The sequence below is a fragment of the Pseudomonas sp. GT1P32 genome, from assembly GCF_054897805.1.
Genome location: NZ_CM142704.1, coordinates 5,514,780 through 5,571,659, shown reverse-complemented (window position 1 = coordinate 5,571,659; position 56,880 = coordinate 5,514,780). Strand labels below are relative to the sequence as shown.

At 60.2% G+C, this 56,880-nt stretch carries 53 protein-coding genes, 1 other RNA gene and 1 pseudogene (2 of these 55 running past the window's edge); 22 read left to right on the top strand and 33 right to left on the bottom strand.

Features of this window, described 5'->3' with window-relative positions; all coding sequences use genetic code 11:
* The 4 genes from rhlB to ACYZUC_RS25595 all read left to right on the top strand — a co-directional run.
* Positions 1-643 carry the final stretch of an ATP-dependent RNA helicase RhlB gene (rhlB, locus tag ACYZUC_RS25610; protein ID WP_461991182.1) on the top strand. 845 nt of this gene lie to the left of the window's left edge, so the window shows 643 of its 1,488 coding nt (coding positions 846-1,488); its start codon lies beyond the left edge, outside the window; it ends in the stop codon at positions 641-643.
* Positions 644-787: 144 nt separating this feature from the next.
* A complete protein-coding gene (locus ACYZUC_RS25605) occupies positions 788-1,735 on the top strand; it encodes an ornithine cyclodeaminase family protein (protein ID WP_461991180.1) in 948 nt (315 codons plus the stop codon).
* Between the two features lie 149 nt (positions 1,736-1,884).
* Positions 1,885-3,012, top strand: a complete 1,128-nt coding sequence (locus ACYZUC_RS25600; RefSeq protein ID WP_461991178.1) for an NAD(P)/FAD-dependent oxidoreductase — start codon at positions 1,885-1,887, stop codon at positions 3,010-3,012.
* Positions 3,013-3,102: 90 nt separating this feature from the next.
* Entirely contained in the window at positions 3,103-3,729 is a 627-nt protein-coding gene (locus ACYZUC_RS25595) for a helix-turn-helix transcriptional regulator (RefSeq protein WP_008026625.1), read from the top strand.
* 217 nt (positions 3,730-3,946) lie between these two features.
* Here the strand turns inward: ACYZUC_RS25595 and hmpA are convergent, their stop codons facing one another.
* Positions 3,947-5,128 carry an NO-inducible flavohemoprotein gene (gene hmpA, locus ACYZUC_RS25590; protein ID WP_461991176.1) on the bottom strand — a complete coding sequence of 394 codons (1,182 nt, stop codon included), beginning with the start codon at positions 5,126-5,128 and terminating at the stop codon, positions 3,947-3,949.
* Between the two features lie 156 nt (positions 5,129-5,284).
* On the opposite strand from hmpA, the gene norR reads away from it, so the two are divergent.
* The 5 genes from norR to ACYZUC_RS25565 all read left to right on the top strand — a co-directional run bounded on the left by norR (position 5,285) and on the right by ACYZUC_RS25565 (position 9,741).
* Positions 5,285-6,835 carry a nitric oxide reductase transcriptional regulator NorR gene (gene norR, locus ACYZUC_RS25585; protein WP_461991174.1) on the top strand — a complete coding sequence of 517 codons (1,551 nt, stop codon included), beginning with the start codon at positions 5,285-5,287 and terminating at the stop codon, positions 6,833-6,835.
* A 215-nt stretch (positions 6,836-7,050) separates the two neighbouring features.
* Positions 7,051-7,953, top strand: a complete 903-nt coding sequence (locus ACYZUC_RS25580; protein ID WP_461991172.1) for a chemotaxis protein CheW — start codon at positions 7,051-7,053, stop codon at positions 7,951-7,953.
* Between the two features lie 25 nt (positions 7,954-7,978).
* Entirely contained in the window at positions 7,979-8,437 is a 459-nt protein-coding gene (locus ACYZUC_RS25575; RefSeq protein ID WP_461991170.1) for a GNAT family N-acetyltransferase, read from the top strand.
* A gap of 144 nt (positions 8,438-8,581) precedes the next feature.
* Positions 8,582-8,908 carry a hypothetical protein gene (locus ACYZUC_RS25570; RefSeq protein WP_461991168.1) on the top strand — a complete coding sequence of 109 codons (327 nt, stop codon included), beginning with the start codon at positions 8,582-8,584 and terminating at the stop codon, positions 8,906-8,908.
* 83 nt (positions 8,909-8,991) lie between these two features.
* On the top strand, positions 8,992-9,741 hold the full coding sequence (locus ACYZUC_RS25565) for a YkgJ family cysteine cluster protein (protein ID WP_461991166.1): 750 nt from the start codon (positions 8,992-8,994) through the stop codon (positions 9,739-9,741).
* Here ACYZUC_RS25565 and ACYZUC_RS25560 read toward each other — a convergent pair.
* The 3 genes and pseudogenes from ACYZUC_RS25560 to ACYZUC_RS25550 all read right to left on the bottom strand — a co-directional run bounded on the left by ACYZUC_RS25560 (position 9,738) and on the right by ACYZUC_RS25550 (position 11,734).
* On the bottom strand, positions 9,738-10,781 hold the full coding sequence (locus ACYZUC_RS25560; protein ID WP_461996764.1) for a methyl-accepting chemotaxis protein: 1,044 nt from the start codon (positions 10,779-10,781) through the stop codon (positions 9,738-9,740). The two genes, ACYZUC_RS25565 and ACYZUC_RS25560, sit on opposite strands and share 4 nt — an antisense overlap.
* Before the next feature lie 258 nt (positions 10,782-11,039).
* Positions 11,040-11,321, bottom strand: a pseudogene (locus ACYZUC_RS25555) (PAS domain-containing protein); the annotation flags it as partial.
* Positions 11,322-11,476: 155 nt separating this feature from the next.
* Positions 11,477-11,734 carry a hypothetical protein gene (locus tag ACYZUC_RS25550; RefSeq protein WP_461991164.1) on the bottom strand — a complete coding sequence of 86 codons (258 nt, stop codon included), beginning with the start codon at positions 11,732-11,734 and terminating at the stop codon, positions 11,477-11,479.
* Positions 11,735-12,073: 339 nt separating this feature from the next.
* Here ACYZUC_RS25550 and ACYZUC_RS25545 point away from each other — a divergent pair, with 339 nt between their 5' ends.
* From ACYZUC_RS25545 to ACYZUC_RS25515, 7 genes are all read left to right on the top strand, one after another.
* Positions 12,074-13,234: an efflux RND transporter periplasmic adaptor subunit gene (locus ACYZUC_RS25545; RefSeq protein ID WP_461991162.1), complete on the top strand. Its 1,161-nt coding sequence runs from the start codon at positions 12,074-12,076 to the stop codon at positions 13,232-13,234.
* A complete protein-coding gene (locus ACYZUC_RS25540) occupies positions 13,231-16,335 on the top strand; it encodes a multidrug efflux RND transporter permease subunit (protein ID WP_461991160.1) in 3,105 nt (1,034 codons plus the stop codon). The genes ACYZUC_RS25545 and ACYZUC_RS25540 overlap by 4 nt, the downstream gene beginning before the upstream one ends.
* Positions 16,336-16,344: 9 nt before the next feature.
* Complete coding sequence (locus ACYZUC_RS25535; protein WP_007916978.1) at positions 16,345-17,022, top strand: heavy metal response regulator transcription factor; 678 nt, start codon at positions 16,345-16,347, stop codon at positions 17,020-17,022.
* A complete protein-coding gene (locus ACYZUC_RS25530; protein ID WP_207286070.1) occupies positions 17,012-18,376 on the top strand; it encodes a heavy metal sensor histidine kinase in 1,365 nt (454 codons plus the stop codon). The genes ACYZUC_RS25535 and ACYZUC_RS25530 overlap by 11 nt, the downstream gene beginning before the upstream one ends.
* A gap of 209 nt (positions 18,377-18,585) precedes the next feature.
* A complete protein-coding gene (locus ACYZUC_RS25525; RefSeq protein ID WP_461996763.1) occupies positions 18,586-18,810 on the top strand; it encodes a hypothetical protein in 225 nt (74 codons plus the stop codon).
* A gap of 193 nt (positions 18,811-19,003) precedes the next feature.
* Positions 19,004-20,314, top strand: a complete 1,311-nt coding sequence (locus ACYZUC_RS25520) for an OprD family porin (protein ID WP_461991158.1) — start codon at positions 19,004-19,006, stop codon at positions 20,312-20,314.
* Between the two features lie 69 nt (positions 20,315-20,383).
* Positions 20,384-21,886 (top strand): diguanylate cyclase, encoded by a 1,503-nt coding sequence (locus ACYZUC_RS25515; protein ID WP_461991156.1) that lies wholly within the window; start codon positions 20,384-20,386, stop codon positions 21,884-21,886.
* Between the two features lie 179 nt (positions 21,887-22,065).
* On the opposite strand, the gene lpxC is transcribed toward ACYZUC_RS25515, so the two are convergent.
* From lpxC to rsmI, 18 genes are all read right to left on the bottom strand, one after another.
* Entirely contained in the window at positions 22,066-22,977 is a 912-nt protein-coding gene (gene lpxC, locus ACYZUC_RS25510; RefSeq protein ID WP_461991154.1) for a UDP-3-O-acyl-N-acetylglucosamine deacetylase, read from the bottom strand.
* 112 nt (positions 22,978-23,089) lie between these two features.
* The gene (ftsZ, locus tag ACYZUC_RS25505; RefSeq protein WP_008025988.1) at positions 23,090-24,283 is read right to left on the bottom strand and encodes a cell division protein FtsZ; all 1,194 of its coding nucleotides are present in this window, start codon (positions 24,281-24,283) and stop codon (positions 23,090-23,092) included.
* A 70-nt stretch (positions 24,284-24,353) separates the two neighbouring features.
* Positions 24,354-25,613, bottom strand: coding sequence for a cell division protein FtsA (ftsA, locus tag ACYZUC_RS25500; protein WP_008025987.1), 1,260 nt, complete (start codon positions 25,611-25,613; stop codon positions 24,354-24,356).
* A gap of 14 nt (positions 25,614-25,627) precedes the next feature.
* A complete protein-coding gene (locus ACYZUC_RS25495; RefSeq protein ID WP_008025986.1) occupies positions 25,628-26,497 on the bottom strand; it encodes a cell division protein FtsQ/DivIB in 870 nt (289 codons plus the stop codon).
* A gap of 4 nt (positions 26,498-26,501) precedes the next feature.
* Positions 26,502-27,458: a D-alanine--D-alanine ligase gene (locus ACYZUC_RS25490; RefSeq protein ID WP_461991151.1), complete on the bottom strand. Its 957-nt coding sequence runs from the start codon at positions 27,456-27,458 to the stop codon at positions 26,502-26,504.
* Entirely contained in the window at positions 27,455-28,915 is a 1,461-nt protein-coding gene (gene murC / locus ACYZUC_RS25485) for a UDP-N-acetylmuramate--L-alanine ligase (RefSeq protein WP_461991150.1), read from the bottom strand. Before murC ends, ACYZUC_RS25490 begins: the two co-directional genes overlap by 4 nt.
* Positions 28,908-29,978 carry an undecaprenyldiphospho-muramoylpentapeptide beta-N-acetylglucosaminyltransferase gene (murG, locus tag ACYZUC_RS25480; protein ID WP_461991148.1) on the bottom strand — a complete coding sequence of 357 codons (1,071 nt, stop codon included), beginning with the start codon at positions 29,976-29,978 and terminating at the stop codon, positions 28,908-28,910. Before murG ends, murC begins: the two co-directional genes overlap by 8 nt.
* Positions 29,968-31,185, bottom strand: a complete 1,218-nt coding sequence (gene ftsW / locus ACYZUC_RS25475) for a putative lipid II flippase FtsW (protein WP_461991146.1) — start codon at positions 31,183-31,185, stop codon at positions 29,968-29,970. The genes murG and ftsW overlap by 11 nt, the downstream gene beginning before the upstream one ends.
* Positions 31,182-32,528, bottom strand: coding sequence for a UDP-N-acetylmuramoyl-L-alanine--D-glutamate ligase (gene murD, locus ACYZUC_RS25470; protein ID WP_461991144.1), 1,347 nt, complete (start codon positions 32,526-32,528; stop codon positions 31,182-31,184). Before murD ends, ftsW begins: the two co-directional genes overlap by 4 nt.
* Positions 32,529-32,534: 6 nt before the next feature.
* A complete protein-coding gene (gene mraY, locus ACYZUC_RS25465) occupies positions 32,535-33,617 on the bottom strand; it encodes a phospho-N-acetylmuramoyl-pentapeptide-transferase (RefSeq protein WP_407011670.1) in 1,083 nt (360 codons plus the stop codon).
* Positions 33,617-34,984 (bottom strand): UDP-N-acetylmuramoyl-tripeptide--D-alanyl-D-alanine ligase, encoded by a 1,368-nt coding sequence (locus ACYZUC_RS25460; RefSeq protein ID WP_461991142.1) that lies wholly within the window; start codon positions 34,982-34,984, stop codon positions 33,617-33,619. Before ACYZUC_RS25460 ends, mraY begins: the two co-directional genes overlap by 1 nt.
* Positions 34,977-36,440, bottom strand: coding sequence for a UDP-N-acetylmuramoyl-L-alanyl-D-glutamate--2,6-diaminopimelate ligase (locus ACYZUC_RS25455; protein WP_461991140.1), 1,464 nt, complete (start codon positions 36,438-36,440; stop codon positions 34,977-34,979). Before ACYZUC_RS25455 ends, ACYZUC_RS25460 begins: the two co-directional genes overlap by 8 nt.
* A complete protein-coding gene (locus ACYZUC_RS25450) occupies positions 36,440-38,179 on the bottom strand; it encodes a peptidoglycan D,D-transpeptidase FtsI family protein (RefSeq protein WP_461996762.1) in 1,740 nt (579 codons plus the stop codon). The genes ACYZUC_RS25455 and ACYZUC_RS25450 overlap by 1 nt, the downstream gene beginning before the upstream one ends.
* On the bottom strand, positions 38,179-38,472 hold the full coding sequence (gene ftsL, locus ACYZUC_RS25445) for a cell division protein FtsL (protein WP_032828607.1): 294 nt from the start codon (positions 38,470-38,472) through the stop codon (positions 38,179-38,181). Before ftsL ends, ACYZUC_RS25450 begins: the two co-directional genes overlap by 1 nt.
* Positions 38,469-39,416, bottom strand: a complete 948-nt coding sequence (gene rsmH, locus ACYZUC_RS25440) for a 16S rRNA (cytosine(1402)-N(4))-methyltransferase RsmH (protein WP_008037287.1) — start codon at positions 39,414-39,416, stop codon at positions 38,469-38,471. The genes ftsL and rsmH overlap by 4 nt, the downstream gene beginning before the upstream one ends.
* Positions 39,413-39,868: a division/cell wall cluster transcriptional repressor MraZ gene (mraZ, locus tag ACYZUC_RS25435; protein WP_008025967.1), complete on the bottom strand. Its 456-nt coding sequence runs from the start codon at positions 39,866-39,868 to the stop codon at positions 39,413-39,415. Before mraZ ends, rsmH begins: the two co-directional genes overlap by 4 nt.
* 353 nt (positions 39,869-40,221) lie before the next feature.
* Positions 40,222-40,575, bottom strand: an RNA gene (gene rnpB / locus ACYZUC_RS25430) — RNase P RNA component class A.
* Between the two features lie 75 nt (positions 40,576-40,650).
* The gene (rsmI, locus tag ACYZUC_RS25425) at positions 40,651-41,556 is read right to left on the bottom strand and encodes a 16S rRNA (cytidine(1402)-2'-O)-methyltransferase (protein WP_161990822.1); all 906 of its coding nucleotides are present in this window, start codon (positions 41,554-41,556) and stop codon (positions 40,651-40,653) included.
* Between the two features lie 176 nt (positions 41,557-41,732).
* Here rsmI and ACYZUC_RS25420 point away from each other — a divergent pair, with 176 nt between their 5' ends.
* From ACYZUC_RS25420 to ACYZUC_RS25405, 4 genes are all read left to right on the top strand, one after another.
* Positions 41,733-43,544: a penicillin-binding protein activator gene (locus ACYZUC_RS25420; RefSeq protein WP_461991138.1), complete on the top strand. Its 1,812-nt coding sequence runs from the start codon at positions 41,733-41,735 to the stop codon at positions 43,542-43,544.
* Positions 43,544-43,906, top strand: a complete 363-nt coding sequence (locus tag ACYZUC_RS25415; protein WP_008025963.1) for a YraN family protein — start codon at positions 43,544-43,546, stop codon at positions 43,904-43,906. Before ACYZUC_RS25420 ends, ACYZUC_RS25415 begins: the two co-directional genes overlap by 1 nt.
* 104 nt (positions 43,907-44,010) lie before the next feature.
* The gene (locus ACYZUC_RS25410; RefSeq protein ID WP_008025961.1) at positions 44,011-44,604 is read left to right on the top strand and encodes a phosphoheptose isomerase; all 594 of its coding nucleotides are present in this window, start codon (positions 44,011-44,013) and stop codon (positions 44,602-44,604) included.
* Entirely contained in the window at positions 44,601-45,179 is a 579-nt protein-coding gene (locus ACYZUC_RS25405; protein ID WP_461991135.1) for a BON domain-containing protein, read from the top strand. Before ACYZUC_RS25410 ends, ACYZUC_RS25405 begins: the two co-directional genes overlap by 4 nt.
* Positions 45,180-45,335: 156 nt before the next feature.
* Here the strand turns inward: ACYZUC_RS25405 and ACYZUC_RS25400 are convergent, their stop codons facing one another.
* From ACYZUC_RS25400 to rplM, 7 genes are all read right to left on the bottom strand, one after another.
* Positions 45,336-45,749, bottom strand: a complete 414-nt coding sequence (locus ACYZUC_RS25400) for a ClpXP protease specificity-enhancing factor (RefSeq protein WP_008037283.1) — start codon at positions 45,747-45,749, stop codon at positions 45,336-45,338.
* Between the two features lie 16 nt (positions 45,750-45,765).
* Positions 45,766-46,383 (bottom strand): glutathione S-transferase N-terminal domain-containing protein, encoded by a 618-nt coding sequence (locus tag ACYZUC_RS25395; RefSeq protein WP_007905304.1) that lies wholly within the window; start codon positions 46,381-46,383, stop codon positions 45,766-45,768.
* 150 nt (positions 46,384-46,533) lie between these two features.
* Positions 46,534-47,316 (bottom strand): cytochrome c1, encoded by a 783-nt coding sequence (locus ACYZUC_RS25390; protein ID WP_008025956.1) that lies wholly within the window; start codon positions 47,314-47,316, stop codon positions 46,534-46,536.
* The gene (locus ACYZUC_RS25385; protein ID WP_007943720.1) at positions 47,316-48,527 is read right to left on the bottom strand and encodes a cytochrome b; all 1,212 of its coding nucleotides are present in this window, start codon (positions 48,525-48,527) and stop codon (positions 47,316-47,318) included. The genes ACYZUC_RS25390 and ACYZUC_RS25385 overlap by 1 nt, the downstream gene beginning before the upstream one ends.
* On the bottom strand, positions 48,527-49,120 hold the full coding sequence (petA, locus tag ACYZUC_RS25380) for a ubiquinol-cytochrome c reductase iron-sulfur subunit (protein WP_461991131.1): 594 nt from the start codon (positions 49,118-49,120) through the stop codon (positions 48,527-48,529). The genes ACYZUC_RS25385 and petA overlap by 1 nt, the downstream gene beginning before the upstream one ends.
* Positions 49,121-49,387: 267 nt before the next feature.
* The gene (rpsI, locus tag ACYZUC_RS25375) at positions 49,388-49,780 is read right to left on the bottom strand and encodes a 30S ribosomal protein S9 (RefSeq protein WP_003205364.1); all 393 of its coding nucleotides are present in this window, start codon (positions 49,778-49,780) and stop codon (positions 49,388-49,390) included.
* 14 nt (positions 49,781-49,794) lie between these two features.
* Positions 49,795-50,223 carry a 50S ribosomal protein L13 gene (rplM, locus tag ACYZUC_RS25370; RefSeq protein ID WP_007905295.1) on the bottom strand — a complete coding sequence of 143 codons (429 nt, stop codon included), beginning with the start codon at positions 50,221-50,223 and terminating at the stop codon, positions 49,795-49,797.
* Between the two features lie 245 nt (positions 50,224-50,468).
* Between rplM and ACYZUC_RS25365 the strand changes: the two genes are divergently transcribed.
* Positions 50,469-51,509, top strand: coding sequence for an NADP(H)-dependent aldo-keto reductase (locus ACYZUC_RS25365; protein WP_008025952.1), 1,041 nt, complete (start codon positions 50,469-50,471; stop codon positions 51,507-51,509).
* 80 nt (positions 51,510-51,589) lie between these two features.
* Here the strand turns inward: ACYZUC_RS25365 and ACYZUC_RS25360 are convergent, their stop codons facing one another.
* Positions 51,590-52,726 (bottom strand): acyl-CoA dehydrogenase family protein, encoded by a 1,137-nt coding sequence (locus ACYZUC_RS25360; RefSeq protein ID WP_008025951.1) that lies wholly within the window; start codon positions 52,724-52,726, stop codon positions 51,590-51,592.
* Positions 52,727-52,970: 244 nt separating this feature from the next.
* On the opposite strand from ACYZUC_RS25360, the gene ACYZUC_RS25355 reads away from it, so the two are divergent.
* A complete protein-coding gene (locus ACYZUC_RS25355) occupies positions 52,971-53,867 on the top strand; it encodes a GlxA family transcriptional regulator (protein ID WP_177318159.1) in 897 nt (298 codons plus the stop codon).
* A 144-nt stretch (positions 53,868-54,011) separates the two neighbouring features.
* Here ACYZUC_RS25355 and zapE read toward each other — a convergent pair whose 3' ends face one another.
* The 3 genes from zapE to ACYZUC_RS25340 form a co-directional block, all read right to left on the bottom strand.
* Positions 54,012-55,106 (bottom strand): cell division protein ZapE, encoded by a 1,095-nt coding sequence (zapE, locus tag ACYZUC_RS25350; protein ID WP_461991128.1) that lies wholly within the window; start codon positions 55,104-55,106, stop codon positions 54,012-54,014.
* Positions 55,107-55,196: 90 nt separating this feature from the next.
* A complete protein-coding gene (locus ACYZUC_RS25345; RefSeq protein WP_461991126.1) occupies positions 55,197-56,552 on the bottom strand; it encodes a tryptophan--tRNA ligase in 1,356 nt (451 codons plus the stop codon).
* Positions 56,553-56,576: 24 nt separating this feature from the next.
* On the bottom strand, positions 56,577-56,880 hold the end of the coding sequence (locus tag ACYZUC_RS25340; RefSeq protein ID WP_461996761.1) for an alpha/beta hydrolase. Its footprint extends 326 nt past the window's final position; 304 of the gene's 630 nt are visible here — the last part of the coding sequence; its start codon lies beyond the right edge, outside the window; its stop codon occupies positions 56,577-56,579.

Sequence of the window (56,880 nt, the reverse complement as noted above, 5' to 3'; positions counted from 1 at the left end):
CCAGACACCGCCGAAGAACGAGCGTCAGACGCTGCTGTTCTCCGCGACCTTCACCGAAGACGTGATGAACCTCGCCAAGCAATGGACCACCGACCCGTCGATCGTCGAGATCGAGTCGCAGAACGTGGCCAGCGAAAACGTCGAGCAGCACATCTACGCGGTGGCCGGTGCCGACAAATACAAACTGCTCTACAACCTGGTCAACGACAACGGTTGGGAGCGGGTGATGGTCTTCGCCAACCGCAAGGATGAAGTGCGGCGCATCGAAGAACGCCTGGTGCGCGATGGCGTCAACGCCGCGCAATTGTCTGGCGACGTGCCGCAGCACAAGCGCATCAAGACCCTGGAAGGCTTCCGCGAAGGCAAGATCCGCGTACTGGTAGCCACCGACGTGGCCGGTCGCGGCATTCACATCGACGGCATCAGCCACGTGATCAACTTCACCCTGCCGGAAGTCCCGGACGACTACGTACACCGTATCGGTCGTACCGGCCGTGCCGGCGCCGATGGCGTGTCCATCAGTTTTGCCGGTGAAGACGACTCCTACCAGCTACCGTCCATCGAGGCGCTGCTGGGTCGCAAAATCAGCTGCGAAACGCCACCGACGCATCTATTGCGCGCGGTTGAGCGCAAGCGTCCGTAACAGCGGGTCGCAATAAAAGAAGCGCAGCCGGCAACGGACTGCGCTTTTTTTTCGTTCGTCGTTTTTTTTCAACAGGAGCTTGCCCGACAGAACTAAAAGTCCATAATGGACAAATTAGTTTAATTTCCGCTCCCGGAGCCGACCATGTCCAGCACGCCCTATGTGATCACCCAACCCCAGGCCCGCGAACTGCTGGCACAGGTCGACGTTCCGCAGATCCTGCGCAAGCTGTTCCGCGACCTGGCGGCCGGGCAAGCGGTGCAGCCGGCGCAACAACTGGTGGAGTTTCCCAAGGGCGCCGGCGATTTCATCAACTACCTAGGCGTGCTCGCCGAAGACGGGGTTTACGGGGTCAAGACCTCGCCTTACATCGTCCGCGAACAAGGCCCGCTGGTGACCGCATGGACCTTGCTGATGTCGATGCAGACCGGCGAGCCGCTGCTGTTGTGCGATGCCGGCGAACTGACCACCGCGCGCACCGCCGCGACAACCGCCGTCGCTGTCGACGCCCTGGCTCCGTTGAATGCGCAGCGCCTGGCGATCATCGGCAGTGGCAAGGTTGCGCTGGCGCATCTGCATTACGTCAAAGGCCTGCGCGACTGGGAAAGCATCAATCTCTACTCGCCCGGCTTGAACGAATTGAGTGCTGAAGCACTGGCGCAGATTAAAGCTCTCGATCCACGACTGACTCTTGTCGACACGCGCGAAGCGGCCGTTCAGGACGCCGACGTGATCATGCTGTGCACATCGTCCGCCGGCCCGGTGATCGACCCTTCCAGCCTGACCAAACCGGCATTGATCACTTCCATCAGCACCAATGCCCCACGCGCCCATGAAGTGCCGCCACAGAGCCTCAATGACATGCAGGTGTTCTGCGACTATCGTCTGACCACGCCGGGCTCGGCGGGTGAAATGCTGATTGCCGGCGAACAGCATGGCTGGGACGCAAGCGCCATCGTCGGCGACCTGCCGGACTTGATCAGCGAAAAAGTCCAGCGTCCCGGCTATGACCGTCACGTGTTCTTCCGCTCGATCGGCCTGGGCCTGGAAGACATCGCACTGGCCAATGCCATCTACCACCTGAAACCCTGACACCACAAAACCCTTGTAGGAGCGAGGCCTGCCCGCGAAAAACGATAACGCGGTGCAAATGACAGACCGCGGCGCTCCATTCGCGGGCAAGCCTCGCTCCTACAAAGATCATCGAACCATTGGCATTTGCGCCCCATCAGGAGACGTTCATGAGCCAGGCAGACTTCATCATCATCGGCGGCGGGATCGCCGGCGCTTCCACCGGTTTCTGGCTGTCGCAGCACGCCCGAGTGATCGTGCTCGAACGCGAATCCCATCCGGCCTACCACTCCACCGGACGCTCGGCGGCGCTGTTCACCGCCGCTTACGGCACACCGCAGGTCCGGGCGCTGACCCAGGCCAGCCGCGACTTCTTCGACGCCCCGCCTGCCGGTTTCTGCGAACACCCGTTGCTGACCCCGCGCGGCGAAATGACCGTGGACTTCACCGGCGACCCGGCCGAACTGAACAACCAATACCTGAGCGCCAAAGCCACGGTGCCGGAGATGCAACTGCTCAGCGCCGACGAGGCCTGCGCGCGCCTGCCGATCCTGCGCCGGGAAAAAGTCCACGGCGCGATCTACGATCCGACCGCCAGCGACATCGACACCGACGCCTTGCACCAGGGTTACCTGCGTGGCATCCGACGCAATAAAAGTGAAGTGCATACCGACACTGAAGTCCTGAACCTGACCCGCGACGGCGAAGGTGTGTGGCAGGTTCAAACCAACGGCCAGACCTTCAGCGCCCCGGTCATCATCAACGCTGCCGGCGCCTGGGCCGACAAGATCGGCGAACTGGCCGGCGCGAAGCCTCTGGGCCTGCAACCGAAGCGCCGTGCAGCCTTCATCTTCGCCGGGCCGGAAGGCGTGGACATCCACCATTGGCCGATGCTGGTCAGCCTCGACGAGTCGTTCTACATGAAGCCGGACGCCGGCATGTTCCTCGGCTCGCCGGCCAACGCCGACCCGGTTGAACCACACGACGTGCAGCCCGAAGAACTGGACATCGCCATGGGCATTTACCAGATCGAAGAAGCCACCACCCTGACCATCCGCCGCCCGACCCGCACCTGGGCCGGTCTGCGCAGCTTCGTGGCCGATGGCGATTTGCTGTCCGGTTTCGATCTGCAGGTGCCGGGGCTGTTCTGGGTTGCGGCGCAAGGCGGTTACGGCATTCAGACCTCGCCCGCCATGGGCCAGGCCAGCGCCGCCCTGGTACGCGGTGAAGCACTGCCCGAGCAACTCAAGCGTTTTGGCCTGGACGCCGGGATGCTGTCCCCTGCTCGCTTGGGCTGACCGGCGTCCTCAGGTGACGTGTCGACACGATTACGGCAAACTTCCAGCGCCCTTTTTGCAGGGCGCTGACGCTGCCTGGAGCTCCATTGTATGAACGCACCTGTAAAAGACCCGGCCCTGGACAACTTCCGCGCGATCGCCGATGCCATCGCTACGTTGTTCTTCCCCCACGCCGAGGTGGTGCTGCACGATCTGCGCACACAGAAAGTCGACTACATCGCCAACAACCTGTCGAAACGGGAAGTGGGTGACGACTCGGCGCTGGAAGACATGCTCAGCGATGACATCAGCGAACGAAACATCGGGCCGTACGAAAAGTTGAATTGGGATGGTCAGAAAATTCGCAGCCTGAGCAGCGTGCTGCGCGACAGCGACGGTCATCCGCTGGCGGTGCTGTGCATCAATCTGAATATTTCGCTGTTCGAAAATGCCAAGGCCGCGCTGGACCTGTTCCTGTCGCCGAGCAAGCTGATTCCGCAACCGGACTCACTGTTCCGCGATGACTGGCAGGAGCGCATCAATACCTTCCTTCACGGCTGGCTGCGCGAACGTCAACTGAGCCTGAACCTGCTGACCCGCGACCACAAACGTGAACTGGTACTGGCCCTGCACGCCGAAGGCGCCTTCAAAGGCAAAAGCGCCTCGAACTATGTGGCCAACGTGCTGAACATGGGACGGGCGACGGTGTACAAGCATTTGAAAGAGTTGAAAGGCTGAACCCCCTCGATTACCGCTGACACATGCCCCCCCGTAGGAGCACGGCTTGCCGGCGAAAGCGTCCTCAATACCGCCATCGCCAGCAAGCCGGCTCCTACAGATTTGGGTGCGCATCAGAATTGTGTGGCTTACGCAGAACCTGTAGGAGCCGGCTTGCCGGCGATGGCGTCCTCAAGATCGCCTTCGCCGGCAAGCCGTGCTCCTACGGGTTTTGTGTTTATTCCAACGCCGAAGCCGGGCCGAAGAACTCGTAGCGGCTTTGCTTCTCCGGCACACCCAAGGCTTTCAGGTGACGTTTCACCGCCGCCATGAAGCCTTTAGGCCCCAGGAAGTACGCATCCAGATCACGCTGCTGTGGCAACCACTCGCCCAGTTGCTCCTGACTCAACAACCCAACTTTGTGCGCCGCCGGGCTCACGCCGTCATCTTCGTCGTAGCAGTAGAAACGCTTGAGTTGCGGGTGACGCTCGGCCAATCCATCAATCCAGTCACGGAAGGCGTGAACGCTGCCATTGCGTGCACAGTGGATAAAATGCACCGGCCGCTTGGTTTCCAGCGCCGCTTCCAGCATGGCCAAGGTCGGGGTGATGCCGACGCCGCCGCTGATCAGCACCAACGGTTTTTCGCTGTCGGTCAGGGTGAATTCGCCCGATGGCGGGAACAACTGAATGCTGGCGCCTACGTGCAGTTGATCATGCAAATGGTTCGAGGCACGGCCACCGTGTTCACGCTTGACGCTGATGCGGTACTGGCCTTTGTTCGCCAGGGCCGACAGCGAATAGTTACGACGAATCTCTTCACCATCGAGGATCAGTTTCATGCCGATGTACTGGCCGGGTTCTGCCGCGAGGATCGGACCTTTGTCTGCCGGTTCGAAGTAGAACGAAATGATTTCCGCGCTTTCCTCGACCTTGGCCGCAACGATGAACTCCCGCGCACCGCGCCAGCCGCCCGGGGCCTGTTCTTTCTGGTCGTAGATGCTGGTTTCAGCGCCGATCAGGATCTCGGCCAGTTGACCGTACGCCGCGCCCCAGGCGCTCATCACTTCCGGTGTGGCAATCTCGTCACCCAGCACTTCGGAAATCGCACGCAACAGGCAGGTGCCGACAATCGGGTAATGTTCCGGGAGGATTTGCAGCGCCACGTGTTTGTTGATGATCTTGGCCACCAGGTCGCCCAACTGGTCGAGCTGATCGATGTGGCGCGCATACATCAACACGCCGTTGGCCAGGGCGCGGGGTTGATCACCGCTGGCCTGGTGCGCCTGGTTGAACAGCGGGCGGACTTCCGGGTATTCGGAGAGCATCATGCGGTAAAAATGCGTGATCAATGCTTCGCCACCGCTTTCCAGCAACGGCACAGTGGATTTGACGATTGCACGGTCTTGAACGCTAAGCATAAGGTGACTCCTGAGCTACTTGGTTTTCTAACTGATTGCCCTATGCTTATCAGTTTCCGTGCCAGTTATTTAATCGTTATAAATCAATAAGTTAAAAACATTCTAGTCATAACGACACCCCCTGACTTATAGTCATACCGACTACATGGAGTCACTATGACTGCAAAATCCTTGCTCACCACACTGCTTCCCCTGGTCTCGGACCTGTCCCGCGAACTCCCCGAGGGCGAGCGCTATCGGCGCCTGCTTGAAGCCATGCGTGCCTTGCTCCCCTGCGACGCCGCCGCGCTGCTGCGCCTTGATGGCGAGTGGCTGGTGCCGCTGGCCGTCGACGGGTTGAGCACCGACACCCTCGGCCGACGCTTCAAAGTCAGCGAGCACCCACGCTTCGAAGCCCTGCTCAGCAGCCCCGGCCCGACCCGCTTCGCCGCCGACAGCGACATGCCCGATCCTTATGACGGACTGGTCGATGGCCTCGACGATCACCTTGAAGTCCATGACTGCATGGGTTGCCCGCTGTTTATCGACGAACGTCCGTGGGGTTTGCTGACCCTCGACGCCCTCGACCCGGAACGTTTAGAACCGATCGAACTGGACACCTTGCAAGCCTTCGCCAGCCTCGCCGCCGCCACGGTCAATGCCGCCGAGCGCATCGAACGGCTGGCCAATCGTGTCGAAGACGAGCATCAGCGCGCCGAGGTGTACCGACAGGCCAGCGGCCAGCAGAACCGCGAGATGATCGGCCAGAGCAAGGCCCACAAGCGCTTGGTGGAAGAGATCAGTCTGGTCGGCGGCAGTGACCTGACCGTGTTGATCACCGGTGAAACCGGGGTCGGCAAGGAACTGGTGGCCCAAGCGATTCACGCCGCCTCGCCCCGAGCCGACAAGCCGATCATCAGCCTCAACTGTGCCGCGCTGCCGGACACGCTGGTGGAAAGCGAATTGTTCGGCCATGTGCGCGGTGCCTTCACCGGGGCGACCAGCGACCGTCGCGGCAAATTCGAACTGGCCAATGGCGGCACGCTGTTTCTCGATGAAGTCGGCGAACTGTCGCTGACGGTGCAGGCCAAATTGCTGCGTGTGCTGCAAAGCGGTCAATTGCAGCGGCTGGGGTCGGACAAAGAGCATCAAGTCGATGTGCGGCTCATCGCCGCGACCAATCGCGACCTGGCCGAAGAAGTGCGCAGCGGCCGTTATCGTGCCGACTTCTACCACCGGTTGAGCGTTTACCCGCTATTGGTGCCGGCCCTGCGGGATCGCGGGCGGGATGTGCTGCTGCTCAGCGGTTTCTTCCTGGAGCAGAACCGTTCGCGCATGGGTCTCAACAGCCTGCGCCTGAACAGCGATGCCCAGGCGGCGCTGCTCGCGTATGACTGGCCAGGCAATGTGCGGGAGCTGGAGCACTTGATTGGGCGCAGCGCGTTGAAAGCGCTGGGTAACTGCAGGGAACGGCCGAAGATTCTCAGCTTGAGTGCAGCGGATCTGGATTTACCCAGCGCCAGCGTTGAGGTAGCGTCCGAGCCACCGACCGCGACTCCAGTGACGTTGGTGTCAGGGGATTTGCGCGAGGCGACTGAAAGTTATCAGCGGCAATTGATCAGCGCTTGCCTGGATCGGCACCACAATAACTGGGCGAGCGCGGCGCGTGAGCTAGGCTTGGATCGGGCGAATCTCGGAAGAATGGCCAAAAGACTGGGCATGAAATGAACTTTTTTTGTAGGAGCCGGCTTGCTGGCGATCCAGTCGACGCGGTATTCAGTCAAACCGCTATCGCCAGCAAGCCGGCTCCTACAGGTACGAGACAGCATTTTCCTGTACATCGGCATTTAGCCTAAAGCCTGCCCCCATCAAGTCGATAACCCGGCATCGATAGCTTTTGGCGACTTCCATTCGCCCATCACCTTTTTCCACAGAAGGTTTTTATGTCCACCACCAAAGCCCGCGCAGACTCACTTTCGCTTCTGCTGTTTACCTTGCGCAGCGGCAAGTTGATGGCGATCAACCTGCTCAAGGTCAGTGAAATCATTCCCTGCCCGCCGCTGACCAAGCTGCCGGAATCACATCCTCACGTCAAAGGCATTGCCACCCTGCGCGGCGCGTCGTTGTCGGTGATCGACCTCAGCCGTGCGATCGGCGAGCGGCCGCTGGAAGACCCGAACGGCGGTTGCCTGATCGTCACCGACGTCAGCCGTTCCAAACAGGGCCTGCATGTTCAGGCGGTGAGCAAGATCGTCCACTGCCTGACCACCGACATCCGTCCGCCGCCCTTCGGCTCCGGCGGTGTGCGCTCATACATCACTGGCGTGACCTCGGTCGACGGCACGCTGGTGCAGGTGCTGGACATCGAAAAGGTCATCCACGGCATCGCCCCGGCGCAGATCGAAACGGCCCCGACCGAACTGAGCATGGAAGACGCGGAAGTGCTCGGCAACGCGCGCATCCTGGTGGTCGACGACAGCCAGGTGGCCCTGCAGCAATCGGTGCACACCCTGCGCAACCTCGGCCTGCAATGCCATACCGCGCGCAGTGCCAAGGAAGCCATCGATTGCCTGCTGGACCTGCAAGGCACCGCCCAGCAGATCAACCTGATTGTTTCAGACATCGAAATGTCAGAGATGGACGGCTACGCCTTCACCCGCACCCTGCGCGAAACCCCGGATTTTGCGCACCTGTATGTGCTGCTGCACACCTCGCTGGACAGCGCGATGAACAGCGAGAAAGCGCGTCTGGCCGGCGCCAACGCGGTGCTGACCAAGTTCTCTTCGCCGGACCTGACCAAGTGCCTGATCGAAGCGGCCAAGGCGGTCGCCGAACAAGGTCACTGAGTTGGCCGAGGCTTTTTGTTTTCTGATGCGGCGCAACCTGGCGGAGGTTGTGCCCGCAATCACCTGGCCTCAAGGCATTGTCCTGCACGAATATCGCCCAGAACTGGCTGAAGACGTTCATCGTTTGATGGAACTGGGTTACCTGGACGGTGGCGGTCGCGTGCCGGCATTGGATATCTGGCAGCAGCGGTTTGAGACGGACCCTGAATACGATCCCTCCCTGTGCTTCATTGCGCAGGATGCCGACGGTATCGTGGGTGTATGCCAGTGCTGGACCAGCGCCTACATCAAGAATCTGGTGGTGCACCCGCGAGCTCAGGGTCGGGGTTTGGGCCGGGCGTTGCTGTTGAATGCATTCAACGTGTTTCAGCAGCGTCGCGAAGGTTTTGTGGATTTGAAGGTATTGGAAGACAACCTTCGGGCGCAGCGGTTGTACGAAAGTGCCGGGATGACTGTGGTCCGCCGGGAGCCGGTTCCGGCCTGATACACCGCCTTCGCGGGCAAGCCTCGCTCCTACAGGTACGGTGATCACAATGTAGGAGCGAGGCTTGCCCGCGAAGGGGCCGACACATTCAACCTCATCCCATCAGGCATACTCGGCCCACCCATGCACAAGGATGCCTGCCCCATGAAAGCCACCACCCTCGCCTTCCTCTGCCTCACCGCCCTCGCCACCCAAACCCACGCCTCCAGCCCGGACGCCTGGGCCGCTTTCGACAAAGCCATGCTCGCCAGTTGCATCAAGGCCAGCGGCCTGGCGGACGCTTCACCCGTCGGCAAAGCCGCACAGTTCGATGACCGTGTCGACTACACCGCCGTGCTCCTGCAAGGCCGCTACCCGCAAAAACACATGAAAGGCCAGCAAGGCACCGAGCTGTGCCTCTACAACAAGAAAACCAAAACTGCCTACGTGACCGAGTGGGACTCCATCCGCCTACCCGCCAAATCCCGGTAAATGGCGCATAACTTGCTTCGTCGCTGACTTCTGCGGTGGCATTCTGTCGCCATTTCGGGCCCTGACAAGCGACTGATCCTTCGATGAATACAACGTTTTCCTGCGTAGGTTGTGGTAAATGCTGCAATGACCATCACGTCCCCCTGACCTTGGCCGAAGCCCGGATGTGGGCGGCCGACGGCGGTCAGGTGATCGTGCTGGTGGAAGGTTTCCTCGGTAATGGCCTTGGCCTGCCGGTGCAGCAACGCGAACATGCCGAGCGGCGTTCGGTGGTGGTTCAAAGCGGCGACTGCGAGGCCTACGTGGCCATCACGTTTGCGGCGTACAACGTCGGTCCCTGCCGGAATCTTGACGAAGACAACCTCTGCCGCATCTACGAACGTCGGCCGCTGGTGTGCCGCATCTATCCGATGGAAATCAATCCGCACATCCCCCTCAACCCGGCGATCAAGGAATGCCCGCCGGAATCGTGGGAAAAAGGCCCGGATCTGATCATTGGCGGTGAATTGGTCGATCACGAGCTCGCAGGACTCATCCAGCGCTCCCGCCAAGCGGATCGCGACGATATCCGCACCAAAGATGCGATTTGCGCTTCACTGGGGATTCGGACCACGGCCCTGAAGGGCGATGGATTCACTGCGTATCTACCGGACATGAGCGCGTTCGCCACAGTCGTCGATCAAGTGGCGCAACAGCCGCTGACTGAATCGGACAGTGACTGGCAGTTCCACGTATCGGGTGACGATATCGCCGGGCAAGTGCTGGCGGCGGGTGCGCACGTGGCCACCGAGACGCCGCTCAACTATGCCTTCATTTCGTTGCGCGCGGCTTAACGGCGGGCTCGCCAAAACTCTTGCGCCAACAACCGCAAGTCCCCCGCCAGCCCTGCCACATCGGTGGAATTCGCCTGGCTTTGCTGCCCCTCACTGACCGTGACCTCGCAGGCTGAGCGAATGCTGATGATGTTGCGGTTGATGTCTTCGCTGACGCTGCTCTGCTCTTCCACCGCCGAAGCGATTTGCAGGCTCATTTGCGTGATCTGATTGACCCGCCGACTGATCGCGTCCAGCGAATCGGCGGCGCGTCGGGCCTGTTCGACGCTGTTGTCCACCTGTTCACTGCTTTGTTGCATCACCACCACCGCGTCCCGCGTGCCGTTTTGCAGGGTGCTGATCATGCGCTGAATCTCGTTGGTCGATTGCTGGGTACGCTGGGCCAGGCCACGGACTTCGTCGGCCACCACCGCAAAACCGCGCCCGGCATCCCCGGCACGCGCCGCTTCGATGGCCGCGTTGAGGGCCAGCAGATTGGTTTGCTCGGCGATGCTGCGGATCACATCCAGCACGCCGGTAATCTCGCTGCTGTGCCCCTCCAATTGATGAATCACCTCGGTGGCGCGCGCCAGTTCCTCGGCCAGACGCAGTACCGCCTGGCGACTCTCACTCACCATTTGATGACCTTCGCGGGTTTCGTTGCCGGCCAGATCGGCCGCCTGGGACGCTTGCTGCGCATGGCTGGCAACCTCGGCCACGCTGGCAGACATCTGGTGAATCGCCGCCGCCACCTGATCGGTTTCAGCCTGTTGGGCCAGCGTACTGTTATGACTGCCTTGCAGGTGCTCGACCAGTTCCGCCGCATGCCCGGCCAAACGCTGCGACGCATCGCCGATGCGCCCCACCACCGCGCCGATCTGCGCTTCGAGCATCTGCAAGGCAAACTCGATCTGGCCGAACTGATCGCGGCGACCGGTGTAAACAGCCTGGCTCAACGGGTTGTCGGCAATCTGCCGGGCGCGTTCGGTCAACGCTTTCAGCGGACGCAACATGAATCCGGTTCCGACCGCTGCCAAACCACTGCCCACGACAAACGCCAGTACGCCGAAAACGGCTGACGAAGGGTTCAGCCACGCTTCGATGCCGACCACGCAGGCCAATGTCGCGCTGAACAGCGCCGTCACCTTGAGACCCGGACCGAGCACCGGCCACCGCTGCCATAGCGATGTGCGATCACTGCGAAGCTGTGTGTAGGCTTTTTCCGCGGCTTCGATCTGCCGTACCGAGGGTTTGGTCCGGACCGACTGATACTCCACGGCTTTACCGTTCTGCGTCACCGGCGTGGCGTACGCGCTCACCCAATAGTGATCGCCATTCTTGCAGCGATTTTTCACCAGCCCCATCCATGAGCGGCCGCTTTTAAGGGTCTGCCACATATGCGCGAAAGCCGCCGCCGGCATGTCCGGGTGGCGCAGCAAGTTGTGCGTCGAGCCCAGCAACTCCTCGCGGCTGTAGCCGCAGATGTTGATGAAGTCGTCGTTGGCGTAGGTAATCGCGCTGGTCAGATCAGTGGTCGAGAGGATATTCGCATCAGCCGCAACGTCGACATTACGGCCGGTCACCGGGAGGTTGATCTTCATGGAAAGCGCGCTCGTTGGATGGAAAGAGTCGGCAGGGCTGCTGACTCTAAGCGCACTGATTCCACAAACGTTGATCTGGCTCAGGATATGAGCACTTAGCCATCACCGCGATTGAAAACCGCGGCCGATGGCCAATCGCGGGGTGGCGTTAAAACTCAGCGTTTGCCCATCGAACGACGGGTACCGGGAGGCGCTGCGCCGGGGGTCTTGGTGTGGCCGTTCTTGGCGCCGTTCTTGTACCAGGGTTGGCTGGCGGCCTTCGCGGCGGCCAGTTCACCCGGTTTGAACGGGAACTTGAATGCCGGGATCGCGGCTTTGGTTTCGCTGTCTGCGCTGGAGTCGACGCTGTCTGGCAGGTCTGCCTGGTCGTCGCTCAAAGCGTCGGCAACCGGCGGTTGTGTCGGGGAAGTCATGAAAGCTCCGGGTGATGCAAAAGAGTCGGGCCCGGTCAGCGAGCCGCGAAAGGCGGCAGTATACCTGTGTCGGGGGCGACAGGCTTCACGTGGCGAGTGAGTCTGTCGGGTTTTGTGTTGGCCGGCCTGACGCCATCACCGGCAAGCCGGCTCCTACAGGGTTTCACGATGCCCCTTGTAGGAGCCGGCTTGCTGGCGATGAGGCCAGAACAGGCAACACAAACCCCAAACTGACAGCGCCGTCAGTTAGCAGTCACCTTCCTGACCGGCGAACAGGTTTATAAAGGAAGGTATAACCCTGACAAAATTCCGTCCTCCCAGCCCCGGCGCCCCACTCGCATGCGAATTCAGAAAAAACCCGCCCTGCTCGCCGCCCTTCTGATTGTCCTGGCAGCGCTGGGTGTGTGGTACGCCACCAAACCGGCCACGGCCAGACTTGCCGCGCCCATGGCGATCCCGGTTCGGGTGGTGAACGTCGCCGAAAAAGACGTCCCTCGTTACGTCAGCGGCATCGGCTCGGTGCTGTCCCTGCACAGCGTGGTGGTACGTCCGCAGATCGACGGCATCCTCACTAAAATCCTGGTCAAGGAAGGTCAGTTGGTGAACAAGGGTGACCTGCTGGCCACCATCGACGACCGTTCGATCCGCGCCAACCTCGACCAGACCCGCGCACAGCTCGGCGAAAGCCAGGCGCAGCTGCAAGTGGCGCTGGTCAACCTCAAGCGTTACAAACTGCTGAGCGTCGACGACGGCGTATCCAAACAGACTTACGACCAGCAACAAGCGCTGGTCAACCAGCTCAAAGCCACCGCCCAGGGCAATCAGGCGTCGATTGACGCCGCTCAGGTGCAGCTTTCCTACACACAGATTCGCTCCCCAGTCAGCGGTCGCGTGGGGATTCGTACGGTGGACGAAGGCAACTTCCTGCGCATGACCGACACCCAAGGCTTGTTCACGGTGACGCAGATCGACCCGATTGCCGTGGAGTTTTCCCTGCCGCAGCAAATGCTGCCGACCCTGCAAGGCCTGATCAACGATCCGGAGCACGCCCAGGTGAAGGCCTACATCGGTGCCGACACCGACGGTGAAACCGGCAACCTTCTGGGCGAAGGCCACCTGACCCTGATCGACAACCAGATCAACGCCAACACCGGGACCATCCGCGCCAAGGCCGAATTCAACAACCCCGGGCAAAAGCTGTGGCCGGGCCTGCTGGTGACGGTAAAAATTCAGACAGCGCTGGAAAAGGATGCGCTGGTGGTGCCGCCCACTGTCGTACAACGTGGCCTCGATCAACACTTCGTGTACCGGGTCAAAGGTGACAAGGTTGAAACCGTCCAGGTGCAGATGGTCTATCAAGGCAGCGGCCAGGACATCATCAAAGGCGTGAAACCGGGCGACGTGCTGGTCAGCGACGGCCAGTCACGACTCAAGCCCGGTTCGACGGTTCAGGTGCTGACTGAACCCGCGCAAATGGTGCAAACGGAGTCGAAACCATGAAGGGCCACGGCTCGGTTTCCGCGTGGTGCATCGATCATCCGGTAGCGACTATCCTGCTGACGTTTGCCCTGGTATTGCTCGGCGTCATTGCGTTCCCACGGCTGCCCATCGCGCCGCTGCCGGAAGCCGAATTCCCGACCATCCAGGTGGCCGCGCAACTTCCCGGCGCCAGCCCGGAAACCATGGCTTCCTCGGTGGCCACGCCGCTTGAAGTGCAATTCAGCGCCATCCCCGGCGTGACCCAGATGACCTCGAGCAGCGCCCTCGGCTCGACCAACCTGACCCTGCAATTCACCCTCGACAAAAGCATCGACACCGCCGCGCAGGAAGTGCAGGCCGCGATCAACACCGCCGCCGGCAAACTGCCCAAGGACATGCCGAACCTTCCGACCTGGCGCAAGGTCAACCCGGCCGACAGCCCGGTGCTGATTCTCAGCATCAACTCGACCCTGATGCCCGGCCCCGAACTCAGCGATCTGGTGGAAACCCTGCTGTCCCGTCAGATCAGTCAGATCGACGGCGTAGGCCAGATCAACATCACCGGCCAGCAACGTCCAGCGATTCGCGTTCAAGCCTCGGCAGACAAACTGGCCGCCATAGGCCTGACGCTGGCGGACATTCGCCTGGCGATCCAAAACACCAGCCTCAACCTGGCCAAAGGTGCGTTGTATGGCGAGTCGAGCATCTCGACGCTGTCGACCAACGATCAGTTGTTCCACCCCGAGGAGTACAGCCAGCTCATCGTTTCCTACAAGGACGGTGCACCGGTTCACCTGAAGGATGTCGCCAAAGTCGTCAACGGTTCGGAAGATGCCTACGTGCAAGCCTGGGCCGGGGACAAGCCCGGGGTGAACCTGGTGATTTCCCGGCAACCGGGCGCCAACATCGTCGAGACCGTGGATCGCATTCAAGCCGCGCTGCCCGCTCTCGAAGCGATGCTGCCGGCGTCGGTGCAGGTCAAAGTGCTGGTTGACCGGACCCAGACCATCCGCGCCTCGTTGCATGAGGTGGAAGTCACCCTGCTGATCGCGATCATGCTGGTGGTGGCGGTGATGGCGCTGTTCCTGCGTCAGTGGTCGGCGACGCTGATCGTGTCGGCGGTGCTGGGTGTTTCGCTGGTCGCCAGTTTTGCCCTGATGTACATCATGGGCTTCAGCCTGAACAACCTGACACTGGTGGCGATCGTGGTGGCCGTGGGGTTTGTGGTCGACGATGCGATTGTCGTGGTGGAGAACATTCACCGACACCTGGAGGCCGGCGACGGCATGCGTGAGGCGGCGATCAAAGGCGCCGGCGAGATTGGTTTTACCGTGGTCTCGATCAGTTTTTCGCTGGTGGCGGCGTTCATTCCGCTCCTCTTCATGGGCGGCGTAGTCGGGCGGCTGTTCAAGGAATTCGCCCTGACGGCCACGTCTACGATCATGATTTCAGTGGTGGTTTCGCTGACGTTGGCGCCGACCCTCGCCGCGCTGTTCATGCGTGCGCCGGTGCATCACGCCCACAGCAAAAAAACCTTTGGCGAACGCTTGCTGGCCGGCTACGAAAAGCTCCTGCGCCGCGCCCTCGCCCACCAGAAATTGATGATCGGGGTGTTCGGCTTGTCTCTGGGGCTGGCCATCGCCGGCTACATCTTCATTCCGAAGGGTTTCTTCCCGGTGCAGGACACCGGTTTTGTCCTCGGCACCACCGAAGCCGCCGCCGACATATCCTACGGCGACATGGTGAAAAAACACCTGGCGATGGCAGAAATCGTCGCGGCAGATCCAGCTGTCGAGGCGTTTTCCCACTCCGTCGGTGTCTCCGGCAGTAACCAGACCATCGCCAATGGCCGCTTCTGGATTTCCCTGAAAAAACGCAGCGAGCGCGACGTCTCGGCCAGCCAGTTCATCGACCGGATCCGTCCACAACTGATGAAAGTCCCGGGCATTGTGCTGTACCTGCGTGCCGGCCAGGACATCAACCTCAGCTCCGGCCCGAGTCGCGCGCAGTACCAATACGTGCTCAAGAGCAACGACGGAGCGACCCTCAGCACCTGGACCCAGCGCCTCACGGAAAAACTGCGCGCCAACCCGGCGTTCCGCGACATTTCCAACGACCTGCAATTGGGCGGCAGCATCACCCACATCAGCATCGACCGCAGCGCCGCCGCGCGTTTCGGCCTGACCGCCAGCGATGTCGACGAAGCGCTGTACGATGCGTTCGGCCAGCGGCAGATCAACGAATTCCAGACCCAGATCAACCAGTACAACGTGATCCTGGAACTCGACACCAGGCAACGCGGCAAAGCCGAAAGCCTCAATTACTTCTACCTGCGCTCGCCGCTCAGTGGGGAAATGGTGCCGTTGTCGGCACTGGCGAAATTCGATGCGCCGACGGTTGGCCCGTTGTCGATCGCCCATGACGGGATGTTCCCGGCCGCCAACCTGTCGTTCAACCTGGCGCCCGGCGTGGCGCTTGGCGATGCGGTGATCATGCTCAACCAGGCCAAGGCCGAGATCGGCATGCCGGCCGCCATGAGCGGCAACTTCCAGGGCGCGGCCCAAGCGTTCCAGAGTTCGCTGGCCAGCCAGCCGTGGCTGATTCTGGCGGCGCTGGTGGCGGTGTACATCATTCTCGGCGTGCTCTACGAGAGCTTCGTCCACCCGTTGACCATCATCTCGACGCTGCCCTCGGCGGGGCTCGGGGCGGTGATCATGCTGTGGATTTGCGGCCAGGATTTTTCGATCATGGCGCTGATCGGGCTGGTGCTGCTGATCGGCATCGTGAAGAAGAACGGCATCCTGATGATCGACTTCGCCCTCGACGCCCAGCGCAACGGTGGCCTGCCGCCGGAAGAGGCGATTTTCCAGGCCTGCATCACGCGGTTCCGGCCGATCATCATGACCACCCTCGCCGCCCTGCTCGGCGCGCTGCCGCTGATGCTCGGCTACGGCACCGGCGCCGAACTGCGCCAGCCATTGGGGATCGCGGTGGTCGGCGGCTTGCTGGTGAGCCAGGCGCTGACGCTGTTCACCACTCCGGTCATATACTTGTGGCTGGAGCGACTATTTCATCGGCCCAAAAAACCAGCGCCCGTACCGGTGCTGGCGACCACAGACTGAGGCGGGGTCATGCGCGTTCTGATTATCGAAGACGAGGAAAAAACCGCGGATTATCTGCACCGCGGCCTGACGGAACAGGGTTACACCGTGGACCTGGCGCGGGACGGCGTTGAAGGCCTGCACCTGGCGCTGGAAAGCGACTACGCGGTGATCGTCCTCGACGTGATGTTGCCGGGCCTCGACGGCTTCGGCGTGCTGCGCGCCTTGCGTGCGCGCAAGCAAACCCCAGTGATCATGCTCACCGCCCGCGAGCGTGTCGAAGACCGGATCAAGGGCCTGCGCGATGGCGCCGACGATTACCTCGGCAAACCGTTTTCCTTCCTTGAACTGGTGGCGCGTCTGCAAGCGCTGACCCGGCGCAGCGGTGGCCATGAACCGGTGCAAGTGAGCATCGCCGACCTGTGGATAGATTTAATCAGCCGCAAGGCCACCCGCGCCGGTACGCGTCTGGACCTGACCGCCAAGGAGTTCTCGCTACTCAGCGTGCTGGCCCGTCGGCAAGGGGAAATCCTCTCGAAAACGGCGATTGCGGAAATGGTCTGGGACATCAATTTCGACAGTGACGCCAACGTCGTCGAAGTCGCGATCAAACGCCTGCGCGCCAAACTCGACGGGCCGTTTGACGAGAAACTGCTGCACACGATTCGTGGCATGGGTTATGTGCTGGAGAGCCGTGGTGTCCAGTAATTCGATTGCCCTGCGCCTCAGTGGAATGTTCACGCTGGTGGCGCTATTGGTGTTTCTGCTGATCGGCTGGGCGCTTTATCAGCAGGTCGACAAAGGCCTGGGTTTGTTGCCCGAAGCCGAGCTGGACGCACGTTACAGCGTGCTCGAATCCACCGTCGGCCGTTACGGCACGCCTGAGCATTGGGTGAAGATCAACAACAAGCTCAAGCTGCTCGGCGAAGAAGACAAACGCATCAGTTTCTGGATCACCAGCGGCGATCCGCACTACGAATATGGCAACCCGACGCCGCAGATCCGCGCCTTCGCCGAAGGCCCGCTGGGCATGCGCGATTTGCAGTTGCCGGGCCAGCCTTATCCAATGAAAGTGCTGGTCAGCCAGTTCCCGGCCAAGGATCAACGCCCGCCGCTGCGCTTCATGATCGGCATCGACACCGAGACGTTTTTTCAAACCCAGCATCATCTGCTGATTGCGCTGATCAGCCTGGCGATTGTCGGCGTGCTGCTGGCCTCGGCACTCGGTTATTGGGTGGCGCGGATCGGCCTCAAGCCGTTGATCAAGTTGTCTCAGGAGGCTCAGCGCCTGGCGCCGCCGTTGCGTTCCGGGCGCTTGCGCTTATCGTCGTTGCCACCGGAGCTCAATCAGTTCGTCAACTCGTTCAACTCCACGCTGGAGCGGGTCGAACAGGCTTACTCGCGGCTTGAGTCGTTCAATGCCGACGTCGCTCATGAGCTGCGCTCACCGCTGACCAATCTGATTGGTCAGACCCAGGTCGCGCTGACGCGCGGACGCTCGGCGGAACACTATTTCGAAGTGCTGCAATCGAATCTCGAGGAGCTTGAGCGACTGCGTTCGATCATCAACGACATGCTGTTCCTCGCCAGTGCGGATCAGGGCAGCAAGGCCACCAAACTGACGTCCACCTCGCTGGCGGATGAAGTGGCGACGACGCTGGAGTATCTGGATTTCATTCTTGAAGACGCGCAGGTTCAAGTGCAGGTCAGCGGCGATGCGCAGGTACGGATCGAGATCGCGCATCTGCGTCGGGCGCTGATCAATTTGCTGAGCAACGCGGTGCAACACACCGAGCCTGGGCAGGTGATTCAGGTGCAGATCGACGTCGAGGACCATCAAGTCAGCATCGGCGTGGCAAACCCCGGTGCACCGATTGCCAACGAACATCTGCCGAGATTGTTCGAGCGCTTCTACCGGGTCGATGCGTCGCGCAGCAACAGTGGCAACAACCACGGTTTGGGGCTGGCGATCGTCAAGGCGATTGCGTTGATGCACGGCGGGGATGTGTTTGTGCGCAGTGATCACGGCATGAATACCTTCGGTATTCACCTCCCTGTCTGATTACCCCTGTAGGAGCCGGCTTGCCGGCGATGGCGTCTTCGAAAACAGCGCAAAACTGAAGACTGATCGCCGGCAAGCCGGCTCCTACAGGGTTGTGATCTTTGCTTATCCCGCAACAGTCCTTTATTGAATTGGCTCTGTTTCCCATCGGCCAGGATCCTTATCTTTGCGCCACCAAACAGCACTTGCCAAGCAAGAAGGTTTTAAAGATGTCCAACACTATGGGTATTGCCAGCGCTTTCGTTTTGTCCTCTTTGTTCCTCTCACCGTTCGCCATGGCTGAAGAGTCGCAGACCTTCGTCGCACACAACGCAGCGCGCGCTGCAGCGTATGAAGAACATCAGAGCGAAATGACGGCCAAAGCACAGGACGCTGCGCAAACCCCTCAAGCGTCGACCACTCAGGCCCAGCCACAGGTCGAGAAAGATAGCTGATCGCTCACATCGCTCTATTTCCCTCGACACTTTTCATCGGCTCTTCCTGTTGAAAAGTTGTCTTCAAAGCCGCTGCTATCAGCGGCTTTTTTTGTTGTGGTTCAAACGCTGTCCGGTTCGTCTTCCCTTACAAGAAACATCCCGCACTTCAAAACAGTGAAGTGTTTAGTTGACCCAAGGAGCTGTACCGCTAGTGCGTTTCCCTCAAAGATTCAATCCGCTATTCATTGCAATCGCCGTAACGATGCCGATCAACGCCAAGGCAGCCGATCAAGAAGGTTTCGTCGAAGGTTCGAGCCTCAACCTCAATGCCCGCAACTACTACATGAACCGCAACCGCCTGCAGCAGGCGGACGACAACATTGAATGGGGCCAGGGTTTCCTGGGTGTATTCAAATCGGGCTTTACCGAAGGCACCGTCGGTTTCGGCCTCGATGCCCACGCCATGCTCGGGCTTAAGCTGGATGGCGGAGGCGGTACCGATAATTCGAGCATCCTGCCGATCGGCGATGGCAACGGCAAAGCGCCGGGGTCGTTTTCGACAGCGGGTGGCACGCTGAAAATGCGCGCCTTCGATACCGAACTGAAGGCCGGTGACCTGTTTCTCGCCAACCCGGTGATCGCCGGCGGCGAGACGCGCATGCTGCCGCAGACCTTTCGCGGCGTCAGTTTGACCAATCACAGCTTCGACGGTTTTCTGATCGAAGGTGGCCAGGCGAGTTTCACCAAGCCCTACAACCAAAGCGGTCATACGCGCATCGGCACGTCCTATGGCAGCCTCGCCGAGGGCGACGAAAGCCAGCACCTGAACTGGGCCGGCGTGGCCTGGAGCGGCCTGCCGGGCTTGACCAGCAGCCTTTACGCCGCCGAGCTCAAGGACATCTGGAACCAGTATTACTACGACCTGGATTACACCTACGCGCTGAACGAACTGGTCAGTCTCAATCCGGGCCTGCACGTTTATCACACGCAGGACACCGGCGATGCGCTGCTGGGCAACATCGACAACAACACTTACAGCCTGCATTTCACCGTCGGCGTGGGCAATCACAGCGTCACCGCCGCTTACCAGCGGGTCAACGGCAACACGCCGTTCGACTACATCAGCCAGGGCGACAGCATTTTTCTCGACAACTCCCAGCAGTATTCCGACTTCAATGGTCCGAATGAGCGCTCGTGGAAACTCAAGTACGCCTACGACTTTATCGGACTCGGCCTACCCGGCCTGACCTCGGCAGTGTCTTACTCCCGGGGCGAGCTGGACCTGACCAAGGTTGACCCGCAGAGTCGCGGTTATGCGTCGTGGTATAGCGTCGATGGCAAAAATGCCCAGCATTGGGAACGTGATATCGACCTCAAATACGTGGTCCAGGACGGCACGGCCAAGGACCTGGCGGTGCGCCTGCAATGGGCCACCAACCGTGGGGGCAACGGTTACGGCGCACTGGATCAGGACACCGATGAATACCGGGTGATCGTCGACTACCCGCTCAATGTCTTCTAAGCTCTAGGCAGTAAAGGCCAGCGCGTTTTGCTGGCCTTTTTTTTTGCTCCTCAAACAGACATTCTCCCCATGCTCGTGAGCCGCCCCCCACTCGTTTCAGCCAAGACCGGTCGCCCGGAGCTCATGGTGATCCTCGGCAGCTCCCTGACGGTCATTGCGATTCTCAGCATCGTCACCTTCCTGCTGATCCGCGAACACGCCAACGCCCAGCAGACGGCCACGCGCGGTGCGACCACGATTGCCCAACTGATCAATGCCGACGTGCTGCGTACCGTCGAACTCTACGACTTGACCCTGCAAGGTCTGATTGCCGCCTCGCAGCGGGACGACCTGAAACAGGTGTCAGCGCAAATTCGTCACCTCGTGCTGTTCGACCGCTCTACAACGGCACGCTTCAAGGGTGACATTCTGCTGCTGGACAAGCATGGCGAGGTGCTGGCCGATTCATCGTTGATCGAACCCAAGCCCGGCAATTTTGCCGACCGCGATTACTTTCTCGCGCACGCCTTCAACCGCGACACCGGCATGTTCATCAGTCGACCGTTCAAGCCCCGTTGCGATTGTGAAGACAGCGACGAATGGCGCATCAGCTTCAGCCGGCGCATCTCCTCGGCCACCGGCGAGTTTTTGGGGGTCGCCATGGCGTCGATGCGCTTGAGCTACTTCGATCAGTTGTTCAATAGCCTGAACATCGGCACCGACAGTGCGCTGTCCATCATCAACGACGAAGGCATTTTGCTGGCGCAGAAGCCCTTTCTGGAAAACGACTCGATCGGCAAAACCTTCGCCAGCCGCCCGAACGTTATGCGCATCCTGCGCGAGGGCAGCGGCAGCTTCGACAGCGTGTCGAGCGTCGACCAGCAGCGACGCCTCTATACCTTTTCCAGGGTCGGCAACCTGCCGTTGACGGTGATCGTCGCCCTTTCCGGCAACGAAGTGTTCGCCACCTGGAAACGCACAGCGATCGTGATCAGCTTCGCCACCGGCATTCTGTGCATCGGCCTGCTCTGGCTGACGTGGTTGCTGTGCCGGGAACTGCGTCTGCGGCACAACGCCGAGCAGGAACTCGCACAACTGGCCGCCACCGATGCCTTGACCGGCGTAGCCAACCGCCGAATGCTCGATCAAACCCTGCGCCATGAGTGGTTTCGCGCGCAACGCTCCGGCAAACCGCTGTCGGTGTTGATGATCGATGCCGACCACTTCAAGGCGTTCAACGATCAACATGGCCATCAGGCGGGTGATGATGCGCTACGGGCACTGGCCAAGGTGATCGCCGAGAATGTGCGGCGACCGACGGATCTGGTCGCCCGCTACGGAGGGGAGGAGTTCTCGGTGGTCCTGGCGGAAACGGACAGCGCAGGCGCGCGGCAAATTGCTGAACACATTCGGTCTGCGGTGGAACAACTGCCGTTTGTGGCGGGCGTGGAATCGCCGATTACTGTCAGTATCGGCATCAGTACCTGGACTTCGACCACCGATACCAGCCTTGAACAGTTGCTGTTTGCGGCGGACAAAGCGCTGTATCAGGCCAAGGAAAGTGGGCGGAATCGGGTGGTGGCTACGGAGTGAGATCTTCGCTGTAGCGGCCGGCCTCTTCGCGGGCAAGCCTCGCTCCTACAGGGTACGCATTGCCATTGTAGGAGCGAGGCTTGCCCGCGAAGGCGTCATCACAACCACCACACGACTTTCCCGCAGGCATAAAAAAAGGCCACCCGAAGGCAGCCTTTAAAAACTAGAGAGGTTTTTACTTACACCGCCGCAACCGGACGCATGTAAGAGATCGGTGCAGTGCTGGCGTCTTCGAAAGTCACGACTTCCCAAGCATCTGTCTGCTCAATCAACTTGCGCAGCAGCTGGTTGTTCAATGCATGTCCGGACTTGAAGCCCTTGAACTCACCAATCAGGCTATTGCCCAGCAGGTAGAGGTCACCAATTGCATCGAGGATCTTGTGCTTCACGAATTCGTCTTCATAGCGAAGGCCGTCTTCGTTCAGTACACCATCCGCGTCGACCACAATAGCGTTTTCAACGCTGCCGCCGAGTGCGAGGTTGTGCTTGCGCAGGTACTCGATGTCACTCATGAAACCAAAGGTACGGGCGCGGCTGACTTCTTTTACGAACGAAGTGCTGGAAAAATCCACGCTTGCACTTTGTGTGCGGTTACGGAAAACCGGGTGATCGAAATCGATCTCGAAACTCACCTTGAAGCCTTCGAAAGGGACGAAAGTGGCGCGCTTGTCGCCGTCTTCCACTGTCACTTCCCGCAGGATCCGGATGAATTTCTTCGGTGCGTCCTGTTCTTCCAGGCCGGCCGATTGAATCAGGAATACGAAAGGTCCAGCGCTACCATCCATGATCGGGACTTCGGACGCGGAGAGCTCGACGTAGGCGTTATCGATGCCCAGGCCAGCCATGGCCGAGAGCAAGTGCTCAACCGTATCCACTTTCACGTCACCGTTGACCAGCGTCGTCGACATTGTTGTCTCGCCGACGTTGGCAGCACGAGCCGGGATCTCGACCACTGGATCGAGGTCGGCACGGCGAAAGACGATTCCGGTGTCGATCGGTGCAGGCTTGAGGGTCAGGTATACCTTCTCCCCGGAGTGCAGACCTACACCGGTGGCACGGATAATATTTTTCAGTGTGCGTTGTTTAATCATGGCTTGGGCCGCTTCAGCGCAAATTGCGAACTGGTATCAACAAAGGCTGGCGATGATAGCAGACCAGACCTTTGCTGAACACCAATCACCTTCATAGCCCTGATACATTCCATTAATCGGCCTGACGACGCAGGAAAGCCGGGATGTCCAGGTAGTCCAGATCATCTTGCGGATTCATCTTCGCGGCAGTCGCAGCACCGGCCTGAGCCTGGTTGCGCATGACGGTCGGACGGTCCAGGTCACGGTAGTTCACCGCTGGAGCTTCCTGACGAGCGGGAGCCGATTGTTGCGGTTGCGGCGCCATGGAAGTGTGAACGGTATTGTCGATGACCTTCACAGGCTTCTCGATTTTCGCGCCCAGACCGGTGGCAACTACTGTTACGTGCAGCTCGTCGCGCATGTCCGGATCGATAACGGTACCGACCTTGACCATCGCGTGCTCGGAAGCGAAGGCTTCGATGATGCTACCCACGTCGGAGTACTCACCCAGGGACAGGTCAGGACCGGCGGTGATGTTCACCAGGATGCCGCGTGCACCTTGCAGGTTCACGTCTTCCAGCAGCGGGTTGCGAATGGCCGCTTCAGTAGCTTCGCGTGCACGGTTCGGACCGCTGGCGCAGCCAGTGCCCATCATCGCCATGCCCATTTCGCTCATCACGGTACGCACGTCGGCAAAGTCGACGTTGATCATGCCCGGACGCTTGATGATGTCGGAGATACCGCGAACGGCACCGGCCAGTACATCGTCTGCCTTGGCGAAAGCCGACAGCAGGCTGGCGTCTTTACCCAGGATGGTCAGCAGCTTCTCGTTGGGAATGGTGATCAACGAGTCGACGCTTTCGGACAGCAGGCGGATGCCTTCGTCGGCCAGCTGCATACGCTTGCGGCCTTCGAACGGGAACGGACGGGTCACCACCGCAACGGTGAGGATCCCCATTTCCTTGGCCACTTCAGCAATGATCGGCGCAGCACCAGTACCGGTACCGCCGCCCATGCCGGTGGTGATGAACACCATGTTGGTGCCCTGCAGGACTTCGGCAATGCGCTCGCGATCTTCGAGAGCGGCCTGACGACCTACTTCAGGGTTGGCGCCGGCGCCAAGACCTTTGGTCACGCTGGTGCCCAGTTGCAGGATGGTCCGCGCGCTGATGCTCTTCAGCGCCTGGGCATCAGTGTTGGCGCAGATGAATTCAACGCCTTCAATGTTGCTCTTGACCATGTGATTGACAGCGTTGCCGCCGCCTCCGCCAACACCGATAACCTTAATGACCGGGCTTGCGGGGATGTTGTCTACGAGTTCGAACATTTTCCCTCTCCTTTGATTCTCTAGTTTTTTCGCCTACTGCCTGTATCTACAACGGTGCTGCGGTAATTCTTCAGAAGTTGCCTTGTACCCAGCTCTTGATGCGATCGAGCAAGGCGGCTTTCGGTTCGTCATTGCTGTAGCTGTCGCGGCTGCTGATGCCCGAGAACGAAATCCCGTCGGACTGCTTCTGCAGGCCGTACATCAACAGGCCGACGCCGGTGGAATAAATCGGGTTGCGCACCACGTCGTCGAGACCCTTCACGCCATGCGGCACGCCCAGGCGGACCGGCATGTGGAAAATCTCTTCGGCCAGTTCGACCGCGCCTTCCATCTTCGACGTACCACCGGTCAGCACGATGCCGGCCGGGATCAGGTCTTCGTAGCCACTGCGACGCAGTTCGGCCTGGATCAGCGTGAACAGCTCGTCGTAACGCGGCTCGACCACTTCGGCCAGGGCCTGGCGGGACAGCTCGCGCGGTGGACGGTCGCCAACGCTCGGGACCTTGATGGTTTCACCGGCACCGGCCAGTTTGGCCAGGGCGCAGGCGTAGCGAATCTTGATTTCTTCGGCGTACTGGGTCGGGGTGCGCAACGCCATGGCGATGTCGTTGGTCACCTGATCGCCCGCAATCGGGATCACTGCGGTGTGACGGATCGCGCCTTCGGTGAAGATCGCGATGTCGGTGGTGCCACCGCCGATGTCCACCAGGCACACGCCCAGCTCTTTTTCGTCGTCGGTCAGTACCGAGTACGCGGACGCCAGTTGCTCGAGAATGATGTCGTCGATTTCCAGACCGCAGCGGCGCACGCATTTTTCAATGTTCTGTGCGGCGTTGACGGCGCAGGTGACCACGTGAACCTTGGCTTCCAGACGAACGCCGGACATGCCCAGAGGCTCACGCACGCCTTCCTGGTTATCGATCACGTAATCCTGCGGCAGGGTGTGCAGCACGCGCTGGTCAGCCGGGATTGCCACAGCCTGGGCAGCGTCGAGGACGCGCTCAAGGTCGGCGGAGCTGACTTCGCGATCACGAATCGCCACGATGCCGTGGGAGTTCAGGCTGCGGATGTGATTGCCGGCCACGCCGACGAACGCCGAGTGGATCCGGCAACCGGCCATCAGCTGCGCTTCTTCGATGGCGCGCTGGATCGATTGCACGGTGGACTCGATGTTCACCACCACGCCTTTCTTCAGGCCGCGGGACGGATGAGTGCCGATCCCGACGATTTCCAGCGTGCCGTCGTCCGAGACCTCGCCTACCAGCGCCACCACCTTGGAGGTGCCGATATCGAGACCGACGATCATTTTGCCGCTTTGCACGTTTGCCATGGGTCCTGCCTCTCTTAATTCTTCGCGACAGCGGGTTGGGCTGTCGTAGGCGCTACAGGTTCCCGCCAGCCAACAGCGAGGCCGTTGGCGTAGCGCAGATCGATGCGCGCAATGTTCGTAATCTGTTCTTTAAGCGTCTTGTCGTAGATGGCAATGAAGCGGCGCATCTTTTCCACCAGGTTGCCGCGGCCCAGCAGCAGTTCGATCCCCGGGCCCGAACTGCCGGCGCCGGTGGTCAGGAACCAGCTGCCTCGTTCACGCAACTCCAGGCGTGCAATCGAGAAGCCCAACGGCCTGAGCATCTGGCTCAGCACCTGGTATTGCTGCATCACTTGCTGCTGAGCCCGTTGTGGGCCGAACAGCTGTGGCAAGTGTTCGTAGTTCGCCAACTCACGCGGGGTGAACGCCTGACCCTGGTTGTTCAACAGCGATTCATCGCCCCAACGGGCCACCGGCAGTTGTTCTTCCAGGCGGATCACCACTTGATCCGGCCACACCCGACGCACTTCGGCGTGGGCAATCCATGGCATCTGTTCCAGCTCGGTGCGCATGCTCGCCAGGTCGATGGTGAAGAAGCTCGACGCCACGTACGGGGCGATTCGCTGCTGCACCGCTTGCTGGCTGATGTAACTCAGGTCGCCCTGCACTGCGATCTTGGTGATTGGCCGGTCGGCGTACGGCAGCAAACGCTGTGCGCCTTCGTAAGTGCCAAACCCCAGCGCGACCAGCAGCACGGGCCAGAACAGGCTTTTCAGAAAACCAAAATTGGCTTTCGGCAGGCGCGCAGACATCGGCTCTTTGGCCACCATTCGGCTGGCACCCCGCGGCACCGGCTTGCGGCCGGGTGCTGGAGGGGGCTGATGTCTTAGCTGTGCGCCTTGCATGGTCTTACCCTCGTGCCTCAACACTGGCGGCCAGGATCGCCAGGACCAATTGCTGGAAATCCAGACCGGCGGCACGGGCCGCCATCGGGACCAAACTGTGATCGGTCATGCCCGGTGCGGTGTTGACTTCCAGGAACCAGAACTGCCCGTCGGCGTCCTGCATCACGTCAGCCCTGCCCCAACCGGCGATACCCAGCGCCTCACAGGCTTTCGCCGTGAGGTCCATCAGTTCTTTTTCCTTGTTGCTGTCGAGGCCGCACGGGATCCGGTACTGGGTATCGGAGGCCACATACTTGGCGTCGTAGTCGTAGAAACTGTGCGTCGTGCCCAGGGCAATCGGTGGCAACACCTGGTCACGCAGGGTGGCGATGGTGAACTCCGGACCTTGAATCCATTGCTCGACCAACACTTGCGAATCGTAGGTACTGGCCGCTTTCCACGCGTCGATCAACTCCGGCGCGGAAGTCACTTTGGCCATCCCGATACTTGAACCTTCATGGGCCGGTTTGACGATCAAAGGGAAGCCCAGTTCCGTCGCCGCCGAAATACAATCGGCCTCGGAACTCAGTACCGCGTGGCGTGGCGTCGGAATGCCGAGGCTGTGCCACACCTGCTTGGTGCGCAGCTTGTCCATGGCCAGTGCCGAGGCCAGAATGCCGCTGCCGGTGTACGGAATGCCCAGGCATTCCAGCAGGCCTTGCATGCTGCCGTCTTCACCGCCACGACCGTGGAGAATGATGAACGCACGGTCGATTTTCTCGTTGAGCAAACGCTGCAACAGGTCATCACCGACATCGAGACCGAACGCGTCCACACCGGCGCTTTGCAGCGCTGCGAGAACCGCGTTGCCCGACTTCAGGGAAACTTCACGCTCCGCACTCTTGCCGCCGAACAGCACGGCAACGCGGCCGAAATCTTTCGGCGCGACAGTGGAGACGAGGTTGGCGTAAGCAGCAGTCATTTCAACTTCCCCACGCTTGGCGCGGCAACGGCGCCAGCGAACAACGGACTCTTCAACAGTTTCGGTGCGAGACCGCCGATATCACCGGCGCCCTGGCACAGCAGGATGTCGCCGGCACGCAGCAGCGGCTTGACGACAGGCGCGAGATCGACACCGCGCTCGATGTAAATCGGGTCGAGCTGACCGCGCTGACGGATGCTGTTGCACAGCTTGCGGCTGTCGGCACCCGGGATCGGCTCTTCGCCGGCCGGATAGACTTCCATCAGCAACAGCACGTTGGCATCGGCCAGTACATTGACGAAATCGTCGTACAGGTCGCGGGTGCGGCTGTAACGGTGCGGCTGGTAGACCATCACCAGGCGGCGCTCCGGCCAGCCACCACGCACGGCCTTGATCACGGCGGCGACTTCGGTCGGGTGGTGACCGTAGTCGTCGACCAGCATCACGCTGCCGTCTTCAACCGGCAGTTCGCCATAGACCTGGAAGCGTCGGCCGACACCCTGGAACCCGGACAGGCCCTGGACGATGGCTTCATCGCTGACGCCTTCGTCAGTGGCGATGCAGATGGTGGCCAGCGCGTTCAGCACGTTGTGGTTGCCCGGCATGTTCACCGAGACATCCAGCGGCTCGCGGTCAGGACGCAGCACGGTGAAGAAAGTCTGCATGCCCTGCTGACGCACATTGATCGCGCGCACATCGCAGTCATCGCCGAAACCGTACGTGACGACCGGACGTTTGACCTGCGGCAGGATTTCGCGAACCACCGGATCGTCCAGGCACACCACCGCCAGACCGTAGAACGGCAGGTTGTGCAGGAACTCGACGAAGGTTTTCTTCAGTTTGTTGAAGTCACCGTCGTAGGTCGCCATGTGGTCGGCGTCGATGTTGGTGACCACGGCCACCAGCGGCTGCAAGTGCAGGAAACTGGCGTCGCTTTCGTCGGCTTCGGCGATCAGGTAGCGGCTGGTGCCGAGCTGGGCATTGGTGCCCGCGGCATTCAGACGACCACCGATGACGAACGTCGGATCGAGGCCACCGGCAGCAAATACCGAAGCGATCAGGCTGGTGGTGGTGGTTTTGCCGTGTGTACCGGCGACGGCGATGCCGTGGCGATAGCGCATCAGCTCGGCCAGCATCTCGGCACGCGGCACCACCGGAATACGGCGTTCAAGCGCAGTGGCGACTTCCGGGTTGGAGGTGTTCACCGCACTCGATACCACCAGTACGTCGGCGGCAGCGGCGTTCTCGGCACGGTGGCCGATAAAGATCTGGGCGCCGAATGATTCGAGACGCTCGGTGACCGGCGAAGCTTTCAGGTCGGAACCGGACACTTCATAGCCCAGGTTCAGCAACACTTCGGCGATCCCGCACATGCCCACGCCGCCGATACCGACGAAGTGGATGCGACGGATGCGGCGCATTTCCGGTTGTGGCATGGCTTTCTGATTCTCAACCATGGGCCACCTCCAGGCAGGTATCGACCACGTTACGGGTCGCATCGGGTTTGGCCAGGCGGCGTGCCGCAGTGGCCATGTCGGTGAGTCGTTGTGGTTGCATCAGGACCTCTGTCAGGCGTGCGGCTAGATCCGCTGCGCCAGTCGTTCTTTGCGGCATCAGGAAGGCAGCGCCTTCACGGGCCAAATAATCGGCGTTGCGGGTCTGGTGATCGTCGATCGCGTGGGGCAAAGGCACCAGCATCGAGGGCAGACCGGCGGCAGCCAGTTCACTGATGGTCAGCGCGCCTGCGCGGCACACCACCAGGTCGGCCCAGCCATAGGCGTGGGCCATGTCTTTGATGAAAGGCTGCACTTGCGCCTCGACGCCAGCCGCGCGATAGCGCTCTGCAGTCACTTCATCGTGGTTTTTGCCGGCCTGATGGAACACGTCCGGGCGCAGGTCGGGGGCGACCTGCGACAGGGCTTCAGGCAGTAATTTGTTCAACGGTTCTGCGCCCAGGCTTCCGCCGAGGATCAGCAAACGCGCCTTGCGACCGGCCAGGGCAGGTCGCGGTGTGTCGAGGAACAGCTCGGTGCGCACCGGGTTACCGGTGGTCCGTCGGCTGTCCGACAGGGTAAAGGTGTCGGGGAACGCTTCACAGACTCGGGCGGCCAACGGCACCAGCAACCGATTGGCGGTACCGGCCACGGCGTTCTGTTCGTGAACGATCACCGGCACGCCGGCCAGTTTGGCTGCAACGCCGCCAGGACCGGTCACATAACCACCGAAACCGACCACGCACACCGGCTGCAACTGGCGAATGATCGCCCGCGCCTGCCAGACGGATTTGAGCAACATCAACGGCGCCTTGAGCAGGGACAACTTGCCCTTGCCGCGCAGACCGCTGGCGTTGATCCGGTGCAGCTCGATGCCGGCCATCGGCACCAGGTCATTCTCGATGCCGCGCGGCGTGCCAAGCCAATGCACGGTGTAACCGCGGGCCTGGAACTCGCGAGCGCAAGCCAGCGCCGGGAACACGTGTCCGCCGGTGCCGCCCGCCATGATCAATACGTTAGCGCCCATGGGTCGGCTCCTCGGCGAAGTCGCTCTCATGGAACTCCATCTCCTCACTGCCCAGATGGGTTCGACTCTCCCACTCAATGCGCAGCAACAAACCGAGACAGGCACAGCAGATCACCAACGAACTGCCGCCATAACTGAGGAACGGCAAGGTCAGGCCTTTGGTGGGCAGCAGGCCGACGTTCACCCCGATGTTGATCAGGAACTGACCAATCCACAGGAACGACAGACCGTACGCAATATAGGCAGCAAAGAACTGCTTGGCCTTCTCGGCCCAATAACCGATGTACATGCCGCGAATACAGACAAAGACGAACAGCGCCACGGTGCACAGGGAACCCACGGCGCCCAGCTCTTCGGCCAGAACCGAGAACACGAAGTCAGTGTGGGCTTCCGGCAGGTAGAACTGTTTCTGCACGCTGTTGCCCAGGCCTACGCCCAGCCACTCGCCGCGACCGAACGCGATCAATGCTTGCGACAACTGATAACCGGCGCCGAACTGGTCGGCCCACGGGTCGGCAAAGTTGGTCAGACGCGCCATCCGGTATGGCTGCACCTGAATCAACAACACCACCGCCGCAACCGCAAGGACCACCATCAACGAGAACCGGAACAGCCCGACTCCGCCGAGGAACAGCATCGCCGCAGCCGCGCCCATCATCACGACGGTGGCACCGAAGTCCGGTTCCATCAGCAACAGGCCCGCCATCGGCAGCAACACGATGAACGGCTTGAAGAAACCCATCCAGCTTTCACGCACTTCTTTCTGGCGACGCACCAGATAACCGGCGAGGTAGATCACCACGAACACCTTGGCAATCTCGGAAGGCTGAACGTTGAAGAAACTGAAACCGATCCAGCGCATCGAACCGTTCACTTCACGGCCGATCCCCGGGATGATCACCATCACCAGCAAACCGAACGCACCGATCAGCATCAGCCAGCCCAGGCGTTGCCAGGTGGCGATCGGAATCATCATGGTGACGATGCAGGCAGCCAGGCCCAGCACCACGTAGATCAAGTGGCGAGTCATGTAGTACAGGGCACTGCCCGACTGCACGGCGCCCACTTCGGTCGAAGCCGAGGCGATCATGACCAGTCCGAGGCCGAGCAAGGCCAGGCAACCGGCAAGCATCGGAAAATCGAGGTCGATGCCGCGCCCGGTGATGAGCGGCGAAGGAAACGGCTTGATGATGTTGAGCAGGCTCATGCCAGTTCCTCCACTGCCTGGACGAACTGGTGACCACGGTCTTCATAATTCTTGAACATGTCGAAGCTGGCGCAGGCCGGCGACAACAGCACCACGTCGCCCGGTTGCGCAGCGGCGCGGCATTGCTCCACCGCTTCGACCAGCGAAGCAGCGCGGATCAGCGGCACGGCATCGCCAATGGCTTCACCGATCTTGTCGGAGTCACGGCCCATCAGGATCACGGCGCGGCAGTTGGCCGCCACCGGATCACGCAGATCATTGAACTCGGCACCCTTGCCGTCGCCACCGGCGATCAGCACGACCTTGCCGTCGATGTCCGCGCCCAGGCCTTCGATGGCAGCCAGTGCGGCGCCGACGTTGGTGGCTTTGGAATCGTTGTAGTAGCTTACGCCGTCCAGGTCACGGACCCACTGGCAGCGATGTTCGAGACCGGCGAACGTGCGCAGACTCGACAGCATGGCGTCGAACGGCAGGCCGACCGCGTGGCCCAGGGCCAGTGCCGCCAGGGCATTGGACTGATTGTGGGCGCCGCGAATTTTCAGCTCGCGCACCGGCATCAGGTTCTGGAATTCGAAGGAGAGGTATTTCTCGCCGTCTTCTTCGCGGATACCGAACGCCTTGAAATCGGGTTTGCTCAAACCGAAGGTCCAGCAAGGCTGACCTTCGCCCATCAGCGGACGGCTCAGGGCGTCCTGACGGTTGACCACGAACTGCCTGGCGCCACGGAAAATCCGGTGCTTGGCCAGGTGATAGGCCGGCAGACCGCTGTAGCGGTCCATGTGGTCTTCGCTGACGTTGAGCACGGTCGCCACTTCGGCGTTGAGCTGGTCGGTGGTTTCGAGCTGGAAGCTCGACAGTTCCATCACGTACAACTCGACGTCATCGCTAAGCAGGTCCAGCGCCGGCGTGCCAAGGTTGCCGCCGACAGCGACGCGCTTGCCGGCCGCAGCCGCCATCTCGCCCACCAGCGTGGTCACGGTGCTTTTCGCATTGGAGCCGCTGATGGCGACAATCGGCGCCTTCGCGTTACGCGCGAACAGCTCGATGTCGCCGGACAACTTCACGCCACGAGCGGCGGCGGCCTGCAGGGCCGGGGTCGCCAGCGCCAGGCCGGGGCTCACGTAGAGCTCGTCGGCGCGGCACAGGAATTCGACGTCCAGCTCGCCACAACGCACTTCCACGTGCGGATAGTCACGCTTGAGCGTGGCCAGTTCCGGTGGATTTTCCCGCGTATCGGCCACGGCAAACGACGTGCCCCGGTTCGCCAGGAAGCGAACCAGGGACATGCCGCTCTTGCCGAGGCCGACAACGATGCGGAAGTGGTCAGAAGCGATCAGAGACACGAGTTTCTACCTCAGCTTCAGAGTGGCAAGGCCGACCAGCACGAGAATCACGGTGATGATCCAGAAACGGACGATCACGCGCGGCTCGGGCCAGCCCTTGAGTTCAAAGTGGTGGTGAATCGGTGCCATGCGGAACACACGGCGACCGGTCAGTTTAAAGGAGGCAACCTGAATGACGACTGACAGGGTCTCCATCACGAACACGCCGCCCATGATGAACAGGACGATTTCCTGACGGACGATCACCGCGATGGTGCCCAGGGCCGCGCCCAGCGCCAGCGCGCCGACGTCGCCCATGAAGACTTGTGCCGGGTAGGTGTTGAACCAGAGGAAGCCGAGGCCCGCACCGATCAACGCACCGCAGAACACGATCAGTTCACCGGCGCCGGGTACGTAAGGGATCAGCAGGTATTCGGCGAATTTCACGTTACCCGACAGGTAGCAGAAAATCCCCAAGCCACCACCGACCATCACGGTCGGCATGATCGCCAGGCCGTCGAGGCCGTCGGTCAGGTTGACCGCGTTGCTCGAACCGACGATCACGAAGTAAGTCAGCACGATGAAACCTGCGCCCAGCGGAATGCTGTAGTCCTTGAGCATTGGCAGAATCAGGGTGGTCTCGACCGGAGTCGCAGCGGTCTTGTAAAGGAAGATCGCCGCGGCGAGGCCAAACACCGACTGCCAGAAATACTTCCAGCGGCTCGGCAGGCCTTTGGAGTTTTTCTCGATGACCTTGCGATAGTCATCGACCCAGCCGATGGCACCGAACAGCAACGTCACCAGCAACACGGTCCACACATAGCGGTTGCTCAGGTCAGCCCAGAGCAAGGTGCTGACGCCGATGGACGACAGGATCAGCGCGCCCCCCATGGTCGGGGTGCCGGATTTGGACAAGTGCGATTGCGGGCCGTCGTTACGAACGGATTGACCGATCTGACGGTTCTGCAAGGTGCGGATCATCCACGGGCCATAACACAGCGACAAAACCAGCGCGGTCAGCACACCGAGAATCCCGCGCAGGGTCAGGTACTGAAAGACCGCGAAGCCTTTGTAGAACTGTTGCAGATACTCCGCTAGCAGCAGCAGCATTAATGCTTCTCCAGACTGGACCCGCACAAAGCGGCGACGATGTTTTCCATCGCAGCGCTGCGCGAGCCCTTGATCAAAATGGTGGTGTTTGTGTCTTGCTCGGCGCCGAGGGCCTTGATCAGTTCAGCCTGAGTGGTGAAGTGATAAGCCTGCTCGCCAAAAGCGTTTACGGCGTGAGTCATCAATGGCCCGACCGCGTAAAGCGCAGAAACCTTGCCACGGGCGTACTCGCCCACGTCGCGGTGCCCCTGCTCCGCCCAATCGCCCAACTCGCCGATATCCCCGAGCACCAGAACGGTGCGGCCGGAAAAGCCGGCGAGTATATCAACGGCCGCGCACATCGAGGTGGGGTTTGCGTTGTAAGTGTCATCGATCACGCGCATGCCATTGCTGGCCAGTTGCGCGACGGTGCGACCCTTGACCGGCTGCACCGCGCCGAGGCCGGTGGCAATGCCGGACAGCGACACGCCCAAGGCGTGCGCGGCAGCGGCGGCGGCCATGGCATTGGCGACGTTATGGGTGCCGAGCAGGTTCAGTTGAACGCGCTCCACACCGTCAGGGCTGTGCAGATTGAACGCCGGGCAACCGCGCGCATCGCGGTCCAGATCGCTGGCGTAGAAGTCGGCGCTGACGTTGCTCAGGGCGAAGGTCAGCACTTTGCGACCGGCGGCGCGGGTCTTCCAGATGTCGAATGCCTTGTCGTCGAGATTGAGCACGGCGATGCCATCGGCCGCCAGCCCTTCAATAATCTCGCCCTTGGCTTCCACGATTTTTTCCGGCCCGCCGAACTCGCCAACGTGGGCGGTCCCGGCGTTGTTGAGCACGGCCACGTGGGGCTTGGTCATGCCAACGGTGTAGGCAATTTCGCCGAGCCGCGAAGCACCCAGCTCGATCACGGCGGCGGTATGCTCCGGCGCGAGTTCAAGCAAGGTCAGCGGCACGCCGAGGTCATTGTTCAGGTTGCCACGGGTCGCCAACACCGGACCGCGTGTGCGCAGGATGCTCGCGAGCATTTCCTTGACCGTGGTCTTGCCGCTGGAGCCGGTAATGGCGGCTACAGGATGAGTGAACGCCGCACGGTTCATCGCCCCCAGTTGCCCAAGGGCCTGACGGGCGTCCTTGACCAGCAATTGCGGCAGCTCACTGTCGGGCACTTCGCGCTCGACCAGGGCAGCCACCGCGCCTTTGTTCGCCACGTCGTTCAGATAGTCATGGCCGTCGAAACGCGGGCCGGTCAAGGCAATAAACAGTTGGCCCGGCTTGATCGCACGGCTGTCGATGCTGACGCCATCGAACGTGGCATCGGCGATGATCAGGCGGCCGTTCAGGGCGCCGGTCAGTTCGCTCAGTTTCAAGTGTTTAAGCATGAGCCACCTCCCACGCGGTCAGTGCGTGATCAGCCTCGACCAGATCAGAGAAGTCATGACGCTGGCCGTTGATTTCCTGATAGTCCTCGTGACCTTTACCGGCCAGGACAATCACGTCATCCACCGAAGCACTGGCGATCAATTGCGCAATGGCCTGGCCACGACCGGCGACGAACGTCACGTTATCCACGTTGGTGAAACCGGCGCGGATGTCATCGAAAATCACTGCAGGGTCTTCGGTGCGCGGATTGTCATCGGTGACCAGCACGCCGTCAGCAAGACGTTCGACCACTTCAGCCATCAGCGGGCGCTTGCCGCGATCGCGATCACCGCCGCAGCCGAACAGGCACAGCAAGCGACCTTTGGCGTGCGGGCGCAGGGCCATCAATACTTTTTCCAGCGCATCAGGCGTGTGGGCATAATCGACCACTACCAGCGGCTGATTACCGCCGCCCAGGCGCTGCATGCGGCCGGCCGGGCCTTCGAGTTTTGGCAGGACCTTGAGAATTTCGTCCAGTGCGTAGTCGAGACCGAGCAAGGCGCCGACCGCTGCCAGGACGTTGCTCAGGTTGAAGCGACCGAGCAAGGTGCTGCGCAGATGATGCTCGCCTTGCGGCGTGACCAACGTGGCGCGCACGCCTTCGTCGTCGAACTGCGCTTCACGGCAAAACAGGTAGGCGCTGCTGTCGAGCAGGCTGTAGGTGATCAAGCGCGACTCGCGTTTTTCTGCCGCCAGTTGCCGACCGAATTCGTCGTCGAGGTTCACCACCCGGCATTTCAAGTCGTTCCAGGCAAACAGCTTGGCCTTGGCTTCGCCGTAGGCCTGCATGGTGCCGTGGTAATCCAGATGATCGCGGGACAGATTGGTCATCACCGCCACATCAAACGCCAATGCCGTTACACGGCCCTGATCCAGACCATGGGAAGACACTTCCATGGCCACGGCTTTGGCGCCGGCCTTTTTCAGGTCGGCGAGGGTCGCTTGCACGGCGATCGGGTTCGGCGTGGTGTGCAGCCCGCTTTCCAGCGCGCCGTAGAAACCGGTGCCCAGTGTGCCGACAATGCCGCAATGCTGGCCGAGCAAATCCAGTGCTTGCGCAACCAATTGAGTCACGCTGGTTTTGCCGTTGGTGCCGGTCACGCCGACCAGGTTCAGGTGGCGGCTCGGTTCACCGTAGAAACGCCCGGCGATATCGGACAGCTGCGCCGCCAGGCCTTTGACCGGAATCAGCGGCACGTCGGTGATCGGCAGCACGGTTGCGCCTTCGACTTCATACGCTACGGCTGCAGCACCGCGCTGCAAGGCGTCGGCAATATGCGCGCGACCGTCGAACTTGCCACCAGGAACGGCAAGAAACAGATCGCCAGCCCGCACATTGCGGCTGTCCAGTGTCAGTTCGCGGATCAACAGATCGCGGCCGGCGTGGGCGAAAATCTTGTTCAGGCTAAGAGACATCAGCCGCGCCCTCCATTGGCTTTCAGCGGAACAACCGGTGTTGCGTTGGCTTGTTGCACCGGCGGCAGGTTGTCCGGCGTGACGTTCATCAGGCGCAGGGTCCCGGACATCACTTTGCTGAACACCGGCGCCGATACCAGGCCACCGAAATAGCCGGCTTTGGTCGGTTCATCGATCACCACGACGATGGCGTATCGCGGATCGCTCATCGGGCCGAAGCCTGCGAACAGCGAGCGGTAGGAATTCTCGGCATAGCCTTTGGTGCCGACCGACGTTTTACGCGCGGTACCGGACTTGCCGCCGACGTGATACGCCGGCACTTGCGCACGGAATACACCGCGCGGTGCTTCGATCACTTGTTGCAGCATGGTTTGCATGGTCTTGGCGACAGCTTCCGGCAGCACTTGCGTGGTTTGCGGCGCCTTGTCGGTCTTGATCAGGGTCAGTGGCGCGAGGCGACCGTTGTTGGCCAGTGCCGAGAAAGCGTGGACCAACTGGATCGCGGTCACGGAAATACCGTAGCCATAGGACAGCGTGGCGGTTTCAGCCTTGCGCCATTCGCGGTAGTTCGGCAGGTTGCCCACGCGCTCGCCCGGGAAACCGAGGCCGGTGTCCTGGCCGAGGCCGACTTTCTGCGCCAGACGGAAAATGGTTTCGCCGCCGATATCGAACGCGACCTTGCTCATGCCGACGTTACTGGAGTTGATCAGAATGCCGGTCAGGTCGAGTACCGGACCTTCGGTCTTGGAAACGTCCTTGATGGTGTACTTGCCAATCTGCAGGCTGCCCGGGTACACCTCGACGGTGTCGGTCGGTTTCCAGCGGCCGGTTTCGATCGCGGCACTCATGGAGATCGCTTTCATGGTCGAACCCGGTTCGAACACGTCGATCATTGCGCGGTTACGCATCATCGCCGGCTGCAGGTTGCGACGGTTGTTCGGGTTGTAGGTCGGCTGGTTGACCATGGCGAGGATCTCGCCGGTCTTCACGTCCATGATCACCAGGCTGCCGGCTTTCGCGCCGTTCTCGATGATCGCGTTACGCAGCTCGCGGTTGGCCAGGTATTGCAGACGCAGGTCAATGGACAACGCCAAGGGCTTACCGGCCTTGGCGTTTTTGGTCACCTGAACATCTTTGATAAGTCGACCGCGCCGGTCCTTGATGACCTGCCGCTTGCCGGGGACACCGGCGAGCCATTCGTCATAGGCCAGCTCGACACCTTCACGACCGTGGTCATCAATGTCGGTAAAGCCGACCATATGAGCAGTCACTTCACCGGCCGGGTAGAAACGGCGGAACTCTTCGATGCCGTAGACGCCCGGCACTTTCAGGTCGAGCACGGACTGGCCTTGCTCAGGCGTCAGCCCGCGCACCAGATAGATAAATTCTTTATTAGCCTGCGCTTCGAGACGTTCGGCGAGGGCCTTCGGATCCTGACCCAACGCGGCCGCCAATGCTGGCCACTTCTCTTTGGCCGTTTGCATTTCCTTGGCGTTGGCCCACAGCGTGGTGACCGGGGTACTGACAGCCAAAGGCTCGCCGTTACGGTCGGTGATCAGACCACGGTGAGCCGGAATAGGAATGTGACGAACGCTGCGCGCGTCGCCCTGGCCTTTCAGGAAGGCACGGTCGACCACTTGCAGGTCAATGATGCGCCAGCAAATTGCTGTGACCATGACGCCGAGCAAGCCGACCACCAGGCGAAACCGCCATGGAAAGAGTGCGCCTTCGAGTTTCATCATGGCGCCACCATCTGCACGTCAGCGGCGCCAGGAATGTGCATCTTCAGTTGTTCGGTGGCCAGGACTTCAATGCGGCTGTGCGCAGTCCAGGTGCTCTGCTCGAGAATCAACCGGCCCCATTCCGCCTGCGCCTTGTCGCGCACGCTCAACTCGTTGTAAAGCGAGTTCAACAGCTGACGGTTCCAGTGGGCGCTGTACGACACGCCGATGGCCGACACGAGCACGCCAACAAACAGCAGCAGCATGAAAAAGCTTCCGCCGGGAAGTGGCTTGGCGAAAAGCTTGCTCACCGCAGCTTCTCCGCCACGCGCATGACGGCGCTACGGGAACGTGGGTTGGCTTTGAGTTCGGCCTCGGAGGCGGACTGCGCTTTGCCATGGATTTTGATTTTCGGTTCAAACGCGACGTGACGAACCGGCAGGTTGCGCGGCAGGTTGTCGGCTTCGCCTTTCACCAGCTTGCGCATGAACAGTTTGACGATGCGGTCTTCCAGCGAGTGAAAACTGATGACCACCAGACGGCCACCGATTTCCAGGGATTCCAGCGCGGCTTCAAGACCGGCTTCCAGATCGCCCAGTTCGTTGTTGACGTGAATACGCAGGCCCTGGAATGCACGGGTCGCAGGGTTCTTGCCCTTTTCCCATGCCGGGTTCGCGACTTTCAGGACTTCAGCCAGATCGCCGGTGCGTTCGAACGGTTTGATGTCACGACGCTCGGCCACGGCACGGGCCATGCGACCGGAGAAACGTTCTTCGCCGTATTCCTTGAACACCCGGGCGATTTCTTCCACCGGCGCGGTGTTGACGAATTCGGCAGCGCTGATCCCACGGGACGGGTCCATGCGCATGTCCAGCGGGCCATCATTGAGGAAACTGAAACCGCGCTCAGGGTCGTCGAGCTGTGGCGAAGACACGCCCAGGTCAAGCAAAACGCCGCTGACCTTGCCGGCCAGACCGCGTTCGGCGACTTCCGAACCGAGCTCGGCAAAGCTGCGCTGCACAACGACAAAGCGGCCGTCTTCGGCCGCTAGCGTCTGCCCGGTGGCAATCGCTTGAGGATCCTTGTCGAATCCCAGCAACCGACCCTCGGGACCGAGCTGGCTGAGGATCAACCGGCTGTGTCCGCCGCGCCCGAACGTGCCGTCCAGATAGCAGCCATCAGGACGTACGGCGAGAGCCTCGACGGCTTCGTCAAGCAGTACGGTGATGTGGTTAAAGCCGCTATCAATAGTCACAGGATCAAATCACGCAGTTCATCAGGCATGGCGCCCGGTTGTTGAATAGCAGCCAGGTCAGCGGCAGAAACCGCATCCCAGGCATCCTCGTCCCACAATTGGAACTTGTTCAGTTGGCCTACCAGCATCGCGCGCTTATCCAGCCGGGCATATTCACGAAGACGCGGCGGAACCAGGAAACGACCACTGCCATCGAGCTCGAGGTCGACGGCATTACCAATCAGTAAACGTTGCAGGCGGCGGTTCTCTTCGCGAAGCGAAGGCAGTGCGCGCAGTTTGGTTTCAATAATTTCCCACTCATCGAGGGGGTAAACACACAAACACGGATCAACGGCATCAATTGTGACGATCAGCTGACCGGAACTACGCGAAACGAGCTCGTCACGGTACCGGCTCGGCATGGCGAGACGGCCCTTTGCGTCGAGACTGATAGCGTTAGCTCCGCGAAACACGTCAGCGTTTCTCCAAATATTAGCGTTTTGCGTTCAAAAAACCCACTTCATGCCACTTTCCGCCACTTGCGCACACTATAGGAATGCGGCCACCGCACCGTCAAGGCGCGGATTAAAGGAAAACCCTTACAGAACTGAGATTTAGGAGCGTATTGGGAGGGGTAACGGCAATCTGGCGGATGAATTTGCTCGATAACTTGAATCAGCACAGAAGGCTGCGTTCAGAAGTTAAAGTAGTTTGTTAAGAGTAAGATTTTTTCGGTATTACAAAAGAGGTTATGCGATTGATTGTGCAGGAGGGAAATTGCCATTACGAGCGCCCTGCTCAACGATTCAAACAGGGAGGGAAAAAGGTGGAGAGTCGATCTGTAAGCCGGGTTCTGTCTTGAACAGTCATTCGTCTACGATGGCCATCACTGGACATCTTTAGCAACCTACCCGGTCCCAGCGCGGGCCACGCCTTGGGACCCTATTTGGTCTTGCTCCAAGTGGGGTTTACCTAGCCACGAACTGTTGCCAGACGTGCGGTGCGCTCTTACCGCACCTTTTCACCCTTACCGGCGCCGAAGCGCTTAGGCGGTTATTTTCTGTGGCACTTTCCGTAGGCTCACGCCTCCCAGGCATTACCTGGCACTTCGCCCTATGGAGCCCGGACTTTCCTCCCCCCCCTAATTTTCATAGAGGGCAGCGACTGTCCGATCGACTCTCCGCCGCGAAGGTTAACGGCAGAGCGGCCGAAGAACAAGCGTTAAACGCCATCAGCCACGCCTGCACGTCGGGTTTTACTCGCCCTTCTGCTTATCCAGCGCGACCTGATACAGGACATTCTTGCGTTCGCCGGTAATTTGCGCCGCCAATGCTGCGGCCCGCTTGAGCGGCATTTCTTCGAGCAACAGGTTAAGGATGCGCATGGCTTCACTGCTGACGGCATCTTCGGTCTCGGGGGCGGACCAGCCCGCCACCAACACCACGCACTCACCGCGCTGCTGATTGCTGTCCGACTCGACAAACTCGCGCAGCTCGGCCAATGGCAGGCCTTTCAGGGTTTCGAAGGTTTTGGTCAGTTCGCGCGCCAGCAACGCCGGACGCTCGCCACCGAAGACCAGCTCCATGTCTTGCAGGCATTCCAGGATCCGGTGCGGAGCCTCGTAAAAAATCAGCGTGCGCGGCTCTTCCTTTACCAGTTCCAGACGAGCCCGACGACCGACCGCCTTGGCCGGCAGGAAGCCTTCGAAGATAAAACGGTCCGACGGCAAACCCGCTGCCGACAGCGCCGCAATCAATGCACAGGCCCCCGGGACTGGCACGACATTGATTCCGGCCGCACGGGCCTGACGCACCAGGTGATAACCCGGATCGGAGATCAGCGGCGTCCCGGCGTCGGAGATCAGCGCCACATCGTCACCGGCAAGCAGGCGGGTGATAAAGCGGCTACCTTCATCCCGCTCGTTGTGCTCGTGGCAAGCCGCCAGCGGCGTGGGGATGCCGAAATGCTGCATCAACCGCTGGGAGTGACGGGTGTCTTCAGCAGCGATCAATGCCACTTCGCGCAGGATCTTCAGCGCGCGCGCACTGATGTCGTCCAGGTTGCCGATGGGCGTCGCCACCACATAAAGCGAGCCAGCAGCGGAATTCAAAGCACCTGGAGCAGTCAAAGCGCACACCTCATGATCGGTAAAAGCCGCCATTGTAGCGCGTAGCGACGTTTGCGATACGCGCAAGCAACCCCGGTTTTTTCAGGCTTCGGTGCAGTGCTGCAACATTTGTACGAGCTAAATTGATCGATTCACGCCAGTAACATCGCGCCCCGGCCAGTGCTTGGGTACAATTCCATGCTTATTTGATCGAGTATCAGGAACACTACATGATCGCTTGCCTGCGGCTGTTCACTGCCCTCTGCCTCGCTGCCTTGCTGGCGGCTTGCGCCAGCTCGCCCTCTTCCAGCCTTGGCGAACTTCCACGGACCCCGGATGCCAGTATCGAGCAACTGCTCGATCAGGCCGCCAAAAGCAAAACGCCGGAACAAGCCGCGCTGTTTCGCCTGAGTGCGGCCGACCTCGCTTATCGCCAGGGCAATGCCGGCCAGTCCGCGCAAATCCTGCAACAAGTGCCGGTCGAGCAACTCAAGCCCGGCCAACAGGTCTTCGCCAGCACGCTGGCAGCCGAACTGGCCATGGTGCGCAATCAGCCGAAAGCAGCCCTGACGGCATTGAGCCATCCAAGCCTGCAACGCCTGGGTGAACTGCCTGTCGAGCAACAGGTTCGCACCGGCACCGTGCACGCCCGCGCCCTTGAGGCCGATGGCCAGACCCTCGCCGCCGCACGGGAGCGTATTTTCATCGCGCCGATGTTGAGCGGTGAAGCGGCAGGCAAAAACCACGAAGCGATCTGGACTCTGATCGCTTCGCTGCCAACCGACCAATTGCAGCCAACCACCAAGGACGACCTCGGCGGCTGGATGGGCCTGGCGCTGGCGGTTAAAACGGCCGGCACGCTTGAGCAGCAACAAGCCGCGATCGACAACTGGCGCGCCCAGAACCCTAAACACCCGGCCGCCATCCAGCTGCCGCTGTCACTGACCAATCTCAAGGAACTGGCCAGCCAGCCTCTGAGCAAAATCGCCCTGCTGCTGCCGCAAGACGGCCCGCTGGCATCGGTCGGCAAAGCGCTTCGCGAAGGTTTCATGGCGGCGCACTACCAGGCTCAACAGGCCGGCCAGAAGCCGCCTGCCATCGAGTTCTATGACAGTTCGCGCCTGACCTCGATGGATGAGTTCTATCGCAAGGCCCAGGCCGATGGCGTTCAGTTGGTCGTCGGTCCGCTGGAAAAGCCGCTGGTCAAACAGCTCAGCACCCGTCCACAACTGCCGATCACGACCCTGGCACTGAACTACAGCGAAGGCGAACAAGGCCCGGCCCAGCTGTTCCAGTTCGGTCTTGCCGCTGAAGACGAAGCCCGCGAAGTATCCCGTCGCGCTCGCGCCGATGGCCTGCATCGCGCCGCGATCATGGTGCCGAAAGGCGAATGGGGCGACCGCGTACTCAGAGCGTTCAGCCAGGACTGGCAAGCCAACGGCGGCAGCATCGTTGCCACCGAGCGCGTTGATCAGCCGGTGCAACTGGCCCAGCAGATTGCCGACATGTTCCAGCTGCGCCAGAGCGAAGGCCGCGCCAAGAGTCTGCAAAGCACCGTCGGTTCTCAGGTCGCTGCCCAGCCTTCGCGTCGCCAGGACATCGAGTTCATCTTCCTGGCCGCCACACCTCAGCAAGCCCAGCAGATCAAACCGACCCTGAACTTCCAATACGCAGGCGATGTGCCGGTTTACGCCACGTCCCACGTATTCAGTGCCAGCGGCGACGTGAACCAGTACAACGACATGAACGGCATTCGCTTCTGCGAAACCCCATGGCTGCTGGACGCCAATGACCCGCTGCGCAAGCAAGTGACCACACAATGGCCACAAGCCGCCGGCAGCCTGGGTCGTTTGTATGCGATGGGCGTCGACGCCTACCGCCTGGCTCCGCGCCTGGGGCAACTCAAGGCGCTGCCGGACAGCCGCATCGAAGGTCAATCGGGTAGCCTGGGCATGACTCAGAACCAGCGCGTCGTGCGCCAGTTGCCGTGGGCACAGTTCGCCAACGGCCAGGTTCAACGCCTGCCGGACACCCCGCGCTGATGCCTGACAGGTCACGCCAGCAAAGCGGTAAAGATGCCGAGCGCCATGCGCTCGAGCATCTGCAACAACAGGGTCTGCGCCTGCTGGCGCAGAACTGGTTGTGTAAACGCGGCGAGCTTGATCTGGTCATGCTTGATGGCGATACAGTAGTATTCGTTGAAGTTCGCTACAGAAAAAACACTCAATGGGGTGGCGCGCTCGATAGCATCGATGAGCGCAAACGGCAGAAACTGATTTTTGCCGCGCAGTATTTTCTTCAGCGCGAGTCGCGTTGGGCCAATTCCCCTTGCCGTTTCGACGTGGTTGCCATCGACAGCAGCCTCGATCAGTTGAACTGGCTGCAGAATGCCTTCGACAGCTGATCGCGTGCGTCCCGAACCGGACACTTTCACCCGACAATTTTGCTCTTTGCTTTGCGGGCTGCACATTCATGTGCCGAGTAGCCGCGCTAATTAAGGTCACACAGATGGACATGCAATCCCGAATTCGCCAGCTTTTTCAGGCCAGTATCGACACCAAGCAAATGGCGATGGACGTACTTGCACCGCACATCGAGCAAGCCAGCCAAGTGATGGTCAACGCCCTGCTCAACGAGGGCAAAATGCTCTCCTGCGGCAACGGCGGTTCTGCGGGCGATGCCCAGCATTTCTCGTCCGAGCTGCTCAACCGCTTCGAACGTGAGCGTCCGAGCCTGCCGGCCATCGCGCTGACCACAGACAGTTCGACGATCACCTCGATCGCCAACGACTACAGCTACAACGAAATCTTCTCCAAGCAGATCCGCGCGCTCGGCCAGCCGGGCGACGTACTGCTGGCGATTTCCACCAGCGGCAACTCGGCGAACATTATTCAAGCGATCCAGGCCGCACATGATCGCGAAATGATTGTCGTAGCATTGACTGGTCGCGATGGCGGCGGCATGGCGTCGCTGCTATTGCCGGAGGACGTCGAGATTCGCGTACCGGCCAACGTCACCGCACGTATTCAGGAAGTCCACCTGCTGGCGATCCATTGCCTTTGCGATTTGATCGACAGCCAACTGTTCGGGAGTGAAGAATGACCCCTAATCGCCTAGGCCTTCTGGCCTTGACCCTGTGCCTCGGTATCAGCGGCTGCACCTCGGTGGTGAATGCCAGCCGTGAAGCGCCGATCGATGATGACCGCGGCACACGCACCTTAGGCAGCAAGATCGACGACTCCCTGATCGACACCAAGGTCGGCGTGAACATTGCCAAGGCCGACCCAGCCCTGGACAACGATTCGCACATCGTTGTCACCAGCTTCAACGGCGTCGTACTGCTCGCCGGCCAAACGCCGCGCGCAGACCTCAAGGCCAAGGCTGAACAGGCCGCCGCCGCCGTTCAGCGCGTAAAAACGGTGCACAACGAACTGCAGGTGCTGCCGCCTTCCGGCTTCCTCGCCCGCCAGAACGACACCTGGCTGACCTCCAAGATCAAGACCCAGATGCTCGCCGATGCGAACATCCCGGGCTCGCGCATCAAGGTAGTCACTGAAAACGGCATCGTCTATTTGCTGGGTCTGCTGACCAAGCAGGAAGCCGCCCAGGCGACCAATCTGGTGCAGGGTGTTTCCGGGGTACAGAAGATTGTGAAGCTGTTTGAATACATCGACTGATAATTGCTGCTCGGTGACGGCATTCTTGAGAACGCCATCACCCTTGTAGGAGCCGGCTTGCCGGCGATGGCGATTTCAAGGACGCCATCGCCGGCAAGCCAGTTACTGCAATATTGCCGTACTAAAAAAGGCGATCCTTTCGGATCGCCTTTTTTATTACTTCACCACTTTCAAACTTGGCCGACCGCTTGGGCGCGGTGGCTCACTGTCTGGCGGCGGAAGATCATCATCCGGCTCGATCTCTTCCTCGTCTTCCATAGGCGATTCCAGATCGAACACCATGCCCTGACCGTTCTCCCGGGCGTAAATGCCCAGGATCGATGCGATAGGCACGTACAGGGTGTGCGGCACACCACCGAAGCGCCCCTCGAAGCTGACCGCTTCGTTGTCCATGTGCAGATGACGCACGGCAGCCGGCGATACGTTCAGGACAATCTGTCCGTCACTGGCAAAACCCTGAGGCACCTGCACCGACGGATACTCGGAATTGACCAGCATGTGCGGGGTGCAATCGTTGTCCACAATCCACTCGTAGAGCGCGCGGACCAGATAAGGTCGACTGGAGTTCATAGCGGCTCCTTAAGCCTTAGCGCATATCGCGTTCGACACCAGACAGACTCGCCTGGAAAGCCTCACGCGCAAACGAGCGCTCCATATAATCAAGCAACGGCTTGGCGGGCCGTGGCAGTTCAATACCCAGAATCGGCAAGCGCCAGAGTATTGGTAGTAGGCAGCAATCCACCAGACTTTGTTCCTCGCTGAGGAAAAACGGCTTGTCGGCGAACAGCGGCGACACGCCAGTCAGGCTTTCGCGCAGCTCTTTACGAGCAACGACACGGGCAGCTTCCTTGGTCCGCGAATCCAGAATCAGATCCACCAGACCACACCAGTCACGCTGAATACGATGAATCAGCAAACGGCTGTTGGCACGCGCCACTGGATAAACCGGCAGCAAAGGCGGATGCGGGTAACGCTCATCCAGATATTCCATCACCACGGTCGACTCCCACAACGCCAGGTCACGATCGACCAGGGTGGGCAGGCTTCCGTAAGGGTTCACCTCAATCAGTTTAGGCGGCTGGCGGCCAGCTTCCACGTAAATGATCTCGGCGCTGACACCCTTCTCTGCAAGTACGATGCGCACTCGGTGGGAATAGTGGTCGGCGGGGTCGGAGTAACAGGCCAACCGATTGGTCACGCCCATGGCGGTCCTCCTCGCTTGTTGAAATTATCGGAAGCGGAAAAACGAGCGCGCCCAGAGGACGCCTCCCGTAACGCCTGGATCACCAGACTCGTTACACCTTCAGAGACGCCCTTGGGCGCGCGCGATTAACAGCAATTGCTTGAAACTTTATCAGTGCACATCTTTCCAGTATTCGCGCTTGAGCAAGTAGGCGAATACGAAGAAGAACGCCAGGTACAGCAAGACGTAGGTACCAATGCGCTGATGCTGCAGCTTAACCGGGTTAGCCGAGTAAGCGAGGAAGGTTACCAGATTCTTGACCTTCTCATCGAACTGCTCTTCGGTCAGAGCACCGCTCTTCGGCACGATGGTCAGCTGATCGCACGCTTCATGAGTCAGCGCGGTACCGGTCAGCGGATCATATTGCTTCTTGCCGTCTTCGACGATCTGGACCTGTTTGCAACCGACAACCTGACGACCTTGCAGGCCCACCAGGACGTTAGGCATGCCCACGTTCGGGAAAACCTTGTTGTTCACGCCCCAAGGACGCGACGGATCTTCGTAGAACGACTTCAAGTAGCCGTAGAGCCAGTCCGTACCGCGAACACGAGCCACCAGGGTCAGGTCGGGCGGTGCAGCACCGAACCAGGTCTTGGCGTCAGCCGGCTGCATGCCGATGCTCATGTGGTCGCCGATCTTGGCGCCGGTGAACACCAGCTTCGACAGCATCAGATCGTGAGGAATACCCAGATCGTCAGCAACACGCTCATAGCGCTGGAACTTGGCGCTGTGACAGCCCATGCAGTAGTTGGCGAATGTACGCGCGCCATCTTGCATGGCGGCCTTGTCGGAAACGTCGATATCGACCTTTTCCAGCTCGGGGCCACCGTGCTCGGCAGCGAAGGACAGTACAGGCAAAGCAGCAAGAATCAGTACAGCAAATAGCTTTTTCATCAGCCAGTCACCCTTTCCGGAACCGGTTTGGTCTTCTCGAGCCTGGTATAGAAAGGCATCAGAATGAAGTAGGCGAAGTACAGGAAAGTACACACCTGCGACAGCAACGTACGGCCTGGAGTCGGCGCCAGAACACCCAGCACGCCCAGAATCACGAACGATATGCAGAACACCCAAAGCCAGATCTTGCTTAGCCAGCCCTTGTAACGCATCGACTTGACCGGGCTACGGTCCAGCCATGGCAGGACGAACAGTACAGCGATGGCCGCACCCATGGCGATAACGCCCAGGAGCTTGTCCGGAACCGCCCGCAGAATCGCGTAGAACGGTGTGAAGTACCAGACCGGAGCAATGTGCTCTGGGGTCTTGAACGCGTTCGCCACTTCAAAGTTCGGCTTCTCGAGGAAGTAGCCGCCCATTTCCGGGAAGAAGAACACGATCGAGCAGAAGATGAACAGGAACACCACCACGCCGACGATATCTTTCACGGTGTAGTACGGGTGGAAGGCAATGCCGTCCAGCGGTACGCCGTTTTCGTCTTTGTATTTCTTGATGTCCACGCCGTCCGGGTTGTTCGAGCCGACTTCGTGCAGCGCCAGAACGTGCAGCACCACCAGACCGAGAATCACGATCGGCAGGGCAACAACGTGCAGGGCGAAGAAGCGGTTCAGCGTGATACCGGAAATCAGGTAGTCACCACGGATCCACTGAGTCAGGTCGTTACCGATGACCGGGATCGCACCGAACAGCGAGATGATCACCTGGGCACCCCAGTAGGACATCTGGCCCCACGGCAGCAGGTAACCCATGAAGGCTTCCGCCATCAGCGCCAGGTAGATCAGCATGCCGAACACCCACACCAGCTCACGCGGCTTCTGGTACGAACCGTAGAGCAAGCCACGGAACATGTGCAGATAGACCACGATGAAGAACGCCGAAGCGCCGGTGGAGTGCAGCAGACGCAGGATCGAGCCGTACTCGACGTCGCGCATGATGTATTCGACGGAAGCAAACGCTTCTTCCGCCGACGGGGTGTAGCTCATGGTCAGCCAGACACCGGTAACGATCTGGTTGACCAGAACGAGCAGCGCCAGGGAACCAAAGAAGTAGAAGAAGTTGAAGTTCTTCGGGGCGTAGTACTTGCTGAGATGGTCTTCCCACATTTTGGTCGCGGGAAAGCGCGCATCAACCCAATCCATGAACTTGCTCATCACGCTTTCTCCGTATCGACGCCAATGACAATAATCTCATCGGTCTCATAGGAATGCGGGGGAACTGGCAGGTTCAAAGGCGCAGGTTGCGACTTGTAGACGCGGCCAGCCAGATCGTAGTGGGAACCGTGGCACGGGCAGAAATAGCCGCCTACCCAGTCCTTGCCCAGATCAGCAGGTGCCACTTCAGGACGGAAGGTCGGCGAGCAACCCAGGTGCGTACAGATACCGATCAGCAGCAGAACCTCTGGCTTGATCGAACGCGTTTCCGGGTCGACATAGGTCGGTTGTGTCGAGTTCTTGGAGGTCGGGTCAGCCAGCTGGCCCTCGATCTTTTTCAGATTCCCCAGGATTTCCACGGTACGGCGGACAATGAACACCGGCTGACCGCGCCACTCAGCAATCATCTGCTGGCCTGGCTCGATTTTGCTGACATTCACTTTCACCGGTGCACCTGCGGCTTTCGCCTTGGCACTGGGAAACCATGACCCCACGAACGGGACCGCAGCCCCCACCGCTCCTGCAGCACCCACCACGGATGTGGCTGCTACCAAGAAGCGACGCCGGCCTGCATTCACGCCGTCATTGCTCATTCAGTCCTCTCCCATCAGCTTTGTGGCCTGTTAAATCAGGCATCTACTAAGTAAAACTATGTACTTATAAAAATTTTGCCGAATGGTAATGAAAAGCCCCAATTCTGACAAGGTAATTACCGAAGGGCTCCACTGCCAAGCCTTGTAGTATAGGGGCTCTGCGGATGTGGCAAGTTGTCACAGAGCAATTCTTTGATAAATCGCACCCATAAAAAAACGCCCAGCTCCGTGAGGAAACTGGGCGTTCTTTTTGAACGTGAAAGCGAATTAACGCTTCGAGTACTGCGGACGCTTACGCGCTTTACGCAGACCGACTTTCTTACGTTCAACTTCACGGGCGTCGCGGGTAACGAAGCCAGCTTTGCGCAGAGCGCCACGCAGGGTTTCGTCGTAGTCCATCAGAGCGCGAGTGATGCCGTGGCGGATTGCGCCAGCTTGACCACTTACACCACCGCCGATCACGGTGACGTAGATGTCGAACTTCTCGACAGTCTCAGTCAATTCCAGCGGCTGACGAACTACCATGCGGGCAGTTTCGCGGCCGAAGAAATTATCCAGCGAACGGTTGTTGATGGAGATGTTACCAGTACCCGGACGCAGGAAAACGCGTGCGGTTGCGGTCTTGCGACGGCCAGTGCCGTAATTTTGAGTCGCCGACATAATGAACTATTCCGTTAAAACTTCAGTTCTTGGGGCTGCTGAGCAGTATGAGGGTGTACAGCGCCCGCATAGACTTTCAGCTTACGATACATGTCGCGACCCAGCGGGTTCTTAGGCAGCATGCCTTTGACCGCGGTCTCGATCACGCGCTCAGGGGCTTTAGCGATCAGCTTTTCGAAGTTGATCGACTTGATGCCGCCCGGGAAACCGGAGTGGGAGTAGTAGATTTTGTCGGTGGTTTTAGCACCGGTTACACGAATCTGCTCGGCATTGATAACGACGATGTAATCGCCGGTGTCAACGTGAGGAGTGTACTCAGCTTTATGCTTGCCACGCAGACGGCTCGCGATTTCGGTGGCCAGACGACCCAGGGTCTGACCTGCAGCGTCGACGACAAACCAGTCGCGCTGTACTGTTTCCGGTTTAGCAGTAAAAGTTTTCATTCTTTATAGCCTCAGGGGCCGCCCTGTAAATTAGACGGCGGATCTTACTGAATAGTGCGTACTTTGACAAGTCAAAGGCAGCCGGATACAGACGCTTTCGGGGGCTCGGGTCGGCGCGTCCGTTCAACGGCAAGATTCTTCGGCGGCGGCGCATCACTTCCACTGCAGAAAGAGGTGCGCAATTATGCAGATTGCGAAAAATATTTCAACCTGCTTTTATGATTGTTTTGCCCAAGGAGCACCCGATGGACTATCGACAGCTAGGCCGAACCAATCTGAACGTGAGCGCCATCTGCCTCGGAACCATGACCTGGGGCGAGCAAAACAGTGAAGCTGAAGCCTTCGCTCAGATTGAACGGGCCAAAAGCGCCGGGATCAATTTCATCGACACCGCCGAGATGTACCCGGTACCACCGAAAGCTGAAACCTACGCCACCACCGAGCGCTACATCGGCAATTACTTCAAAAGCCGCGGTGATCGCGCCGACTGGATCCTGGCCAGCAAGATCGCCGGTCCTGGCAACACCATCGACTACATCCGCGACAAAAACCTGCGCCACAACCGCCAGCACATCACCGAAGCCGTGGATGCGAGCCTCAAGCGCCTGCAGACCGACTACATCGACCTCTATCAATTGCACTGGCCGGAGCGCAGCACCAATTTCTTCGGTCAACTGGGCTACAAACACAAGAGCGAAGCGAACCTGACGCCGCTGGAGGACACCCTCGAAGCGTTGGACGAACAGGTCAAGGCCGGCAAGATCCGCCACATCGGTCTGTCCAACGAAACACCGTGGGGCACCATGCGTTTCCTGGCGCTGGCCGAAGCCCGTGGCTGGCCGCGTGCAGTGTCGATCCAGAACCCGTACAACCTGCTCAACCGCAGTTTCGAAGTCGGCCTGGCGGAAATCGCCATCCGCGAACAGTGCGGCCTGCTGGCCTATTCGCCGCTGGCGTTCGGTTTCCTGTCGGGCAAGTACGAAGGTGGCGCGCGTCCGCCGAAAGGTCGCCTGAGCCTCTACAGCCGCTTCAGCCGCTATTTCAATCCACAGTCGGAAGCCGCCTGCAGCCGTTACGTGGCACTGGCCCGCGAGCACGGTCTGGACCCGGCGCAAATGGCCTTGGCGTTTGTGACGCAGCAGCCGTTCGTAACCAGCAACATCATCGGCGCAACGACGCTGGAACAGCTGGACAGCAACATTGCCAGCTTCGAGCTGAAACTTTCCGATGAAGTGCTGGCGGGGATTGAGGCGATCCACAAGGATCACCCGAATCCAGCACCGTAACCCGCACATGTAGGAGCTGGCTTGCCAGCGATCAAAGACGACGCGGTGCCGCGCCGAACCGATCGCCGGCAAGCCGGCTCCTACAATGATCTGGCGATAATCTCCTTCATGATTTCGTTGGTGCCCGCATAAATCCGCTGCACCCGCGCATCCGCCCACGCCCGGGCGATCGGGTATTCCCACATGAACCCGTAGCCGCCATGCAACTGCACGCACTCGTCGAGCACCTTGCATTGCAGGTCCGTGCCCCAGTACTTGGCCATCGCCGCCGTCGGCACATCGAGCTTGCCTTGCAGGTGCAGCTCCAGGCAGCGATCGACGAAGACCCGGCCAATCTGGATTTCAGTCGCCATCTCCGCCAGCTTGAAACGGGTGTTCTGGAAGTCGGCAATCGCCTTGCCGAACGCCTTGCGCTCGCGGGTGTATTCCAGCGTCCATTGCAGCGCAGCCTCAGCCGATGCCAGTCCGCCAACAGCAACCGTCAGACGCTCTTGCGGCAATTCCTGCATCAGATACGCAAACCCCATCCCGGCCTGGCCCAACAGGTTTTCTTTCGGCACGCGAACATCCTGGAAGAACAGCTCCGAGGTGTCCTGCGCTTTCATGCCGACTTTTTCCAGGCGCTTGCCCTTGGCAAAACCCGGTGTGTCGGCCTCGACCAGAAACAGGCTGGTGCCCTTCGCGCCCGCCTTCGGATCGGTCTTGGCCACGACAATCACCAGGTCCGCGAGATAGCCGTTGGTGATGAACGTCTTCGAACCGTTGATCACATATTCATCGCCATCGAGCACCGCCGTGGTTTTCACCCCTTGCAGGTCGGAACCGGCACCCGGCTCGGTCATGGCAATCGCGGTGACCATCTCGCCGGACACCAGTTTTGGCAGGTATTTGTGTTTCAGCGTTTCGCTGCCGTAATGCAGGATGTACGGCGCGACGATGTCGGAATGCAGGGAAAAACCGATCCCGGTCAGCCCCAGACGACCCACCTCTTCGATCACCACCGCACTGTAGAGAAAATCCGCTCCCAGCCCGCCGTACTCTTCCGGCAGGTGCGAACAGAGCATCCCCGCCTCCCCTGCCTTGTTCCAGAGCTGGCGGTCGATATAGCCTTGTTTTTCCCATTGCCCATGAAACGGCACAGCCTCTTTTTCGAGGAAGGTTCGCACGCTGTCGCGAAAAAGTTCGTGCTCGGAACTGAACAAGGTTCTGGGGATCATGCGGCACCTGTCGTTATTGTTAGAAGGAATAGACCTTCAGAGACTAAGCCTCGCTTCCGATACAGGACACTGGACACATCCGACAAAAAATAAGACGATCCAGCCGTCTGGTGACCACTTTCCCCTATAAGAATAAAGTTGAATTATGTCTAACCAAGTCTCCACGCCCTTGCGGCGCGTCAGCATCCTGGCTATCGACCGGGTTTTCGCTTCCACCCTCATGCAAGCCAAGGATTTCTTCCACCTGGCCAGCCTGCGTTACGGCAAACAACTGGGCCAGGGCCTGACACCCGCGTTCGAAACGCGCCTGGTCAGCCCCGACGGCAAACCGGTCAACAGCTTCAGCGACGTGATCATGCCGGTGGACGGCGGCCTGGAAAACGCTGACGTCATCATCCTCCCGGCGTTCTGGGACGATTTCGAAACCCTTTGCCAACGTTACCCACAGATCCTGCCGTGGTTGCGCCAGCAGCATGCGCGCGGGGCAGTACTGTGCGGCGAGGCCACCGGGGTGTTCTGGCTCGCGGAAGCCGGGTTGCTCGACGGCAAGGAAGCGACCACTTACTGGCGCTTCTTCAACGCGTTTGCCGAGCGCTTCCCGAGGGTTTATCTCAATCAGGACAAACACCTGACCGACGCCGACAACCTCTATTGCGCCGGCGGCACCACGTCGGCGTGCGACCTCTATATCTACCTGATCGAGCGTTTCTGCGGCGCCAACGTGGCCCAGGCCGTGGCCCGCGACATTCTCTATGAAGTGCAGCGCAGCTACTCGCCGGGACGCATCGGCTTCGGTGGCCAGAAGCTGCACCAGGACGTGATCATCCTGCAGATCCAGCACTGGCTCGAAGAGCACTTCGCCGACAAGTTTCGCTTCGAAGACGTTGCGCGCGAGCATGGCATGAGCATCCGCAACTTCATGCGCCGCTTCCAGACCGCCACCGGCGACAAGCCGCTGCATTACCTGCAACGCCTGCGCATTGAAACGGCAAAGGGCTTGCTGTCCGGCAGTCGCAAGAGCATCAAGACCATCAGTTATGAAGTCGGTTACGACGATGCGAGCTTCTTTGCGCGACTGTTCCGCCAGCACACTGAGTTGTCGCCGAACCAGTATCGGCAGCAGTTTCAGCAAGCGGCGTAAAACCCCGCAAACCCTGTAGGAGCACAGCTTGCTAGCGATGGCGCCCTTGAGATAGCCATCGCCGGCAAGCCGTGCTCCTACAGGGGATCTGCAACGCAAAAAAAAGGCCTGCAATTGCAGGCCTTTTTCATTTTCCGAAATTTCCTACGGCTTGTGTGCCCGGGACAGGAATTCGTGGGATTGCATTTCCAGTAGACGGCTGAGGGTGCGCTGGAACTCGAAGTTCAGGCGACCACCGGTGTAGAGGTCTTTGAGCTCGACTTCGGCTGAAATGATCAGCTTCACGTTACGGTCGTAGAACTCGTCGACCATGTTGATAAAGCGTCGGGCGATGTCGTCGGTGGTGACGCTCATCTGCTCGACACCGCTGAGCAGCACGGCGTGGAAGATCTTGCCCAGTTCGATGTAATCGTTCTGGCTGCGCGGGCCGTCGCAGAGCTCACGGAAGTCGAACCAGGCCACGTCATCGCAGGTGCGCAAGGCACGGATTTCGCGGTTCTCGATCATCAACACATCGTTCTCGATGGCCGCCGTGCATTCCGGCGTCAGGGCGCGGAAGCTCTTGCGCAGGCTTTCGTGGGACGCGTCGTCGAGCGGGAAATGGAACAGTTCCGCTTGCTCGAGGTGACGCAGACGATAATCGACGCCGCTGTCGACGTTGACGATCTCGGTGTTCTGCTTGATCAGCGCGATGGCCGGCAGGAAGCGCGCACGCTGCAAACCGTCCTTGTACAAACCGTCTGGGACGATGTTCGAAGTGGCGACCAGGGTCACGCCGTTCTTGAACAGCTCTTCCATCAGCGTGCCGAGAATCATCGCGTCGGTGATGTCGGAGACGAAGAATTCATCGAAACAGATCACTCGCGATTCGTCGGAGAAACGCTTGGCGATGATGGTCAGCGGGTTTTTCTCGCCGCCGAGGGTCTTCATCTCTTCGTGCACACGCTTCATGAAGCGGTGGAAGTGAGTCCGGGTCTTTTCCTTGAACGGCAGCGCTTCGAAGAAGGTGTCGACCAGGTAAGTCTTGCCACGGCCTACGCCGCCCCAGAAATACAGGCCCTTGACCGGCGCCTGTTCTTTCTTGCCAAACAGTTTGCCGAGCAGGCCCGGTTTGTTCTGCGAGGCCGCGACCAGATCGTCGTACAGGCGCTGCAAATGGCGCACGGCGGTTTCCTGCGCGGCGTCATGGAAGAATTCCGGGCGTTTCAGATCAGCTTGATATCGTTCTAGGGGCGTCATAATTCGTTAGCAAGGCAACAAAAACGGGCCGCCACTGTAGCGATGGCCCGTGGGAATGGCAATCGGCCCTTGGTCGGACCGAGCCGTTGATTATTCCTGAACCGGCGTCAGCGCAATCCGCAGAGCGTCGATGGCAACGTCACGGGCCGCACTGTCGGCGAACGCCGGGCTATCGGCCACGCACTCGCCTTCCAGCCAGACGCTGAAGTTCAGGTCTTCATTGCGCACGTCCAGAGGCTGGCCCGCTTGCAGTTGTTTGGTCACCTGGCCAGCGGTTTTACCGTCGGCGAAGTTGCGCGACAGCAGCAGTTGCTCGCCATCGGCCGCCAGCAGGCGGAAGCGGAAACTGCCGTCGTCTTCGCGGAAGCTGACAAAACGCGCAGCTTTCGCGGCTTTCTTCTTGGTGGTCGCCGCGACTTGCGTCTGGGCCACGAAAGAACGCAGGCCGACCGCTTCACGCAGCTCGTTGAGGAATGGCGTCGCTACGGCACGGGCCTTTTTCGCACCGATTTGCAGGATGTCTTCCAGATCAGCCGGGCGTTCGATCAGTTGGTGATAACGCTCGCGGGACTCGCCCAGTTCGCTGTCGAGCAGTTGGAACAGACGATTCTTCGCCTCGCCCCAACCCAGGCCCTGCAACAATTCGCTGCGGAATTCGTCGGACTGTGCCGGGGTGGCAAAGGCCTGGAACAGCGTGAACAGGTGCGAATTGTCCGGATCTTTGGCTTCGCCCGGCGCGCGGGAGTCAGTGACGATCCGCGAGATCGCGTCCTTCATTTCCTTGGCGCTGCTGAACAACGGGATGGTGTTGTCGTAGCTCTTCGACATCTTGCGACCGTCGAGACCTGGCAACGTGGCCACGCTTTCTTCGATCAGCGCCTCGGGCATGGTGAAGAATTCCTTGCCCTGGCCAAACAGATGGTTAAAGCGCTGACCGATGTCGCGCGCCATTTCCACGTGCTGGATCTGGTCACGACCGACCGGCACCTTGTGCGCGTTGAACATCAGAATGTCCGCGGCCATCAGCACCGGATAGCTGTACAGGCCCATGGTGATACCGGCATCCGGGTCTTCGCCGGTTTCGACGTTCTTGTCCACCGAAGCCTTGTAGGCGTGGGCGCGGTTGAGCAAGCCCTTGGCGGCAACGCAGGTCAGCAGCCAGGTCAGTTCCGGAATTTCCGGGATGTCGGATTGGCGATAGAACGTCACGCGGTCCACATCCAGGCCACCGGCCAGCCAGGTCGCGGCGATTTCCAGACGCGAGCGCTGGATTCGCAGCGGGTCATCGCATTTGATCAGGGCGTGGTAGTCGGCCAGGAAGTAGAACGAATCGGCATTGCTGTCGCGGCTGGCAAGGATCGCCGGGCGGATGGCGCCGGCGTAGTTGCCCAGGTGCGGCGTGCCGGTGGTGGTGATGCCGGTGAGGATGCGGGTACGAGTCGTCATGGGTAATCGCTTGTCAGACTGCAATCAATTCGAAAGGCGCGGCAGGATCAGATCCTTGAGATCGGTCAGCTTGCCATGAAAAAAGTGTCCGCATTCTGCCACTTTCAGCAGCTCATGGGGACGATCGAGTTTCTCGGACCAGTCGTAGACGGCTTGCGGGTCAATGACTTCATCGGTTTCCGGCTGGATCAGGGTCAGCGGGCAGTTCACCGGCAGCAGGTCGTAACCATTGAGCCGGGTAACAGCGGCGGCCACCATGAACAAATGCTTGAGCTGTTCGCCCTGCGCTTCCAGGCGTCCGCCGAGACTTGCTGCAACAAAACCACCG

What these genes read in the sequence shown, in the direction of transcription:
- ACYZUC_RS25420 (WP_461991138.1), top strand. Translation starts at nt 41,733, where the DNA reads ATGATCGCTTGCCTGCGGCTGTTCACTGCCCTCTGCCTCGCTGCCTTG.
- ACYZUC_RS25395 (WP_007905304.1), bottom strand. Translation starts at nt 46,383, where the DNA reads ATGGGCGTGACCAATCGGTTGGCCTGTTACTCCGACCCCGCCGACCAC.
- ACYZUC_RS25345 (WP_461991126.1), bottom strand. Translation starts at nt 56,552, where the DNA reads ATGACGACTCGTACCCGCATCCTCACCGGCATCACCACCACCGGCACG.
- ACYZUC_RS25565 (WP_461991166.1), top strand. Translation starts at nt 8,992, where the DNA reads ATGAATACAACGTTTTCCTGCGTAGGTTGTGGTAAATGCTGCAATGAC.
- ACYZUC_RS25545 (WP_461991162.1), top strand. Translation starts at nt 12,074, where the DNA reads ATGCGAATTCAGAAAAAACCCGCCCTGCTCGCCGCCCTTCTGATTGTC.
- murC (WP_461991150.1), bottom strand. Translation starts at nt 28,915, where the DNA reads ATGGTTGAGAATCAGAAAGCCATGCCACAACCGGAAATGCGCCGCATC.
- ACYZUC_RS25600 (WP_461991178.1), top strand. Translation starts at nt 1,885, where the DNA reads ATGAGCCAGGCAGACTTCATCATCATCGGCGGCGGGATCGCCGGCGCT.
- ACYZUC_RS25570 (WP_461991168.1), top strand. Translation starts at nt 8,582, where the DNA reads ATGAAAGCCACCACCCTCGCCTTCCTCTGCCTCACCGCCCTCGCCACC.
- ACYZUC_RS25460 (WP_461991142.1), bottom strand. Translation starts at nt 34,984, where the DNA reads ATGCTTAAACACTTGAAACTGAGCGAACTGACCGGCGCCCTGAACGGC.
- ACYZUC_RS25490 (WP_461991151.1), bottom strand. Translation starts at nt 27,458, where the DNA reads ATGACTGCTGCTTACGCCAACCTCGTCTCCACTGTCGCGCCGAAAGAT.
- norR (WP_461991174.1), top strand. Translation starts at nt 5,285, where the DNA reads ATGACTGCAAAATCCTTGCTCACCACACTGCTTCCCCTGGTCTCGGAC.
- ACYZUC_RS25595 (WP_008026625.1), top strand. Translation starts at nt 3,103, where the DNA reads ATGAACGCACCTGTAAAAGACCCGGCCCTGGACAACTTCCGCGCGATC.
- ACYZUC_RS25550 (WP_461991164.1), bottom strand. Translation starts at nt 11,734, where the DNA reads ATGACTTCCCCGACACAACCGCCGGTTGCCGACGCTTTGAGCGACGAC.
- ACYZUC_RS25390 (WP_008025956.1), bottom strand. Translation starts at nt 47,316, where the DNA reads ATGAAAAAGCTATTTGCTGTACTGATTCTTGCTGCTTTGCCTGTACTG.
- ACYZUC_RS25400 (WP_008037283.1), bottom strand. Translation starts at nt 45,749, where the DNA reads ATGAACTCCAGTCGACCTTATCTGGTCCGCGCGCTCTACGAGTGGATT.
- ACYZUC_RS25495 (WP_008025986.1), bottom strand. Translation starts at nt 26,497, where the DNA reads ATGCAAGGCGCACAGCTAAGACATCAGCCCCCTCCAGCACCCGGCCGC.
- ACYZUC_RS25455 (WP_461991140.1), bottom strand. Translation starts at nt 36,440, where the DNA reads ATGTCTCTTAGCCTGAACAAGATTTTCGCCCACGCCGGCCGCGATCTG.
- petA (WP_461991131.1), bottom strand. Translation starts at nt 49,120, where the DNA reads ATGAGCAATGACGGCGTGAATGCAGGCCGGCGTCGCTTCTTGGTAGCA.
- rpsI (WP_003205364.1), bottom strand. Translation starts at nt 49,780, where the DNA reads ATGTCGGCGACTCAAAATTACGGCACTGGCCGTCGCAAGACCGCAACC.
- ACYZUC_RS25580 (WP_461991172.1), top strand. Translation starts at nt 7,051, where the DNA reads ATGTCCACCACCAAAGCCCGCGCAGACTCACTTTCGCTTCTGCTGTTT.
- murG (WP_461991148.1), bottom strand. Translation starts at nt 29,978, where the DNA reads ATGGGCGCTAACGTATTGATCATGGCGGGCGGCACCGGCGGACACGTG.
- ACYZUC_RS25410 (WP_008025961.1), top strand. Translation starts at nt 44,011, where the DNA reads ATGGACATGCAATCCCGAATTCGCCAGCTTTTTCAGGCCAGTATCGAC.
- ACYZUC_RS25540 (WP_461991160.1), top strand. Translation starts at nt 13,231, where the DNA reads ATGAAGGGCCACGGCTCGGTTTCCGCGTGGTGCATCGATCATCCGGTA.
- rsmI (WP_161990822.1), bottom strand. Translation starts at nt 41,556, where the DNA reads ATGGCGGCTTTTACCGATCATGAGGTGTGCGCTTTGACTGCTCCAGGT.
- zapE (WP_461991128.1), bottom strand. Translation starts at nt 55,106, where the DNA reads ATGACGCCCCTAGAACGATATCAAGCTGATCTGAAACGCCCGGAATTC.
- ACYZUC_RS25415 (WP_008025963.1), top strand. Translation starts at nt 43,544, where the DNA reads ATGCCTGACAGGTCACGCCAGCAAAGCGGTAAAGATGCCGAGCGCCAT.
- ACYZUC_RS25365 (WP_008025952.1), top strand. Translation starts at nt 50,469, where the DNA reads ATGGACTATCGACAGCTAGGCCGAACCAATCTGAACGTGAGCGCCATC.
- lpxC (WP_461991154.1), bottom strand. Translation starts at nt 22,977, where the DNA reads ATGATTAAACAACGCACACTGAAAAATATTATCCGTGCCACCGGTGTA.
- ACYZUC_RS25535 (WP_007916978.1), top strand. Translation starts at nt 16,345, where the DNA reads ATGCGCGTTCTGATTATCGAAGACGAGGAAAAAACCGCGGATTATCTG.
- ACYZUC_RS25575 (WP_461991170.1), top strand. Translation starts at nt 7,979, where the DNA reads ATGCGGCGCAACCTGGCGGAGGTTGTGCCCGCAATCACCTGGCCTCAA.
- ACYZUC_RS25525 (WP_461996763.1), top strand. Translation starts at nt 18,586, where the DNA reads ATGTCCAACACTATGGGTATTGCCAGCGCTTTCGTTTTGTCCTCTTTG.
- ftsZ (WP_008025988.1), bottom strand. Translation starts at nt 24,283, where the DNA reads ATGTTCGAACTCGTAGACAACATCCCCGCAAGCCCGGTCATTAAGGTT.
- ACYZUC_RS25605 (WP_461991180.1), top strand. Translation starts at nt 788, where the DNA reads ATGTCCAGCACGCCCTATGTGATCACCCAACCCCAGGCCCGCGAACTG.
- ftsA (WP_008025987.1), bottom strand. Translation starts at nt 25,613, where the DNA reads ATGGCAAACGTGCAAAGCGGCAAAATGATCGTCGGTCTCGATATCGGC.
- ftsW (WP_461991146.1), bottom strand. Translation starts at nt 31,185, where the DNA reads ATGAGCCTGCTCAACATCATCAAGCCGTTTCCTTCGCCGCTCATCACC.
- ACYZUC_RS25405 (WP_461991135.1), top strand. Translation starts at nt 44,601, where the DNA reads ATGACCCCTAATCGCCTAGGCCTTCTGGCCTTGACCCTGTGCCTCGGT.
- hmpA (WP_461991176.1), bottom strand. Translation starts at nt 5,128, where the DNA reads ATGCTTAGCGTTCAAGACCGTGCAATCGTCAAATCCACTGTGCCGTTG.
- ACYZUC_RS25515 (WP_461991156.1), top strand. Translation starts at nt 20,384, where the DNA reads ATGCTCGTGAGCCGCCCCCCACTCGTTTCAGCCAAGACCGGTCGCCCG.
- rplM (WP_007905295.1), bottom strand. Translation starts at nt 50,223, where the DNA reads ATGAAAACTTTTACTGCTAAACCGGAAACAGTACAGCGCGACTGGTTT.
- mraY (WP_407011670.1), bottom strand. Translation starts at nt 33,617, where the DNA reads ATGCTGCTGCTGCTAGCGGAGTATCTGCAACAGTTCTACAAAGGCTTC.
- ACYZUC_RS25450 (WP_461996762.1), bottom strand. Translation starts at nt 38,179, where the DNA reads ATGAAACTCGAAGGCGCACTCTTTCCATGGCGGTTTCGCCTGGTGGTC.
- ACYZUC_RS25385 (WP_007943720.1), bottom strand. Translation starts at nt 48,527, where the DNA reads ATGAGCAAGTTCATGGATTGGGTTGATGCGCGCTTTCCCGCGACCAAA.
- ACYZUC_RS25360 (WP_008025951.1), bottom strand. Translation starts at nt 52,726, where the DNA reads ATGATCCCCAGAACCTTGTTCAGTTCCGAGCACGAACTTTTTCGCGAC.